Raw genomic sequence first — 57,671 nt, 5'->3', positions numbered from 1 at the left:
CGCACGGCCGCGTATCCGGCGACGGGGATCTCCACATGCCGCCGGACCTCGAACAGGTCGCGGGCCGAGTAGGTCCCGAAGGTGGGGTTCTCGACCGGCCCGGTGGCGGTCACGAAGGTCCCTTTGCCCGTTTTGGACACGGTGAGGCCGAGCGCCTGCAGTCCCCGCAGTGCTTCGCGGACGACCGAGCGGCTGACCTCGAACTCCTTGCCGAGCGCGGATTCCGACGGCAGTTTCTGGCCGACGGGGTACTCGCCACGCTCGATGGCGCCGCGGAGATGGGCCAGAACGGCTTCCATCGCGCTGACGCGTCGTGGACCACCATGTCCGGCTGTCTGGCTGTCAGACAGGTTCATGAGACGAGATCGTGCGGTCGGTCCAACACTTTGTCAAGAGATCAGCCGAGGGCCGCGATCCAGCCTGCGAGGTCAGCGTCGATGGGGTAATCGCCTGAGAAGTGAAAGCCGTGCTGGGCACCTTCGGAGACGCGGAGTTCCGTGGTGACACCGGATTCCCGCGCGGAGGTGGCCAGTGTCACAACGTCGTCGAGCAGGGGGGGGGGGGGGGGGGGGGGGGGGGGGGGGGGTGTGGGGGGGGGGGGGGGGGGGGGGGTGGGGGGGGGGGGGTCGCCGCCCCCCCCCCCCCCCACCCCCCCCCCCCCCCCCCCCCACCCCGGTGAGCTGAACGCGGATCAGGCGGGCACCTGCCAGGACTGGCCCGCCGCCCCGTCGCAGGTCCGGATCACCAGCCGCGTGCCTTCGGCGGTGCCGCCGCCCTCGACGTCGAGGCATTTGCCGGACTGCGGGTTGACCAGCGTCGAGCCCTGCCGCCGCCAGGTCTGCGCCCCGGTCGTGTTGCAGTCCCAGAGTTGCACCCGCGTCCCGTCCGCCGTGCCGCTGTTGGCGACGTCCAGGCATTTCCCGAGCGCGCGCAACGTCCCGTTCTGCACGGCCCACGTCTGCGCGGCGGTGCCGTTGCAGTTCCACAGCTGCACCGCCGTGCCGTTCACGATCTGCGAATGGTCGACGTCGACGCATTTCCCGGTCACGCCGATGATCCGCCCGGCCGGATACGGGGTGCCGCTTCGGATCAGGTACTCGCTGTTGGCCACGTTCCAGTGCGTGGCGAGATAGCTGCCGGGCGCGGGATTGGTGTGGAAGTAGTCGTCGCCGAGGCAGTCGATCTGGTTTTCCGGCGCGCCCGGGCACACCTTCTTCAGGCCGCCCGGCGGGAGGCCGCCGTCGTCGTAACACATGATGTCTTCGTCGTCCCAGCAATGGCCGTACGGCGTCGCGTTCGGCGCGCTGCCCTGGACGGCGCCGAGGTTGTGCAGGAGTTCGTGTCCGGTGGCCTGCCAGCTCCAGCATCCCGTGCCGACCGTGGCGTAGTGCGGGCCGCCGTTGTACGGATTGCTCGCGCCGGGGCTGTCGTTGCCGCCGTTGCCGAACGCGAGCCCGCAGCCGCCCGCGTCGTACCAGACGATGTACTTGCGGTCGGCGCGGTTGTAGCCCTGTGCCTTGATGGCGTTGGTGATCGTGTCCACGTTGGCCATCGCGGACTGCGCGATGACGACGTTGGCGACCGTCGCCCGGCAGCTCGCGTCGTGCACGTACCGGACGTGCCGGACGCCGCCGCCGAGCCGGGCCGCGGCTTCGACGAAGATGTCGTCGATCTGGCTGGTGAAAGTCTGGAATTGGCCGGCGAACTGCCCGTATCGGTCCGCTTGCGTGTTCCCGCGGACATAAAGCGCTTGAACGCGTTTTCCGCTGACGCCGTCACCGTCGCAGACCGCCGAAGCGGGAGCCGCGGCCGCCACGGGAGCGGGCAGGGACAGGACGCCGAGCGCCAACGCGGCGCCTGCCACGAGTCTGAGGAATCTTCCGGTCATGCCGAACCGCCTTTTCATCGCAGGGATGAGGCATCCGGATGCGTCAAAGAGGTCTAGACCGCCAGGAATCATAAGCACCGGAAGGTGGGCATGTCACTGACAGAACAGGACACACGTCACTTCTGTTCACCGAGGAGTATCTCTTCGAGCAACAGGTCGACGTCACGGGCGGACTCGGCTTCGCCTATCCGGTGGAACGTTTCGGCGGCGCGGAGCGCGCGGCGGGCGGCCTCGCGGACGCGGCCGGCGGCGCTGAGCACGTGGGCGGCCACGTGGTCGAGCTGCGCGACGAGATGCTCCCGGACGGGCGCCGTCTCGGTTTTCACGGCGTGCACCGCGGTTTCCGCGGCGTCGAGCGCGCTCAGCGCCGCGTCCAGGTCGCCGGACCGCAGCCGGGAAAGCGTCGCGGCGTTACGGCAGGTGGCTGCCACATAGCCGCCGCCGATCGCCGAGGCCGCGTCGGCGGCTCGCGCGTAGAAGTCGGCGGCGTTCGCGCCGTAGCCGAGCAGGTCGAGTTGTTCGGCCGCGGCCATGCTCACCGAGATGTAGGAGTGCCCGGTGTCGCCCGAATCCTGGAGGATTTCGGCGAGGACGGCGTATTCGTCGAAGGCACGGGAAGATTCGCCGAGCGCGCGGTAGCTGTCGGCGTACATCCACCGGCAGCGGTGGTCCCAGTCCGGTGAGACGGCGAGCAGGGCGATGGCGCGGGGAGCGACGTCGAGCACTTCGTCGTAGCGGCCGGCACCGTGCAGCGCGGTGACGAGGACGTACCAGTGTTCCGCGGTGTCCTTGCCTTTCGAGGCGGAGATACCGAGGGACGCGTAGGCGTCGTCGACGGCTTCGACGAACCTGCCGGTGCCGATCAGCGACAGCGCCCGGAGGTGACGCAGATGTCCGCGCAACCGTTCCGGGCCGCCCACAGGCAGCGTCGCCAGCAGGTGCTCCACGAAGACGTCCAACTCGTCGAGCGATCCTGTGCGCTCGTAGGCGATCCGGACCTGTTCGACGGCCTCGACGGCCTTCTCGCCGACGTTCCCGACGATGAACGCGTCCGTCGCCGCCCGCGCGAGTTCCAGTGTGGCCACCGGATCCTCGCCGTCGCCGTTCCGCAACGACGCTTCCAGACAGAGAAGAGTCCCGTGGAGCAAGGGATCACCCGCTTCGCGAGCCCGCTCGGCGCCCCGCCGCAAGGCCTCGTACGCCTCGGAAACGCGGCCCTGTCCGGAAAGCACGTGCGCCAGCCAGTATTCGCCCCAGCAGGCGGCGCGCTCGTCCGTCCCGGCGCGCAACCGGGCCGCGGCCACCGTCGTCAGCGCGACCCCGGTCTCCACCTGATCGTCGAAGACGAGCCACAGGCCGAGCCAGCACTGGTTGAGCAGGAACCGGATTTCGTCGCCCTGGCGCCGGAATCCGGCGGCCGCGTGGCGCAGCCGCTCCTCGGTGTCCTCGCCCTGGAAGAAGATCGCGCGCAGTTCGCTCAGCCGAGGGGCGATCTCGTCCGGGACGCTTTCGATCGCGTCGAGACAGGCTCGCGCCTCCTCCGGTTCGCACCGGTGATTGTGGATCTCCGCCCGGACGACGAGTTCCTCCGCGGACAGTCCCGGCGGCGGCAGGATCGGGATCCGGGGGAGTGCCGACGGCAGGAGCGGGACGAATTCCGCGACCGGTTTCGCGGCCATCTTCCGTTCGGCGTAGCCGGTGAAGTAACCGGTGTGCTCGCGTCCGTCGAGTTCCTCGGCTTCGACGAAGGCCGCCGCCCGCATCCGCTGGTGCAGCCGGCTCAGGGAGACACCGTCGTAGGGTCCGTTGAGGACGAACGGGATGTCGCCGTATCCGGTTTCCGTCAACCGGCGGGTGAGCAGTGCCGCCGAGGCGAAGAACTCGAGCCTGCCGACGGCGTCCGGATGATCGCCGACACCGTCCAAAAGCGACAGAAGATCGAGACCGGTGTGCTCGTTGCCGGTGAGGGCGCAGAATTCCAGCCGCAGCGCGTGATCGACGTAGCGGAGCGGATCGCCGGACGAGGCCCTGGTCACCCAGCGATACGTCGACGAGGCCTCGGCGTATTTGCCGGCGGCGGCCAGCGGCACCAGGGTCCGGCAGAGCCGGGTGATCTCGCCGGCGACGGCGGAGTCGTTCTCACCCGCGCGGCGTGGTTCCACTTCCATGGTCCTGCCCCCAGAACAATGACGTCGACGCCGGATCTTAACTCCCGGCGTCGCGTCGTGAACCCGCTTTCGGGTGGTTCAGGGGAGGCGCACGGCGGCGATCTGGGTCGCTTGCCCGATCAATCTGTTCTTTTCGTCCCAAAGCTCCGCGACCTCGTCCATCCGGTCGCCGCCGAGCTCACCCGCGCGCATCCGCACCCGCACCGGACCCGGTGCCGGGAGCCCGCGCAGGTACGCGGTGAACTGGACGGTGGGCGCCCAGCCCGCGATCCCGAGGTCGTAGGAGATGGGCGGTACCGGGTCGAGCGCGACGAGCAGGCTCACCGGATCCCAGTCACTGCCGTCGGCGAGCCGCAGCCAGGACGAGATGACGCCCTTCCGGGACGGCTGTCCCACCGCGAAACCCGCCGCGGCCGGGTCGAGCCGCTGCTCGACGACGTCCATCAGGCCGATGCGGAATCCGCCACCGCCGTCGGCGGGCACGGGCAGGCAGTCCAGCTCCGGCGGGATCTCGATCGGGTCCACTCCGGACCACCACGCGTCGCCGTCGGTCAGGACGCCCTGGGTGATCAGCGCTTCGGTGCAGGGCGCGCCGTGCTGGCTCAGCCGCGCGCGCAGCTGGGTGAGGCCGCGGCCTTCGCGCAGCACCTCGACCTCGACGACCGCGGGGCCGGGCTCGGGGGCCACGGAGAACGAGCCGCTGATCGCGGTCAGGTGCGGATGCGAGGAGACCTCGGCGGCGGCCTTGGCGAGCACGGCGAGGAGATAGCCGCCGTGCAGCTTCGTCCCGATCGTCCACTGTGGATCGAGCTCGGTGTCGAACACCGGCTCCTCGCCCCGGCGGACGAGGGCGGTCGCGGTCCGGAAATGCGCCATACCTCAAGCTGACATCGTCAAGTTGACGGTGTCAAGTCAATGCTGGCAGCATCACGGCATGGGCGCGAAGCGGACGAAGGCGCGGCCGGGCGAAGGGGACAGGCTGCGGGGCGAGATCTTGTCCGCCGCCGACGCCCTGCTCGGTGAGGCGGGCACCGACGAGGCGCTGACGCTGCGCGCCGTCGCGCGCCGCACCGGCGTCTCCACGCCGTCGGTCTACTCCCATTTCCCCAGCCGGGACGCCCTGCTCGAGGCGGTCTGCCTGCGGGTGTGGGACGAACTCGCGCGCCGGATGCGCGAGTACGCCGTCGAGGGCGCCGATCCGATGCGGGCGCTCAGCCGCTGCGCACGGGTGTACGCCCGGTTCGCCCTCGACCATCCGGTGCAGTACCGGGTGCTCCTGATGCGTCCTTCCGGTGGTTCCTCGCCCGGCGCGGTCGCCTGTTTCCGGTATCTCGCCGACGCGACCGCCGCGTGCGTGCGGGCCGGGACGCTGCGCGGCGAACCGGAAGTCCTCGCGATGGGCCTCTGGTCGGCGATGCACGGCTGCGTGAGCCTGCTGATCGCCCAGCCGGGGTTCGACTGGCCCGAGGAGCCCGAGGCGCTGATCGACGGCGTCATCCGGATGGCCGGGCTCGGCACGGCGCTCGCCTGCCGCGTGCCGCGGGACGCCATTCCGCCGAGTGCCGCACTGGCGGGGGATCTCGACGAAGTGGCGGCGGGCTGGGCGGTGTCCGCCGGCCGGACTGGTTAGGCTCAGCGCATGTCCGAGACCCCGACGGCCGACGATCGGCTCCAGGTGCTCGAAGCCATCACCGACACGGCGCTGGGCCACCTCGGCCAGGACAAGGTGATGGCGACGATCCTGGCGCGCGTGCGCGATGTTCTCGGGGTCGACACGGCCACCGTGCTGCGGTACGACCCGTCGGCCCAGCAGGTGCAGGCGATCGCCGCTTCCGGGATCGAGGAAGAGGTTTATCAGGACGTCCGGGTCCCCGTCGGCGCCGGCTTCGCGGGACGGGTGGCCGCGTCGCGCCGCCCGGTGATCATCGACCGCGTGGACGAGACCACGGTGGTGAACGCGCTCCTGTGGGAACGAGGGCTGCGCACGCTGCTCGGCGTGCCGATGCTCGCGGGGGACGACCTGATCGGCGTCCTGCACGTCGGGTCGGTGACGGCGAAGGAGTTCTCCGAAACCGACGTCGAGCTGCTGCGGCTGGTGGCCGCGCGGCTCGCGCTCGAGGTGCAGATCGACGTCGCCGCCAGCGATCGCGCGGCCGCCGCGGCGCTCCAGCGGAGCCTGATGCCTGGGCGGCTGCCCGACGTCGCGGGAATGCGGTTCTCAGCGCGGTATGTGCCGGGTACCGAACCCGGGGTCGGTGGCGACTGGTACGACCTGTTCCCACTGCCGGGCGACCGCCTCGGCATCGTGATGGGCGACGTCGCCGGGCACGGCCTGAACGCCGCCGTGATCATGGGGCGGCTGCGCAGCGCGCTGCGTGCCTACGCGCTCGAATCGGACGACCCGGCCGAAGTACTGTCCAAACTGGACCGGAAGGTCCAGCATTTCGAGCCGGGGACCCTGGCCACCGTCGTGTACGGATTGGTGCCGGCTTCGCGCGACAGCATGGCGATCTCGCTGGCCGGCCATCTGCCGCCGGTGCTCGCGCCGCCCGGCGGCCCGTCGGTGTTCGTCGACGCCCCGGTCGATCCGCCCATCGGGGTCACCGGGCCGGGACGGCGAAGAACCGTCGTCGCCCTGCCGCCCGGTGGTGTGCTCGCCTTCTACACCGACGGTCTCGTCGAGCGCCGGGACCAGCTGATCGACGTCGGCCTGCGGCGGCTCGCGGACGTGGTGTCCGCGGACCAGCCCGGAGCGGTGTGCGCGCGCGTGATGGCCGCGCTCGTCGGCAACACTCCGGCGCAGGACGACATCGCCCTCCTCGTGGCCCGGCGCGAACCGAACCGAGGGTGATTCGCCGTAACGTGCTTCATCGAGTGAGCATTTTTCGAGAGGGAGGTGGCCCCGGATGGAGATCTGGGTGAACCCGGCGTGTTCGAAATGCCGGTCCGCGGTGTCGATGCTGGACGACGCGGGGGCCGAGTACACCGTGCGGAAGTACCTCGAAGAGCCGCCGACCGCGAAGGAACTGAAGGCTGTCCTCAAGCGGCTCGAGCTCGAACCGTGGGACATCACCCGCACCGCAGAGCCGATCGCGAAGGAACTCGAACTCAAGACCTGGGGGCGCACCGCCGCCGACCGTGACCGGTGGATCGAGGCACTGGTCACGCATCCGAAGCTGATCCAGCGGCCGATCATCACCGCCGACGACGGCACGACCGTGGTGGGACGGACCCCGGAGGCCGTGCGATCGGTGCTGCCCGGCTGACGGCGCCGGAAGTTGTCGGTGGGGATCGCTACGGTTCCTGCCGACGACGAAGCGCTGGAGGTCTGGGGTGGACGAGCACGTCGAAATACCGCCGGGATCGGTGGAGGCACTCGTGCCGGTGGTCGCCGAGCTGGTCCCGGTCGTACGCGCCCGGATCCCTCGCGGTCCGGCCGCGGCCCTCGGCAGGCTGGGCGCGCCGGAGGCTGATCCGGACGCCTTCACCCTGCGAACGGGGCGATCGGCGACCGGGCACGGCGAGTCGGAAGCGCTGGCCCTGTTGCGTTCTCTCGGCGACCCGGTCTCCGAACGGCTGCTCGGCGCGCTCGAACTGACCCTGGACGGGCTCTCGGTCGCCGTCCCGGACGAGGTCGCCGCGGCGGTGCCGGGGCCGGAGCGGACGCCGCAGGCCTTCGGCTTCGTGACGATGGACGGGCCGGTCGCCGAGACCGTGACCGAGGTGCGGCTGCTCGATCAGCTCAGGCCCGGGGTATCCGGGTTGATCGTGGCGCTGGTCGCGGAGCTGGCCACGCACGCGGAAGTGGCCCCGATGCTGCGGCCGGGCCCGGAGCTCACCGGCGAGGAGGAACTCGCCGCGGAACACGGCGCGGCGCACCTCGCGCTGGCAGTCGCGGTCGCGATGCCGATCCTGAAGCGGATCGAAGCGCCGATGCTCGCCGGAAAGCCGTCGGCCGTCGTCGGTGTCGCGCTCGGCGCCGTCTCGGCTCTGTTGCGTGGAAGTCCGATGCCGTCCGCGTATCCGGCCGCGTTGCTCGAGAAACGCCGGGCCGCGTATCTGCTCCCGTCGCGTTCGTCGGGTTCGGCACCTGTGCGCGGGCATCGCTTCGTGCTGGCCGAGCGGCCGGTCGAAGCCGAGGCCGATTTCAGCGGAAATGGTCTCGTCGCAACGGTTCCCGGCGGGATCGCCGTCCGGACCGGGCTCGGCGAGGGGCAGATGCAAGTGTCGACGCAGGTTCTCGAAGGGCCACCGGACAGGCTGGACGTCGACTGGTGGGACGAGGTCGTCGAGATCTCCTGGCGGGCGGAGCGGGGCGACGCGATCCTCGGCGAGGCTGACCGTCGTCGGCCGGTGTCCCCGCCATGGCCGGGAGATTTCCGGGTCCGGGTGCACGCGATCGGCCGGGACGGCGACGAGCGCGAACGCTACGAACTGATCCTCTGGGAAGCGCCGCCGTCGCCCGACGTCGTGCACAAGCAAGCGGATCGGCTCGGCTACGTCCTGCGCGGCGAGCCCGTGCCCGAGATCGAGATCCCGCCGGAGGCCGGCTACCGGTGGATCGGCGAGAGCGCGCTCGGCGAAGCGGCGACTGTCACGGTGATCGCGGGAGGCACCGCGGACGAGGTGCTCCGCGGCTTCGGCGCCGACCCCGCCGAGCCGGTGTCCGCGCTGGAACTGTCGCAGCAGTTCGAGCTGGATCCGTGGGTGGTCGTGCTCCGCGTCGACGGCGGGGTGCTGGCTGCCGAGTTCAACGGTTACCAGGGTTCGTACGGGCCGGTCCTGGAGCCGGTGTCCTTGGCGGGCCGGACGGCGAGTATGTATTGGAACATCAACGGGGTGACCCGGTTGTCGTTCGCGGACAAGGGAAAGGTCCTCGCGGGGTTCGAACTCGGGCATCAGGAGGAGATCGCGGACCAGGGCGTGCGCGAAGCCTTGGCGGGCCTCGATTTCGACAGCTATCGAGACCGGCGGCAGAAGGCCTTCGTCGCCATCGAGCGGTACACCGGATACCGGATGACGGCCGAAGACATCGAGCGGATGACGGCGGCGGACGTCGCGTACCGGATCGTGCCACGGTTGGCGCAGCTGTATCCCGAGGCGCGAAACGCGGACGGTTCACGGCGGTACCCCGGCGACGGCCCGCTGGGCGCCGACACCGACCGGCTGGCCTTCGTCGCCGACGAGACGTTGCGGGACCTGGCTTGGCACGCCGCTACCGCCGCGGCCGAAAACGCAGGTGTGGCCGGTGACCCTGTCGTCGCGGACACGCTGACGCGCCGCAGGCTGAGCCCCGCGGCGGAGCTGCTGGCCAGGAGATCGCAACTGCACGCTCACCGGGAACACGCCTGGTTGTGGCAAGCGATCCACCGCGCGACCAACCCGGACCCGCTCGGTGCCGCGATCGGCACGCTGAACGCCGCCCGGTACGCGGCCGGTGCCTCCGCCGCGGACCTCCTCGATCACGCTCGCCGGGTGGTGGACCGGTGAATCCCGCGTGAGGCGAAGGCCGCCGCGAGCAGCCCCGCCGCCGCGGCGCCGAGCGGTTTGACACCTCGAGCGGGGAAGATCGCGGACGTTGAGCGTCCGGAATCTTCCCCGCTCACCGGTTTTGGCTGCGCCGCGACACCGGGACGAACAAAATGCCGTGCGGGTCGGAACCGTCCCTGCCGCTCACGGGTTTCGGCGCCGACGGTCTCACGTGATCCGACGGACGACACACGTGTCTGGACGGACGACTCGCGTGATTGGAAGGACGACACGACCGCGGCCGGGGTTCCGAGGGTCAGGACAGGTCGCGGAAGAAGTCCTGGATGTCGCCCACCAGCAGGTCCGGCGCGTCCTGGGTCGCCCAGTGGCTGCCGCGGTCGAATTCCCGCCACGAAACGATGTTCGCGTGGTCCCGCTCGGCGAACCGTCGCAGCGGCCGGAAGTCGTAGGCGAAACTCGCGAGGCCGGTCGGCGCCGTCGTCGGCTCGGTGGGGTGCTCGGCGTGCTTGTCCTCGTAGTAGAACCGCGCCGCCGAAGCCGCGGTGTTGGTGAGCCAGTACAGCGTCGCGTTGGTGAGCACGTGGTCGTCGCTGGTGCCGGACAGCAGTTGCGCGCTCCAGGCCAGCTGCCCGGTCGGCGAGTCGGCCAGCGCGTGCGCGAGGTTCTGCGGAGCGCTCTCCTGGAGTTTCGCGTAGCCGGACATGTTGTCGTTGAAATGCTGCAGGAATTGCAGGTACTCCAGTTCCTGCTCGGTCATGCCCTCGAACTCCGCCGGGTCGCCGCTGGGGAACGAGAACAGCTGCGTGACGTGCACGCCGATCACGTGCTCGGCGTCGGCGCGCCCGACCTCGGGGGCGACGAACGAACCGGCGTCGTTCCCGTGCGTGCCGTAGCGCTCGTAGCCGAGTCGGCGCATCAGTTCGGCCCAAGCCTGAGCCGTGCGGTACCGGTTCCAGCCCTTCTCACGCGTCGGACCGGAGAAGCCGAACCCGGGCAGCGACGGGATCACCACGTGGAAGGCGTCCGCCGGATCGCCGCCATGAGCGCGCGGATCGGTCAGCCGGTCGATCAGGTCGAGGTATTCGAAGACCGAGTTCGGCCAGCCGTGGGTGAGGATCAGCGGCTTCGCGTCCGGCTCCGGCGAGCGGACGTGCAGGAAATGGATGTTCTGCCCGTCGATCTCCGTGGTGAACTGCGGGTATTCGTTCAGCTTCGCCTCCCACTTCCGCCAGTCGTAGCCCTCGCGCCAGTACGCCACCAGCCGTCGCACGTACTCCAGCGGCACGCCGTACTCCCAGCCCGGCGTGACCGGTCCGCGCTGGACCCCGTCGGTCACCTGGTCGGCGGGCAGTTCGTTCGCCCAGCGGACGCGGGCGAGGCGGTCGGCCAGATCGTCCAGCTCGGCCTGGCCGACCTCGACGCGGAAGGGCTTGATCTCGGTGTTTGCGTTCATAAGACCAAGGTAGAGTGCCATTAGGAACATCCCGTTCCTAATGAAGGAGCAGTCTGGCGAAATGTTGGAAACCTCGGCGAGACTGCTCCGTCTGCTCTCCCTGCTGCAGACACCCCGTGACTGGACCGGCACCGAACTGGCGGAACGCCTGGAGGTCAGTGCCCGGACCATCCGCAACGACGTCGAGCGCCTGCGCGCGCTCGGGTATCCGGTGAACGCGACCCGCGGTTCCGTCGGCGGCTACCGGCTCGGCGCGGGCGCCGACCTGCCGCCGTTGCTGCTGGACGACGAGGAGGCCGTCGCGGTCGCGATCGGCCTGCGCACCGCGGCCGGCGGCACCATCGCGGGCGTGGAGGAGACGTCGTTGCGCGCGCTCGCCAAACTGGAGCAGGTACTGCCGTCCCGGTTACGCCGCCGCGTGAACGCCCTGCAGGCGTACACGATCCCCGTGCCGAGGGACGATCCCGGCCCGCGCGTCGACGCCGGGACGCTCACCGTGCTGACGGCCTGCTGCCGGGATCGTGAGGTGCTGCGATTCGGCTATCGGACCCACGACGGTTCGGAAAGCGTCCGCAAGGTGGAGCCGTATCGCCTGGTCAACTGGGGACGCCGCTGGTACCTGGTCGCTTGGGATCTCGACCGCGGCGACTGGCGCACCTTCCGCGTCGACAGGCTGACCCCGCGTGTCCCGACCGGTCCGCGGTTCACCGCGCGCGAGCTGCCCGAGGACGTCACGGACCGCGTGCGGCGCGGGGTCTCGTCCGCCGCTTGGCGTTACCGGGCCGACGTCACCGTGCACGCGTCCGCCGAAGAGGTGACCGCGCGGATCAACCCGGCCGTCGGGACGGTGGAGGCCGTCGACGCGAACACCTGCGTCCCTGCACACCGGCGCGGACAGCATCGAGACGATGGCCGTCCACTTAGGACTCCTCAACGCCCCTTTCCGGGTGACCGAACCCCCGCAGTTGGTCGACTACTTGCGGGAGCTCGCCGACCGGTATCGCGACGCCACTCGCATTTAGTCCTCTGAATGCGGGGCTTCAGCGAGCGAAGGTGGTCAGGAACCGGTCCCGGAACGTGTCCATTCGCCACACCGGCGCGTTCCGGTCCGGGTGCAGGCCGTCCTGCCAGCTCCACCCGGCGACCTTGTCGAGCACCGCCTTGTCCCGCGTGACCACGGTGATCGGGACGTCGCGATCCGCGCCCGCGCCGGCGACGATCGGGTTCGGCTGGTGGTCGCCCAGGAACACGAGCACGAGATCGTCGTCACCGTACGTCTCCACGTACGAGATGAGCGAGTTCAGCGAATAGGCGATCGAGTCGCCGTACGCGCCGCGCACCTTGGCAGGGTCGGTGAAGACCTCGTCCGGCGTTTTCCCTTGCGAGGGCATGGGGTTGTAGACCGATCCGTCGCCGACGGCGGTCCAGTCGACCATCCGGGGGAGCGGCGTCCACGGCCAGTGACTGGTGACGAGGTCGATTTCCGCCATCAGCGGCGGCCTTTCGCGCGCGCGTTCGGCGCGGTGGAAAGCCGAAAGCGTGAACTGGTCCGGCATCGTCGCGTAGGAGAACGGCGGGCCGTGATACCCGATGTTCCGTGCGTCGTAGTACCGGTCGTAGCCGTAGACCTTGCCCTCCGGCCAGTCCTCGGTATGCGCCGGAACGACACCGACGGTCTCCCAGCCCGCGCGTTTGAACGCGCCACCGAGGGTGAGCCGGTCGGTCTTCACGAAGTCGTCGTAGCGGTGCTGGCTGTCGACCCACACCCCGGACTGGAACGTCGAGTGCGCCAGCCAGCTTCCCGCGCTCGTCGTCGGCGACGTCAGGAACGCGCTGCGCGAGCCGTATCCGGCGCTCTTCAGCCGCGCGGTCCCGGCGTCGAGGACCGCGTCGACCTTGGGCGCGATGTCCGAGTCCTGGACGGCCACCCGGCCGTAGCTCTCGATGAAGGTGAACAGGACGTCCTTGCCGCGCAACGCTTTCAGTAGCCCGGACGGGGGATCGTCGCGGAAGGCGTCAGTGGCGACTTCTGTGGCGAAGGCGTCCCGGTCCCGGATACCGGCCCGGACCTGCCGGAGGTCGTCATAGGCGAAGGCGGCCGCGCTGCGCGACGCGAGGGGCTGCCCCGGAGCGAGCTGCGCGCCGGAGACCGCGCACACCATCCAGACCACGCTGAGCACGGCCGTCACGCGGGTCGACGCCGTGCGCCGTCCGGCCACCACCCGGCTCAACCGCAGGACGGCCAGCGCCATCAGCACGATCACCACTACGGCCAGCAGCGTCAGCCCGGCGAACGACGCGATGGCGCCGGCCCGGCCGATCGACGTGCCGAGCAGGTCGACGCCGTTGCCGAGCACGCCCCAGTCGAACACCGGGTTGAACCGCCGGTTCAGCGCGAGCCCGAAGCCGATGTCGATGGCCTTGAACACGGTCAGCAGCCCGAGGACCGCGCCGGCGGACACCGCGACGATCCGCCGGGCGCCGTCGCGCAGCATGAGCACGACCGCCACCCCCAGCAGCGCCTCCACCGGCAAGCGGACGAACGCCTCGGGCGTCAGCGCGTCGAGGTCGTTCGGCGCGAGCAGCGCGAACAGCACGAGAACGGCGGACAGCGTGGTCACCGCGCTGGACGCGATCTCGCGGGCGGCCGTCCGGTCGCCGGGCAGGCCCACGAGTGCGGGGCGCGTGAAAACCGACAAGGCGGGATTCCTTCCGGGTGCAGGGCCTTCACTCGGTTACACGGACGGCGGGCCCCCGCGGTTCAGCCGGATCGCCAGGTGCGCAGCGCCCACCACCAGCCGACGGTGTGCCGCACATGCGATCCGCCGCCGTCCTCCGGTGGGTCGAGCGACGTCCCGGTGATCTCGCCGAGCCGGGAAAGCCGGTACCGCACGGTGTTCGCGTGGACGTGCAGGGCCGCGGCCGTCTGGTCGAGCCGCCGCCCGTGGTCGAGGTAGGCCAGCGCGGTCGAGACGAGTTGCTCATGGAAGGGGTCGCCCGGCGTCAGCGCGCTCAGCAGGGTGTCACCGAGCAGCGCGGCGAGCCCCGGTTGGGCGGCGAGCGCGGTCTCGACGGCCAGATCGGCCACCGCGTGCAGACCGCGAGAGCGCGCGGCCGTCGGCAGCGCCATCACGCACAGGGCGTGCGTCGCGCGGACTTCGGCGAGCGGGACGGCGGGGGAGACCACCATGAGGACGTCGTCCCCGAGCGCGGACGGGGTGGGGAGCCGTGGCGCCAGCCCGGCCAGCCGCCCGTCGACCAGGCCGAAGACGCCACCCGTCGCGCCGAGCCGTCGCTCGACGACCCGCGCCTGGTACGGATCACCGACGTCGGAGAGCAGGCAGTGGTAGCGCCCGCCCGGGTTCAGCCCGATGCTCGCGACCTCCTCGGCCGAAGGCGCCGTCGTGTCGCCGCCGAGCAACCGCCGCAGCACCCGGGCGCGGCTGTCGTGCACCGTCCGGGCGAGTTCGAGTTCGGCCTCGTGATACCCGGCGATGACCTGCCGTTCGAGCGCGCGCGTGTTCCGGTCGAAGTCGACCAGCGCCGCCAGCATGACGTCGTCCGGCACCCCGGCCGCCTTGCCGCGTTCGACGGCGATCTCGACCGCGCGGCTGCGGCCGGCCTGCACTCCGCGCAGCAGCGCGGCGAGCGGCACCCCTTGCGCGGCCCTGTCCGCGCCGAGGTCGGCGGCCGCGGCGTAGTCCTGCTCCCCGGCCCCGCCCGGCCGGTCGAACGAGGCGAGCCCGGCGGCGAGCACGATCGCGACGTGCCGCCGGTTCTCGCTCACCGGCAGGCTCGCGACCTCCGGCGACTCCGTGCGGGCGGCCCGGACCACTTCGTCGACGACATCGGCGTCGGCGGCCATCGTGGCCAGCACGTCGTGGAGCGACCGGTGCGCCATCGCCACCGCCTTCCCGCCCGGATTGTGCCCGGTGCACAACGAAGCCGGCGGTCCTTGGCGACCGGCGCCTACCGAGGGTGTCCGGCCGGTTGGTTTCCTGTGAGCTACCGAAAGGTAACAGGCCCTCGCCGAAAGGTGCGTGTGATGCGGAAACGCCGGTTGCTGAACACCGTCCTCGTGGCGGGCCTCGCCGCCGCGATGCTGGGCGTCGTGCCCGCGGGGGCGAGCGCCGCCCTGCGGCAGGTGCTGTTCGTGGGCAACAACTGGGAGGGGACCGCGGACGTCATCGCGCCCTCCGGCGACTACGCGAAGATCGCGCGCGTGAACATGGTGCCGGACAAGGACGAGCGGCTCACCGAGATCTACCTGAACCCGATCAAGCTCGCGTTCTTCCTCGGTATCCGCAACGGCGTCGGCGAGGGACACGACCAGCTCGTCGACGACCTCTACACGACCCCGGACGGCCGCGCGGTCGTCGCGTCCCGCCCGAGTTTCGCCGACGTCGTGTCGATCGACCTCGCCACCGGCCGGGTCAACTGGCGGTTCCCGGTGTCGGGTTTCCGGTCCGACCACATGGCGGTGTCGCCGGACGGCCGCAGCATCGCGGTGTCGGCTTCGACGTCGAACACCGTCCACGTGCTCGACATCGAGACCGGGCGGCAGCTCGGCTCGTTCAAGACCGGCGACAAACCGCACGAGAACACCTACACCGACGGCGGCCGGTACCTCTGGAACAGCTCGATCGGCGAGGTCAACACCGCGCTCGACGCGCCGTGGCAGGACTTCACCAAGGGCGACCGGAAGCTCACCGTCGTCGACGCGACCACCTTCAAGCAGGTCAAGGTGATCGACATGCGCGAGCGTCTGGACGCGTTCGGACGCGATGATCTCTCCGACGCCGTGCGGCCGGTGGCCTTCACCCCCGACGAGTCGAAGCTGTACTTCCAGGTGTCCTTCTTCAACGGCCTCCTCGAATACGACGTCGCCACCGACCGGATCACGCGGTCGAAGACACTGCCGAAGAACCCGGACACCAGCGAGGACCGCACGACCTGGGTCAACGACTCGCGGCACCACGGGCTTTCGATGAGCCCCGCGGGCGACAAGCTCTGCGTCGCCGGGACGATGGACGATTACGCGACCATTGTGGACCGTGCGAGCCTGCGGGAAGCACAGCTCGTGAAGGCCGCCAAACCGTACTGGGCGACCGTGAGCGGCGACGGAAAGCATTGCGTCATCTCGGAAAGCGGCTCGGACCAGGTGACCGCGATCGACTTCGCGACCGGCGCGAAGGTGAAGTCCGTCCCGGTCGGCGACCACCCGCAGCGCATCCGGATCGGCCACGTGCCAGAAGGCTGGACGGGGCCCGCGGGCCCCGCTCGGTAATATCGGCCCGTGACAACCTCTGCCGAAACACTCGAGTTCCAGTCGGAGGCACGTCAGCTGCTGCAGCTGATGATCCACTCGATCTACTCGAACAAGGACACCTTCCTGCGGGAACTGGTGTCCAACGCCTCCGACGCACTGGACAAACTCCGCCTCGAAGCGTTCCGTGACAAGGACCTCCAGGCGGACACCGACGATCTCCACATCGAGATCGCGACCGACCCCGAAAACCGCACCCTGACCGTGCGGGACAACGGAATCGGGATGAGCCGGGACGACGTCGTGGCGCTGATCGGCACCATCGCGAAATCCGGCACCGCCGAATTCCTGAAGAAACTGAAGGAGACGAAGGATTCCGCGGCCTCGCAGGACCTGATCGGCCAATTCGGCATCGGCTTCTACGCCAGCTTCATGGTGGCCGACAAGGTCACGCTGCTGACGCGCCGCGCCGGATCGGACGAGGGCGTCCGCTGGGAGTCCGAGGGCGAAGGCACGTACACCATCGAGACGGTCCCGGACCTGCCGCAGGGCACGTCGGTCGTCCTGCACCTCAAGCCCGAGGACGCCGAAGACCAGCTCTTCGACTACACCTCGGCCACGAAGATCAAGCAGATCGTCAAGAAGTACTCGGACTTCATCACCTGGCCGATCCGGATGACCGAAGGCGAAGAGGTCGTCACGGTCAACTCGATGAAGGCGCTGTGGGCCCGCTCCTCGAGCGACGTCACCGAGGACGAGTACAACGAGTTCTACAAGCACGTCGCGCACGACTGGAACGACCCGCTGGAGACGATCCGCCTCCAGGCCGAGGGCACCTTCGAGTACCAGGCGCTGCTGTTCCTGCCGGGACACGCGCCGCTCGACCTGTTCATGCGGGAGCGCAAACGCGGCGTCCAGCTGTACGTGAAGCGCGTCTTCATCATGGACGACTGCGAAGCGCTGATGCCGGAGTACCTGCGCTTCGTGAAGGGCGTCGTCGACGCGCAGGACCTTTCGCTCAACGTCTCGCGCGAGATCCTGCAGCAGGACCGGCAGATCCAGCTGATCCGCCGTCGCCTGGTCAAGAAGGTGCTGTCGACGGTCAAGACCCTGATGGCCGACGAGAACCGCTACAAGTACGACACGTTCTGGAAGGAGTTCGGCCGGGCCGTCAAGGAAGGCCTGCTGGACGACCACGAGAACCGCACCGCGATCCTCGACATCTGCTCGTTCGCCTCGACGAACGATCCGGAGAAGCTCACGTCGCTGCGCGAGTACGTCGAGCGGATGAAGGACGGCCAGGAGCACATCTACTACCTGACCGGCGAGTCGCGGCAGAGCATCGAGAACTCCCCGCATCTGGAAGCCTTCCAGGCCAAGGGTTACGAGGTGCTCGTGCTCACCGACCCGATCGACGAGATGTGGGTCGACGCCGTCTCCGGGTACGAGGAGAAGCAGTTCCAGTCGGTCGCGAAGGGCGAGGTCGAACTCGACTCCGACACCACCGACGAGCAGAAGGAAGAATTCTCCGGGCTGCTGACCTGGCTGACGACGACGCTCGGCGACCAGGTCAAGGAGGTCCGGCTCTCGTCGCGGCTGACGACGTCGCCCGCCTGCATCGTCGGCGACACGAACGACGTCACGCCGACGCTGGAGAAGATGTACCGCGCGATGGGCCAGGAACTGCCGCAGATCAAGCGGATCCTGGAACTGAACCCGGGGCACCCGCTGGTGTCCGGGCTGCGGGACGCCTTCGCCTCGCAGGGCGAGAACGACGGGCTCGCGGAGACCGCGGAACTGTTGTACGGCATGGCTTTACTGGCCGAAGGCGGTGAACTGGGCGATCCCGCCCGCTTCACGAAGCTGTTGGCCACCCACCTCCAGAAGACCCTGTAGTTCCGTGAAGGCCTCCTTGAGGGACCCAGAGTCCCTCAAGGAGGCCTTCACGGACTTCTACGGCCGGGTCCGCCAGAGCACCAGCACGAAGTAAGGCGTCCCGACCATCGCGATGACCAGGCCCGCCGGGATCTGGGCCGGCGCGATGACCGTCCGCCCCAGGGTGTCCGCGACGCTCACCAGCAGCGCGCCGAGCGCCGCGGCCACCGGGATCACCCGGCCGTGTCGTCCGCCGACCAGCGAACGCGCCAGATGCGGCGCGACCAGCCCGACGAACGCGACCACGCCGATCGCGGACACGGCGGTGGCCGCCAGGATCCCGGAAGCCCCCAGCACCACCAGCCGGGAGCGTTCGATGCGCATCCCGAGCACGCGCGGGGTGTCCTCGTCGAGGGCGTGCAGGTCCAGTTCGCGGTGCTTGGCCCACAACAACGGCGTCAGCGCGAGGAGCGCCAGCGCCACCGGCGCGACCTGCTCCAGCGTGCGGCCGTAGGTCGACCCGGAAAGCCAGGTCAGCGCCTTGGCCGAGTTCCACGGGTCGGAGACCACGATCAGCAGCGTGATCAGCGCCATCCCGGCCGACCAGACCGCGATGCCGATGATCACCAGCCGGTCCGAATCCAGCCCCGACCGCCACGCCAGCCCGTAGACCAGCAGGAACACCACGGCCGCGCCGAGACCGGCGGCACCGGCGACCGACCAGGCGCCGACGGCGGGGACGAGGGTGATCAGCGTGATCGCGCCGAGCCCGGCGCCCGCGGTGATGCCGAGCAGCCCGGGTTCGGCGAGCGGGTTGCGGCTGACCGACTGGATTCCGCAGCCGGACACGGCCAGCGCGGCACCGGCGAGCAGTGCGGCCAGTACCCGCGGAAGTCGTTGGTCCAGCACGAAAGTCAGGGCCGTCCCGGTGTTGCCGGTGACCCAGTTCGCGAGATCGCCGAGCAGCACCACGCGGTCGCCCAGCATCAGGCCCGCCACCGGGATCACGGCCAGCAGCGCCACCAGGACGACGGAAATGGTCACGAGCCGCCGGGTCGATCCGGCGACCCCGACCCGCCCGGCCGGAGCCGGACGACGCGAGCCGCTTCCCCGGCCGCGCCGCGCCAGCCACACCATCACGACGGCGCCGACGATCGTGGTCACCACCCCGGTCGGCACCCGCACGGCGGCGGCCGAACCCATGATCGCGCGCAGGACGACGTCGGCGCCGAGCACCGTGACGACGCCGACCAGCCCGGAAACCGGCAGCAGGGCGCGATGTTTGGCGATCGGCAGCAGCAGCCGCGTGATCACCGGTGCGCTCAGCCCGACGAACCCGACCGGCCCGGCGACGGTCACCGCCGCCGCGGTCAGCGCGACGGTCAGCACGACCGCGGTGACCCGCGTCCGGCGGACCCGCAGGCCGAGCACGGTCGCGTTGTCGTCGCCGAGGGCGAGGACGTCGAGTTTGCGCCCCATCGCGATGAGCGCCGCCACGGCGATCACCACGATCGGTGTCGTCTGGCCGGTCGCGCGCAGGTCCGCGACGGTGAGCGAACCGCTGCCCCAGGCGAACAGGCCGGACGTCTCCTGCTCGAACAGGAGCAGCAGCAGGATGGTCACCGACTGGAGCGCCAGCAGCACCGCCGAGCCCACGAGCACCAGCCGCGGGCTCGCCGACCCGCCGCCCGCCAGGCCCAGCACGACGACGGCCGCGGCGAGCCCGCCCGCGAACGCCGCCCCGCCCACCGGCACGAGCGGCAACGAGAGCCCGAAAGCGGAAATGGCCACCACGGCGAAATGCGCGCCCGCGTTGACCGCGAGCGTGTCGGGCGAGGCGAGCGGATTCCTTGCCACGGACTGCATTCCCGCGCCCGCGACGCCGAGCGCGACCCCGAGCAGCAACGCGGCGAGCAGCCGCGGGACGCGCGAACCCTCGAGTACCGCGAGGGTTTGCGCGTCACCCTGGCCGAAGATCGCCTTCACCACGTCCAGCGGTCCGGACGTCGAAGTGCCTTGGGTCAGGTGGATGCCGGCGAGGACGGCGATGAGCACCACCAGCCCCGCCGACACCGCGATGGTGCGGGCACGCATCAGGTCGTGACTGCCTTCACGATCTGGTCGGCGGTCATGATGATCGACTTCGGCCCGCCGAAGGTCCACGTGCCCGCTTCGAGCTTGTGGATCTTCTTCGACACCACGAACGGCAGCCGCTGGTAGACGGCGTTCTGCGCGAGCCCGGTGGTGAAGACGTCTTCTTCGGACGCGCTGTAGAACAGCACGGTCTTCGGGTCGGTGAGCGCGGTCAGGCCCTCGACGTCGGTCTGGCCGAGACCCCACTGCGCGTCGACCTTGCCGGTCCAGGCGTTCTTCAGGCCGACGGCCTCGGCGGTGTCGGAGACCAGTGAACCCTTGCCGAACGGCCGGATGCTGACGGTGCTGCCTTCGAGGTAGCCGTCGGCCATCAGGAACGGCGTGCCCGTGGCGCTCTTGGCCTCGACGGCCTTCTTGCCCTCGGCGAGTTTGGCGTCCATTTCGGACAGTTGCTTGTCCGCTTCGGACTCCTTGCCGACCGTCTTGGCGATCAGCTTGAAGTCCTCGCGCAGGCGGTCGAAGTTGCGGCTCGCGTCGCTTGACTTGGTGACCACGACCGGCACGTACTTCTCGATCTGCGGAACCAGGGTCGAATCGCGCTCGTCGGCGATGATGACGACGTCGGGGTTCAGCCCGACGATCGCGTCGACGCTGGGCTCGTTGCGCTTGCCGACGTCCTTGACCTCGGCGCTGAGCGGGGCGGCCTTGTCCCAGACGTTGTAGCCCGCGACGTCCGCGGCGCCGACCGGCATGACGCCGAGGGAAGCGACCATCTCGGCCTCGCCCCACTCCAGCGCGACGACGCGCTTCGCCGGGGCCTTGAGGTTGACGGCCTTGCCGCGCGCGTCGGTCACCGTGACCGGTCCGCTCGCGGCGGCTTCGCTCGGCGCGACTGCGGTGTTCTCGGTGTTCTCGGTGGTGCCGCAGGCGGACAACAGCAGGGCCGTCGCCGCGACGAGGACGGCAGGGGGCAGCAAACGCATGGTTCTTCCTGGATTTCTCAGGCGGGCCTGGGCGAATACCGCCCGAGTGGCCTGCAGTGGATCGCGCCCGTCACCGGGTCGTTCGCGACGTGGACGGTGACGCCGTAGGCCTGGGAGAGGTGTTCGGAGGTGAGCACCTGCCCGATGTCACCCGTGGCCACGATGGTTCCCTCGCTCAGCAGGACAACCTCGTCGGCGATGAGCGCCGCGTGGTCGAGGTCGTGCAGCACCACGCCGACCGCGACGCCTTCTCCAGCCAGATCGCGGACGACGTCGAGGATCTCGACCTGATAGCGCAGGTCGAGATGGTTGGTGGGCTCGTCGAGCAGCAGCACGGAGGTCTGCTGGGCGAGACAGGACGCGAGCCAGACGCGCTGGAGTTCGCCGCCGGAGAGTTCGTCGATCCCGCGTTCGGCCATCGCCGTCACGCCGGTGAGCTCCATCGCGCGGCGGATCGCGGCGGCGCCGTCGACGTCGACCCCGCGCCAGCCGGAGCGGTACGGGTACCGGCCGTAGGAGACGACGTCGCGCACGGAGACCCCGCTCGGGGTGGGCCGGTGCTGGGTCAGCAACGTGACCTGGCGGGCGAATTCCTTGCCGGACAACGCGTTCCCGCCCCAGACGGCGCGTTCCCCGAGCCGGACGCTGCCTTCGCGGGGTTTGTGCAGCCGCGCCAGCGAACGCAGGAGCGTCGACTTGCCGGAGCCGTTCGGCCCGACGAGCGCTGTCACCGAGCCGGCGCGCAGCGACAGGGACACCCCGTCCACCACGGCGCGCTCTTGGTGCGCGAGCACCAGGTCATGGCCGGTGAGCAGCGCGGCTTCCGTAGACATGAGGCGAGCCTAACCTAAGGCGCGGCTTCGACCGATGTCGCGAGAGACACAGAGCGCGGGGTGATTGTCCGGTTACGCCGTTCGCACCGTTTCGCGCCGGCGCTTGGCCAGCCGCTTCCCGACGATCCCGTGCCGCGGCCCGAACAGGTACACCAGCGTGAACCCGGCGCCCTGCACCAGCACGATCATCCCGCCGGACGCGGTGTCGAGGTGGTAGCTCAGGTACAGCCCGGCCACCGCGGCGAGCACCGAGAACGACGGCGCGATCACGAGCATGCGGCCGAACCGGTCGGTCAGCAGGTACGCCGTCGCGCCGGGGATGATCAGCATCGCCACCACCAGGATCACGCCGACCACCTGCAGCGCCACGACCGCGGTCAGCGCGAGCAGGCCGAGCAGCGCGGCGCCGAGCACCCGCGGGTTGAGCCCGATCGCGTGCGCGTGCGTGGGATCGAAGGCGTACAAGGTGAAATCGCGGCGTTTGAGCACCAGCAGGGTGAGCGTGATCGCGCCGAGGACGCCGATCTGGATCAGGTCCGAGACGTCGACGCCGAGCAGGTTGCCGAAGATGATGTGGTTCAGGTCGGTCTGGCTCGGCGTCACCGAGATCAGCACCAGCCCGAGCGCGAACAACGTGGTGAACACGATGCCGATCGCGGCGTCCTCCTTGACCCGGCTGGTGTCGCGGACGACACCGATCAGCGCCACGGCGAGGAAACCGAAGACGACGGCGCCCAGCGCGAAGGGCGCGCCGAGGACGTACGCGAGCACGACACCGGGCAGCACCGCGTGCGAGACCGCGTCGCCCATCAGCGACCAGCCGATCAGTACCAGCCAGCAGGAGAGCACCGCGCAGACCGCGGACGCGATGACGGTGGACGCCAGCGCCCGCACCATGAAGTCGTAGCTCAGCGGTTCGAGGAACAGGTCGTAGAGGTTCACGCGAGTTCCTCTTCCCGTTGCAGGACATCGAGTCCGAAGGCCAGCGCGAGGTTCTCGGGCCGGAGCACCTCGCCGGGGGAGCCGTGCGCGAGCACCTTGCGCATCAGCAGGATCGCCTCGTCGGCCAGGCCGGGCAGCGCGTGCAGGTCGTGGGTGGAGATCAGGACGGCGGCGCCGTCGGCCGCGAGTTCCTTGAGCAGCCGGGTGATCGTGGCTTCGGAGCGCTTGTCCACCCCGGCGAACGGCTCGTCGAGCAGCAGGACACGGGCGCCTTGGGCGATCCCGCGCGCGACGAACGCGCGTTTGCGCTGCCCGCCGGACAACTGGCCGATCTGACGGCCGGCGAGTTCGGTCAGCTCGACGCGTTCCAGCGCGTGATCGACGGCTTCGTGATCGGCGCGGCGCGGGCGGCGGGTGAACCCGAGACGCCCGTAGCGGCCGGTCATCACGACATCCCGTACGGACAGCGGGAACGACCAGTCGACGTCCTCGCTCTGCGGCACGTAACCGATCACGCCGGTCTTGCGGGCGCGGGCGGGGGTGCCGCCGTCGATCGACACCGTGCCGGTGTCCGGCCGGACCATGCCCATGATCGTCTTGAACAGCGTCGACTTGCCGGAGCCGTTCATCCCGACCAGCCCGCAGACGCGGCCGTGGTCGAGCGTGACGTCGACACCGTCGAGCGCGAGCACGTCGCCGTAGTGGACGGTGACGCCTTCGACGCGGATCGCGGCGGTCACGGCTTCGCCCCGGTGAGCGCGGCGACGATCGTCTTCGAGTCGTGGCGGATGAGGTCGAGGTAGGTCGGCACCGGGCCGCCCGGAGCGGACAGGGAGTCGACGAAGAGCACGCCGCCGAACGCGGCACCGGTCGCGGAGACGACCTGGCGCATCGGGGCGTCGGAGACGGTCGACTCGCAGAACACCGCGGGGACCTTGTTCTCCTTGACGAACCCGATGGCGCGGGTGATCTGCTGCGGGGTCGCCTGCTGTTCGGCGTTGACCGCCCAGATGTACTGCTCGGTGAGGCCGGTGTCGCGCGCGAGGTAGGAGAAGGCGCCTTCGCAGGTGACCAGCGCGCGCTCGTTCTTCGGCAGGGCGCTCAGCGCGTTCGTCATCTCGTCCCGCACCCCCTGCAGTTTCGCCTTGTAGGCGTCGCCGTTGGCCTTGAACACGGCGGCGTCGCCGGAGGAGAGCTCGCTGAACGCCTTCACCATGTTGTCCACGTAGATACCCACATTCGTCGGGGACATCCACGCGTGCGGGTTCGGCTTGCCCTGATAGGCGTCTTCACCGATGGCGATGGGCTGGACGCCGTCGCTGACCACCTTGTGCGGCGCGTCGCTCTCCTTGACGAACCGGGCGAACCACGCCTCCAGGTTCAGCCCGTTGTCGAGGATCAGGTCGGCCTTCGCGGCCTTCTTGATGTCGTCCGGGGTGGGCTCGTAGCCGTGGATCTCGGCGCCGGGCTTGGTGATCGACTCGACCCGGAGCTTGTCGCCCGCGACGTTCGAGGCGATGTCCGCCAGGACCGTGAACGTGGTCAGCACGACGGGCCGCTTGTCGTCCGTGCCGCCCGCGGGGCCTCCGCAAGCTGACAGGACCAGTGCCGACGCCGCCAGCGCGCACACGGTCTTGCGCAGATTCGCCATCCGCTGAGTCTAGAGTTCGGTGCGCCGAACTTCCAACTCCCGTGTGCCTTAAATCTCCGTCACGGTCCGGTCCTTCTCCTTCACCGTTTCCAGCAGGAGCTGGGAGACGTCGCGCACGGTGACGTTCTCGCCACGCTTTTCGCTCTGCCGTTGCACGAGCCCGTCGTTCAGCATCACGCGGCAGAACGGGCAGCCGGTGACGATGGTTTCGGCGTCCGTGCCGAGCGCTTCGTCGACGCGTTCGAGGTTGATGCGTTTGCCGATCTGCTCCTCCATCCACATCCGCGCGCCGCCGGCGCCGCAGCAGAGCGAGCGGTCCGCGTGCCGGGGCATCTCGCTGAGCGTGGCGCCGGTCGCGCCGACGAGTTCGCGCGGCGGCTCGTAGACCTTGTTGTGGCGGCCGAGGTAACACGGGTCGTGGTAGGTCACCGGGCCGGCGTCGACCGGTTTGACCGGCGTCAGCTTGCCCGCGCGCACGAGGCGGTTCAGCAGTTGCGTGTGGTGCAGGACCTCGTAGTTCCCGTCGAGTTGCGGGTACTCGCGGCCGAGCGTGTTGAGGCAGTGCGGGCAGGTGGTGACGATCTTGCGGGTCCCCGGTTCACGGCCCTCGAACACCGCGTTCAGCGTCTCGACGGTCTGCTGCGCGAGCATCTGGAAGAGGAACTCGTTGCCGGAGCGGCGGGCCGGGTCGCCGGTGCACGACTCGTCGGTGCCGAGGATCGTGTACTTCACCCCGGCGAGATGCAGGAGCTCCGCCGTGGCGCGAACGGTCTTGCGGGCGTTGTCGTCGAAGGCGCCCGCGCAGCCGACCCAGTAGACGTACTCGACGTCGTCGGCGAGTTCACCGTCGAAGATCGGCACCTCGAAGCCGAGGTCCTTCGTCCAGGCGAGGCGGTCGGAGTTGTTCTGGCCCCAGGGATTCCCCTTGGTCTCCAGGTTCTTGAACAGCACCCCGAGTTCGCTCGGGAAGGCCGACTCGATCATCACCTGGTAGCGGCGCATGTCCACGACGTGGTCGACGTGCTCGATGTCGACCGGGCACTGCTCGACGCAGGCGCCGCACGTGGTGCACGACCAGAGGACGTCCGGATCGATGACGCCGAAGTCCTCCTTGGTGCCGACGAGCGGACGTTCTTCGGGGGCTTCCTTGCCGTCCAGGATGTACGGCGCCTTCTCGAAGAGATGGTCCCGTAGATCCATGATCAACAGCTTGGGGGACAACGGCTTTCCGGTGTTCCATGCCGGGCATTGCGATTGGCAGCGGCCGCATTCGGTGCAGGTGGCAAAATCGAGCATGCCCTTCCAGGTGAAGTCCTCGATCTTGCCGCGGCCGAAGGTGTCGTCCTCGCCCGGATCCTCGAAGTCGATCGGCTTGCCGCCGGATTCCATCGGCAGCAGCGGGCCGAGCGCGTCCGGGAGCCGTTTCGCGGTGACGTTGACCGGCGCCAGGAAGATGTGCAGGTGCTTGGAGTAGAGCACGATCGACAGGAACGCCAGCATCACGCCGATGTGCAGCAGCAGCCCGACGGTCTCCAGCGGCTCGGTGACCGACGCGCCCAGCGGCTCCAGGAGTTCGCCCACGCCAAGGGAGACCCACGCGCCCGATTCGTACGGGAAGACGCTGACCGCCGCCGACGCGCCGCGGAAGAGGAACATCGTCCAGATCACGTTGAAGATCATGAACAGGATCAGCCAGGCGCCGCCGGTGTGCGAACCGAAGAAACGTGACGCGCGGTCTTTCCGTTCGGGCGCTTGGCGGATCCGGATGACCGCGAACACCGTGAGCGAGACGAGTACCGCGACCGCGATGAAGTCCTGCAGGAAACCCAATACCGCCCAGTGCCCGATGAGCGGGATGTGGAAGTCGTGGTCGAACAGCGCGCCGTACGCCTCGACGTAGACCGAGCCGAGGATCACGAAACCCCAGAAGGTGAACAGATGCGCGAGCCCGGGGACGGACCACTTGAGCAGCTTGCGCTGTCCGAAGACCTCGGCCAGATGTGTTTTCGCGCGGACGGCCATGACGTCGGAGCGTTTTTCGTCCGGCTGGCCGGACCGGATCAGTTTGGCGAGCCAGAGCGCGCGGCGGGCGGCGAAGGCGAGTCCGACGACCGTGATGAGCAGACCGAGGATGAGACGAACGAGCACGAGTCCTCCGGGGGAGAATCGGCTCAGTGAGAGCCGGTGTAGTACCGGCACGCCTTGCAGGCATACCGCATTTTGGCCACTCGCCACCGTTTTCGGTAGGCCTCGAGATGTCCCGGCCGTGGCGGATGCACGCCGAGCCTGCGGTGACGGCGGATCCGCCGCCCCGTTTCGAAGAGTTCGGTCGCCAGGCCGAGATAGGCGCGCCTGAGCGCGACACCCGGCTCCGCGGCGAGATTGTCCCGGCAGAATCGGTGCAGCAGTGCGAGATCGGGGAGGCCGGGCGTCGTCGCGCCAGGGAGGTGCTCGACGACGCCGAGGCCGGGATGTGCCGGGGGAACGGAGAAACGGGCGGGAAGTCCACAATGGACGCAGGTGAGCGTGCAACTCAGACATCGGGTGACGTGGCGGATTCGCCGTTCGCGTTGATCCTCGTCGATCGATTCGCGAACGTGCCACCCCATGGAGCCTCCCAAGACCGTGGTGTGTCCTGTGTCACTCTCAATACTGGAGAGTAGGGCTCGCCCCGCCGGTACGACAGGTCCAACCGGATGGCTTCCGCGCGGCCGGTCGGCGTAACGGGCGGACGGCGTCGGTACAGGTGGTGGGGGGGGGGGGGGGGGGGGGGGGGGGGGGGGGGGGGGGGTGGGTGGGGGGGGGGGGGGGGGGCGCGCCCCCCCCCCCCCCCCCCCCCCCCCCCCCACCACCCGCACGCTTCCGCACACCGTGACCCAGTCGTAGCCGAAAACGCCCCGCCCGGCGTCACGCGCTGGTTATAGTCCTGACCCGGGGTAATGGGGAGGGAACGACGGCGATGGGCGGGTTCGTCACCGCGGCTCTGGGGTTCCCGGCCGTGCTCTTCAGCTTCCTGCTGATCGTGGTGATCGGCTACTGGCTGCTGGCACTGTTCGGCGCCTTCGATCTCGAAGAGTTCGACGGCGGAGACGGGCTCCTGGCGGGCTTCGGCGGGATCCCACTGTCCATTTCGCTCTCATTGCTGATCGCATTCACCTGGTTCGCCAGCCTGGCAGGGACGGTTCTTCTCGATGATCTTGAGCTTTCGACACCATCGAGGATCGGGCTCGGGGTCGGCGTGCTCGCCGTCGCGCTCGTCCTCGGCACACTCGGGACGAGGGTGATCGTGGTGCCGCTACGTCGCGTCTTCGGCCCCGCGAGGGAGCCGAGCAGGCAGGATTTCGTCGGCCGCGCCGCCGTCATCCGCACTTCGTCGGTCACGCACGACTTCGGCCAGGCCGAAGTCGCCGCCGCCGACGGGTCGACGGCCATTGTGGACGTTCGGCAGGCCGGTCAAGGCAACCTGACGGCGGGCAGCCGCGTAGTTCTTTATGACTACGACTCGGAACGCGAGTTCTTCTGGGTCGAGTCCTTGGACATCTGAAGCAGAAAAGGAACACTATGGGTGCCATCAGCGTGGGGGCCGGCGTTCTGATCGCCGTGATAGTTGTCATCCTCCTGGTCTTGCTCTTCACGATCACCAGGTTGTTCAAAAAGGTGCCGCAGGGTAAGGCGCTGATCATCTCGAAGGTGCGCCGCGTCGACGTGACGTTCACCGGCGCGATCGTCCTTCCGGTGCTGCACAAGGCCGAGATCATGGACACCTCGGTCAAGGCCATGGAGATCACCCGGACCGGCCGCGAGGGTCTGATCTGCCGGGACAACATCCGCGCCGACATCCGGATCTCGTTCTTCGTGCGGGTCAACAAGACCGTCGAGGACGTGATCAAGGTCGCGCAGGCCATCGGCACCGAACGCGCGAGCCACGAGGCGACGCTGCAGGAACTGTTCAACGCCAAGTTCTCCGAGGCGTTGAAGACCGTCGGCAAGCAGCTGGACTTCGTGGATCTCTACACCAAACGCCACGAATTCCGCGATCAGATCATCCGCGTCATCGGCACCGACCTCAACGGGTACAGCCTCGAGGACGCGGCCATCGACTACCTCGAGCAGACGCCGATGGCGCAGCTCGACTCCGCGAACATCCTCGACGCGCAGGGTATCCGCAAGATCACCGAGCTGACCGCGATCGAGCACGTGCGCACCAACGAGTTCCGGCGCAGCGAGGAAAAAGAGATCACCCGCCAGAACGTGGACGCCCGCGAGGCCATCCTCGAACTGGAGCGGCGGCAGGCCGACGCGGAGATCAAGCAGAACCGCGAAGTCGAGACCATGCGGGCGCGTGAAGAGGCCGAGATCGCCAAGGTGCAGGCGGAGGAGCGGCTCAAGTCGCAGGCCGCGCAGCTGCGCACGGACGAGCAGCTCGGCGTCCAGCACCAGAACCAGCAGCGTGAGATCGAGGTCGCGGGCAAGAACCGCGAACGCGTGATCGCCATCGAGAGCGAGCGCATCGAGAAGGACCGCCTGCTCGAGGTCATCGGCCGCGAACGCGAGACCGAGCTGTCCCGGATCGCCAAGGACAAGGAAGTCGAGACCGAGAAGCGGTCCATCGCCGAGGTCGTCCGCGAGCGGATCGCGGTCGAGAAGACCGTGGCGGAGCAGGAAGAGAACATCAAGAAGCTCCGCGTCGTCGAAGAGGCGGAGCGGCAGCGCTCGGCGATCATCATCCGGGCCGAGGCGGAGGCGCAGGAGAACCTCGTCAAGGACATCAAGGCCGCGGAAGCCGCCGAGGCCGCGTCGAAGCACAAGGCTCGCGAGGAACTGACCCTGGCCGAGGCACGTCAGCAGGCCGCCGAGCTGGACACCCGCGCGAAGATCCGCCTGGCCGAAGGCATCCAGGCCGAGGAGGCCGCCATCGGCCTGGCCGCGGCGCAGGTCAAGGAACGCGACGCCGACGCGCTGGAGAAGGTCGGCCGCGCCGAGGCGATCGTCGCCCGCGAGAAGGCGATCGTGCTCGCCGACGGGATGCGCGACAAGCTCAAGGGCGAGGCCGAAGGTCTCACCGAGAAGGCCGCCGCGATGGCCGCGCTCGACACCGCCAGCCGCCAGCACGAGGAGTACCGCCTGCGTCTGGAGGCCGAGAAGGAGATCCGGCTCGCGGCGCTCAACGTGCAGCGCGAGGTCGCCGAGGCGCAGGCCACGGTGCTGGGCATCGGGCTGGAGAAGGCCGACATCGACATCGTCGGCGGCGAGACGATGTTCTTCGAGAAGGTGATCGGCTCGATCGGGCTCGGCAAGAGCGTGGACGGGTTCGTCGAGCACTCGGACGTCGTCCAGACCCTCGGCAAGTCGTGGCTCGACGGTTCGGGCAGCTTCACCGACGACCTGACCAAGCTGGTCGGCTCGGTGAGCACGGAGGACGTGAAGAACCTGACGCTGTCGGCCTTCCTGGCCAAACAGCTGCAGGCGGGCGGACCGGACAGCGACAAGCTGCGTGAGCTGCTGTCGATGGCGCAGCGGCTCGGCCTCGCCGACACGTCTGTGGCCGCCCTCGCCCCCGCGAAGCAGTGACGACGACCGAGCCGGCGGCAGGAACGGAGCAGCTGGACGCGGGCACCTACGAGGTGCTCCGCGCCCGGCTCGCCGCCCAGGCCGCCGAACTGGCGAAACGCGCGGACGAGCTCAACACCGCGCGGCTCGGCGTCTTCGGCAGCGCGCAGCTCGCGCTGATCGGCACGGAGCGGATCCGCACCGCGAACAACTGCGTGCCGCGCGACGTCGTGTCGGTCGGCGGGCGGATGTTGTTCGGCTACAACGTCTTCATCGGGCTCAAGCCCGAGACGACGGTCGACGACGTCTTCTCGCTGCACGGCTTCAGCCATGACGAAGAAGCTTTTCGTTTCGACGACGTGCCCGCCGAAGAGCTGCCGGAGCTGTTGCGCGACGAGCGGTTCGTCCGCGATTTTGCGGAGCTGTACCGGTACTACCGGCAGGCGAAGCTGCTCCAGCTGCGGCGGGTCGAGGGCAAATTGCTCGCGGTGTTCCAGATCGGTCCGCGGATCGAGGACATCCGGGTGCTGCGCTGGGGTATCGCCGCCGACGGCAAGTTGTCCTATGTGGACAGCCGGGGCGAGCGTGACCACGTCTTCCCGCCGTCGCACGACTTCGAATGGATCGAGACCAGCCGCGAACAGCATGTCCTCGGGCGGCATCCGCATATCTCGATCGAGGACGAGGTGTTCGTCGAGACCGTCAGCGGCAACCTGACGATCAAGGTCGAGAACAACACCGAAACCGGTGAGGGCGTCTACTCCGAGCCGGTCGACGAGCCGTTGCAGAGCCTGGCCGACGCCGAGGTCTCCTACGCCAGGATCGGTCCGCTGATCCTGCTGCGAATGCTGCCGTACAAGGAGACCGAGTACCGGTACCTGGTGTTCAACACCCGCACCCGGAACGTGGTGCGCCTCGACGGGATCGGGCAGGCGTGCCAGCGGCTGCCCGAGGACCACGGGATCATCTTCCCCGGCGGCTACTACCTCGACACGGGTGTCAGCAAGACGTTCGACACCACTGTGGACGGTCTCGAATTCGAGCGCGTGATCCGCTCGCCCAACGGGGAGGACGTGCTCTACGTCTTCCACGCGCGGGCCGACGGACGCTCGCTCCTCCTGCCGTACAACGTGATCCGCAAAGAGGTCTCGAACCCGATCCCGTGCCACGGGTACTCGCTGTTCGACGACGGCACGATGGTGCTGTTCCGCGCGCTGTCCGACGAGCCGAGCCGCGTGCATCCGATGCAGGTGTGGCGGACGCCATTCCAATCGGATACGTACGCCGCGTCGCAGCCGGCCGGGACCGGGCCGCTGGAGCGGGTCGGCAACGCCGATCTGGTGCGCGGGATCTCCGACTGCCTCTCGATCGGCCGGATGGTCGAGGAGATGGCGCCGTCGGCGCCCGTGTTCGAGGCACTGATCGCCGCGTGCGCGCGGGTCTTCGACCACTACCACTGGCTCGGCGAGGCGGAGCTCGGCGATCTGCGGTCGCCGCTGTCGGACGTCCGGGTCACCGCGGAGCAGGTCCTCGACGAATTCGAGACGGTCACCGCGCTCACCACGCAGGCGGCCGAGGCCGTCGAAGAGGCGGCCGCGGAGACCGCGTCGCTCGTGCGGAAGGTGCGCGGCGAGGCGCTGAACGCGGCCGACGCGTGGGTGCGCCGGCTCGCCGAAATGCACCGCGCGCGAGGACATCTCGTCACCGTGCGGGAGCTGCGCTATGTCGACACCGACCGCGTGGACAAGCTGATCGCCGACCTCGACACGGAATTCGGCGAGGCCGCGCAGCGCGCCGTCCGGTTCCTGCAGGGCGAGGACGCGTTCACGAGCTACCACGCCGAGGTCGACGGCCTCATCGAGGCGGCGGGCGCGATTTCCACCGTCGCCGAAGCGGTTCCGGTCGCCGAACAGCTGGACGAGCAGTCCGGCGGGCTCGAGGTCCTCACCGACGTCGTCGGCGGGCTGGAGATCGCGGACGCCGTGGTGCGGACGAAGATCCTCGAACGCGTCGGCGAGGTCATCGGCGCGGTCAACCGGGCACGGGCCACCCTCGAAGCGCGGCGCAAGGAACTGCTGGAGACCGAGGGCCGGGCGGAGTTCGCCGCCGAGTTCGCGCTGCTCGCGCAGGCGATCACCGGCGGGCTCGCGGTCGCGGACACGCCGGACCGCTGTGACGAGCAGCTCGGCAGATTGCTGCTGCAGCTGGAAAACCTCGAATCGCGGTTCGGGGAATTCGACGACTTCCTGGCGTCGCTCGGTGAGAAGCGCACCGACGTCTACGAGGCGTTCTCCTCGCGCAAGCAGGCGCTGCTCGACGAGCGGGCGCGGCGCGCGGACCGGCTGGTCGATTCGGCCGAGCGGATCCTCACGAGTGTGACCAGGCGAGTCGGCACACTCGGCTCGGTCGACGAGATCAACACCTACTTCGCCTCCGACCCGATGGTCGCGAAGCTGCGCAGCGTCGTCGCCGAACTGCGCGACCTCGGCGACCAGGTGCGCGCCGAAGAACTGGAAGGCCGGGTCAAGGCCGCTCGCCAGGAGGCCGGGCGCGCGCTGCGCGACAGGCTGGACCTCTACGGCGAGGGCGGCGAGACGATTCGCCTGGGCCGCAACACCTTCGCGGTCAACACCCAGGACATCGACCTCACCCTGGTGCCGCACGACGGCGGGATGAAGTTCGCGATCACCGGGACCGACTACCGCTCGCCCGTGCGGGATCCCTCGTTCGAGGAGACGCGGCCGTATTGGGATCAGCTGCTGGTCTCGGAGTCGGCCGAGGTCTACCGCGCCGAGTATCTGGCGACGTCGATCCTGGCCGAGCAACCGGACCTGCAGGACGGCGATCTGCTGGAGGTCGTCCGGCGCGTCGCGGGGAACCGCTACGACGAAGGCTACGCGCGCGGCGTGCACGATCACGACGCCGCCGCGATCCTGTCGGCGTTGCTGCGCCTGCGTTCCGCCGCCGGGTTGCTGCGCTATCCGCCCGCCGCAAGGGCTGCCGCCCAGCTGTTCTGGGCGTTCGGCGCCGAGGAGGCGGCGAAGTCCGCGTGGACGACGCGCGCCGCTTCGCTCTCGCGGGTGCGGGAAGCGTTCGGGCACACCACGGCGATCGACGCGCTGGCGCGGGAATTGACCGAGGCGATGACCGCCTTCGCGACGTCGTCCGGGCTGGCGCTGGACCTCGAACTCGCCGGCGAGTACCTGTTCGAGGAACTGGCCGACGCGTCGCCGGGATTCGTCACCAGCGGTGGCGCGCGGACGCTCCTCGACAAGTTCCGGCTGGACCGCCGGAGCTTCGCCGAAGACCTGCGCGCGCTCGAAGATCTCGCGGATCGTCATCAGCTCGCAGCGGCTTGGCTGTCGTCCTTTGTGGACTCGGTCGGTCTTTCTCATGACGAACTCGCGGAAGCCGTCGCGATCGAACTGGCCGACCTGCCCCGCTACGATTCCTCGGCGGAGCTTTCGGCCACTGTGGACGGTCTGCTGGGCTCGCATCCGCGAATCGTCAACCGGTCACTGACCCTGCGGCTCGACGAGACGCTCGCCAGGACGCTCCGGTTCCGGCGAGACCGAGTCCCCGGTTTCCGTGCGTACCAACGGTTGCGCAACGAGCTGGTGGCGGCGGAGCGCGACAGGCTGCGGCTGAGCGAGTACAAGCCGAAGGTGATGAGCGCCTTCGTACGCAACAGGTTGCTCGACGAGGTCTACTTGCCGCTTATCGGTGACAACCTCGCGAAACAGCTCGGCGCGACGGGCGACGCGCGGCGGACCGATCAGTCCGGTCTGCTGCTGCTCATCTCGCCGCCCGGCTACGGCAAGACGACGCTCATGGAGTACGTCGCGAGCCGTCTCGGGCTGGTGTTCGTGAAGGTGAACGGCCCGGCGCTCGGACACGAGGTCACGTCGGTGGATCCGGCGGACGCGCCCAACGCGACGGCGCGGCAAGAGGTCGAGAAGATCTCGTTCGCGCTGGAGCAGGGCAACAACGTGCTGTTGTATCTGGACGACATCCAGCACACGTCGCCGGAACTGCTGCAGAAGTTCATCTCGCTGTGCGACGCGCAACGGCGGATGGAAGGCGTCTGGGAAGGCCGGACGCGGACGTATGACCTGCGCGGCAAGCGTTTCGCGGTCTGCATGGCCGGAAACCCGTACACCGAGCAGGGCAAGCGGTTCCGGATCCCGGACATGCTCGCCAACCGCGCGGACGTGTGGAACCTCGGCGATGTGCTGTCGGGCAAGGAAGAGCTGTTCGCGCTGAGCTACATCGAGAACTCGCTCACTGCGAACACCGTCCTGGCCCCACTTGTCTCGCGCGAACGGTCCGATGTGGACGTTCTGGTGCGGCTGGCCCGCGGCGATGGTTCGGTGCGGGCGGACCAGCTGAAGCACGCGTACTCGGCGACCGAACTGGAACAGATCCTCGCCGTGCTGCGAAAACTGATCAAGGTGCAGCGGATCATCCTGACGAACAACCAGGCCTACATCGCTTCGGCGGCGCAGGCGGACGCGTCCCGGGTCGAACCGCCGTTCCAACTGCAAGGCTCGTACCGCAACATGAACAAACTCGCCGGGCGGATCGTACCCGCGATGAACGACGCCGAACTGGAAGCGCTGATCGACGACCACTACGCCGGCGAAGCGCAGACCCTGACTTCGGGCGCCGAAGCCAACCTGCTCAAGCTGGCCGAACTCCGCGGGCGGCTCAGCGCTTCGCAGGCGCAGCGATGGGAGGACGTGAAGGCCGCTTACCTGCGCGCGCAGGCACTGGGCGGGGACGACGAAGACCCGATGAGCCGCGCGGTCGGCGCGGTGGGTTTGCTGGCGGACCGGGTCGGGGCGGTCGAAGCGGCCATTGAGCGCGCTTCGGAACGGCTGGTCGTACGGGATGTGATGTAGGGCTTTCCCGGTGGCCGGTTTTCGGTTGCCGGGAAGGCTTTTGGTGGGTGCTGTTGCCGGGCTTCGGCTCTGTTGCCGGATATCGGCGATGTCGTTTGGTGGTCTGCCGGGATTGTCGTTGCCGAATTTTGGCTAGCCGGTGGTCTTCCATCGAGTTGTGGTTGCCGGGAATCGGCGGCACCACACTGCGGCCTTGACCGGCAGTTCTCCGTCGTGTCCTCATTACCGAAAATCGGTAATGCGGTATGGCGTCCGCAGGGTCGGGTTTTGTCGGTGGTGGGTCGTATGTTCGTGGGGTGGATACTCATTCCGCGCCTGTGGCGCTTCTGGAAAGCCTCACCGATCCCGAGGTGCTGGCAGCGGTGAACGATGCCGCGAATCTGTTGGACGACAAGGATTCCGTCGCGCTCGCGCAGGCCGCGACAGTGGGGATCGCGCGGTTGGAGGCGGTCCGGTTCCGGGCGCTGGCGCAGTTGAACCGGCACCGTGACGGTGCCCGTAGCGTGACGCAGGAGGTCGCGTTCGCGTTGTCGGTGGGGGATCATCACGCGGGTGCGTTGGTCGCCGCCGCCGACGCGCTCACCGCCCGTCTGCCCCGCACCCTGGGCTTGATGGACCACGGGGAGCTGGCTGGTTTCAGTGCGATGAAGGTCGCGGCGGCCACGGTGTGGCTTTCCGACGAGGACGCCCGCACCGTCGACACACTGCTGGAAGACCGGATCCCGGGGAAGAACCCGGACCAGGTCCGGAAAGCCGCCAACCACGCCGCGAACACCGTCGACCCTGACGGTGCCGACGCCCGCACCGAACGTCATCGTGAGGGCCGTCGTCTCACCGTGCGCCAGGGTGAGTCAGGGGTCGCGTCGATCGAGGTGGAGGACGGGCCGGTGGAGAAGGTGACCGCCGCCTACCAACGCATCGACCGCCAAGCACGAGCCCTCAACACCAAGGACGAACCCCGCACCCTGGAACAGCTACGCGCGGACGTCGCGCTCGATCTGCTGCTCGGCGGCCACGGCAGCAGCGGTGAACGCAGCGAGGTGTTCCTCTATATGGATCTGTTCACCTACCTCGGCCTGAACAACGATCCCGCCGAGCTGGCCGGGCACGGGAGCATTCCCGCCGTGTTGGCCCGGCATATCGCCACCAGCCCGGACAGTGTGTTGCGGCGGATCGTCACCGACCCGCTGTCTGGGCAGGTGCTGGATCTCGGCCGGGACCGGTACCGGCCGACAGCTGGGTTGGGCGAGTTTGTGCGGGTGCGGGACCGGGAATGCCGAAGACCCGGCTGCCACCGCCCCGCCCAGGCCTGCGACCTCGACCATGCGCTGCCCTGGCAACACGGCGGCCACACCGCCGACACCGAACTCCTCGACCTCTGCCGCCGTGACCACCGCCTGAAAGACGAACCCGGCTGGACCTACCACCTCACCCCCAACGGCACCCTCACCATCACCACCCCCACCGGACAGACCTACGACAGCCCGCCTCCACCACTCCACGAACCCCGACCACCAGCCAACGAACCGCCACCGTTCTGAACCCATCGCCGAAAAACGGCAATATCTGAGTGCGGGAGTTCCCCCGAAGCGCGGGGGATTGCCGTGGTACGCCCGCCGCATCGCCGAAATACGGCGACGACCCGTTCAGACACCGGGCGGTTCGGCAGCTTTGCACCCAGCGGCTTGGCCGGAAAACGGCAACAGCGCACCTCGTCCGGGGAAGGCGGCCCTCGCCAGAAAACGGCCACCGACCATCCAGCCCACCCCCAGAACCCCCCGATACCTCAGGCCGACGACCCGGACGCCGCAGACGACCCCAAAGCAGCCAACTGCCCCGCAGTGAGCCGTTCCACCAACGGAACCGCCCGATACTCCCCACCGGAAGAAACCACCCGGACCGGACCGGCGATATGCGGATGCTCCTCCACCACCCGTAGCGCGGTCGCGACCCGCTCGGAGGGCCAGCCCAGCGCGTCCGCGAGAGCCGAAACGCCCAGCGGGCGGCCGGCGTGGAGGAGTGCGGCGAGTGCGGTCAGCGCGTCTGCGGCGAACACCGCGACCCGGTCGTCCAGCATGATTTCGTTGATACGCGCGTGAAAACGGGAGAGGTCGTCCATGCGAGCCCCCGCGGGGGTCGACGTGCCGAGGACTTCGGCGCCTCGGCGCGAGACCCGCACCCACTCCAGGTTCGAGCGGATGCTTTCGTCCCATACCCGTTGCGGCATCTCCTCGTCGATGACGTAGCGCTCCCGCCGTCCGTCCCGTTCCCGTTTGAGCATCGCCTGTGCTTCGAGGTAGGCGACGGCGTTCGAGATCGAGGCCGGGCTGACCTGGAGCCGCCGGGCGAGTTCGGTGGCGCTGAGTACGCCGTTGTCGCTGACGGACAGGCAAGCTAGCAGCCGCGCGGTCATGCGGGGCAGTCCGGTCGCGACGATCATCTCGGCGAACTCGGTTTCGAAGGCGCGTACGGCTTCCGGGTCGCGTCCGTAGCCGTTCTCGACGGCGGGGGCGGCGCGTGGCCGGGGTTTGCGGCGGCGGGCGCGTTCTCCGGTCACCCGGTTCGCTTCTTCGGCGCGGTAGCCCGAGTGACCGCTGTTGCGTGCGACCTCGCGGCTGATCGTCGACGTCGGACGCCCGAGCCGCCGCGCGATCTCGGCGTAACCGAGGCCGTCCTTGAGCCAGGTCGCGATCAGCCGACGGTCCTCTGGGGTCAGTCTGCCGCCCGGCATGGGTGCCTCCTGTGCGTTCAGCCGCAGATCATTGCAACGAGCCGTTGCATTCACCGACACGGTAGTTGCAACGATTTCCGGAAATCTACCAGCTATAACGCCGAAAAGGCCAGTGCGTAGCTTTGAAGCAAATGTAAATGCAACGTAGCCTTTTGGCATCGCTGAAACTGGGAGGAACAGCCATGACCACCTCGGTCCCTCATCTCGCGGAACTGCCCCTGGAACGGCCGAAAGGCTGCCCGTTCGACCCGCCCGCCGAGCTCGGCACACTGCGCGACGAACACCCGCTCGTCCGGCTGACGTTCCCCGACGGGCACGAAGGCTGGCTCGCGACGGGCCACGCGATCGCCAGGGCGATCCTCGCGGATCCTCGGTTCAGCGCCCGCCAGGAGCTGCTGCACTCGCCGCTGCCGGGGGCGGCCGCGATGATGGAGATGCCGCCCGCGGCACCGGGAATGTTCATCAAGATGGACGACCCCGAGCACGGCCGCTACCGCAAACTGCTCACCGGCAAGTTCACCGTCCGCCGGATGCGGCTGCTCGGCGAGCGGGTCGAGCAGGTGACCACCGAGTACCTCGACGCGATGGAGCGGCAGGGAACGACGGCCGATCTGGTGACGGCCTTCGCGCAGCCCATTCCGGCGCTGATGATCTGTGAGCTGCTCGGCGTCCCCTACGAGGACCACGAGTTCTTCCGGCGCAACGTCATGCCGCTGAACCTGCCGGACGCTTCGGCCGAGGAGCAGGGGGCCGCCATCAACGCACTGGGGGAGTACCTCTACAAGCTCATCTTGGCGAAGCGGGCCGAGCCGACCGACGACATCCTCGGCGAGCTGGTCACCACGGAGCTCACCGACGAGGAGCTGACCAGCATCGCGTTCCTCTTACTGGGGGCTGGTCTGGACACCACGGCCAACATGCTGGCACTGGGCACTTTCGCGTTGCTGCAGAATCCGGACCAGCTCGCGGCCCTGCGCGAGGATCCGGAACTCATCGATGGCGCGATCGAGGAACTGCTGCGCTACCTGACCATCGCGCACACCGGCGCGCGTACGGCGCTCGAAGACGTCGAGATCGGCGGCCAACTCGTCAAGGCCGGGGAAGCGGTCGCGCTCTCGGCCCAGGCCGCCAACCGTGATCCGCTGAAGTTCCCGGAACCCGACCGGCTCGACCTCCGCCGGAACGCGGCCGGGCACGCCTCGTTCGGGCACGGGGTGCACCAATGCCTCGGCCAGCAGCTCGCGCGGGTGCAGATGAAGGTCGCCTTCACCGGCCTGCTCGCCAGGTTCCCGAAGCTGCGCTTGGCCGTTCCCGCCGACGAGATCCCGATGCGGACGGACTCCGACATCTACGGGGTGTACGCGCTCCCGGTGGCCTGGAGCTGATCGCGATGAGGCTCGAAGTGGACCGGGAACGCTGTGTGGGCGCCGGAATGTGCGTGCTGACCGCGCCAGAGGTGTTCGAACAGGACGAGGAAGACGGCCGGGTCCGGGTGCTGGACCACGATCCGGCCGACATCGGCGACGCCGTGCAGTCGTGCCCGGCGGCGGCGATCACGGCGCACGCTTAGGTGATCCGGCCAGGCCAGGGGGTGCCGGGCGGGCACCCCCTGGCGGCGGGGATCAGCCGATTTCCGCGAGGACCTTGCCCGCGTCGGCGCTCCGCACGGCGGTGCCGGCGTAGTTCTGCTGGACCCTGGCCTTCTCCTGGGCGTTGGGGTTCACGTTGGCGCAGCTGACGCCGCCGGTCGAGCCGGACATCAGCGACGAGCACGGCCCGGGCTTGACGTCGGGCAGGCCGAGGCTGTGGCCCAGTTCGTGCGACGCGATCCGGGTCTTGTTGTAGCCCTGCTGGACGGCCTGCCTGCCGTACCAGACGGTGACCGTGCCGCTCGGGCGGACGGGGCCGAGGGTGGCGCGCGGCCAGCCGTTGTCGGCGATGATCCGGATGTTGACCCGCTGCCCCGGCGTCGCCTTCACGAGGCGGACGTTGGTGACGTTGGTGTTCCAGACGTTGACGCCGGCGGCCACCGCGTCCTTGAATTCCGCGGCCTGGCTGTCGTCGTAGGTCAGGGTGGTCGCCATGATCTCGGCGGCACCCGCGGAGGGTGCCGAGAGCACCGAGATGGAGAGCGCGGCGCCGGTGAGCACCGCGGCGAAGGTACGTCGAAGCACGTTGAACTCCTCGCGTTTAAGGCGTGCTGATTTTCGGAGCAACGTCGACACTGGACCTGTCGAAGCGCTCGGGGTACCCGCCGATAGTCGTCTGTCGTTAACCATGATCTTGACGACTCCGGAAGACTGTGCCGTTATGACGACGGCGCGTTTCACCGGACACGAAGAACCGATCCTCGCGGTCGCGGTGAAGGGAAACCGGCTGGTCACCGGGGGTGCGGACCGGACCGTCCGGGTCTGGGACCTGGAGACCGGAGAGCAGCGATTCGCGCTCAGCGGCCACGATCGGCCGGTGCTGGCGGTGGGCATCTCGGGCAGGCACGTGGTCGGTTGCGATGGGGCGACGGTGCGGCGCTGGCTGATCGACGGCGCCGAGGCGTATCCCCCGGAGGTCCAGACCACCAAGCGGACCGTGGCCGTCGCGGTGGCGAAGGATTTCGTCGTGTCCGGCGCGGGGAGCACCGTCGAGGTCCGGCGGCTGGACGGCGTGACGGTACGCGGCCTGCGCACCGGCGGCCCGGAGATCGAATCGGTCGCGGTCACCCCGGACGGCCGGTTCGTCGTCGCCGGGGACGACGCCGGCGGCGTACGGCTGTGGAACGGGGAAGTCGTTTCCCACTACCGGTTCGGCGGCGCGGGTGCGATCCACGTGATCGCGATCTCGCCCGACGGGGAGCAGGTGCTGTCCGCCGACGGTGAGACGGTCCGGTTGTGGGGACGCAAGGGCGACCCCGCCCTCGTCTTCCCCGCGCATCCCGGGGTGGTGCGGGCGCTGGCCTTCGGCGCGGACGGCAAACTGGTGCTTTCCGGCGGTTCCGACGGCGAGGTGCGCGTCCGCGAGATCGACGACCCGCGGGAGTACACGCTCCTCAAGGGACATCAGGGGAACGTCCGGGCGATCGCCTGCACCGCGGGCAACGAGAAGATCGTCACGGTCGGGGACGACCGCACGATCCGGGTGTGGGACCGCTTCGGCAACCAGATCGACGGCACCGGTTTCGTCGAGCCCAAACCGGGCCGGGCGCGGCCGCGGATCACGCCCGACGTCGAAAGCCCGGTCGACCTCATCGGCTTCCACGACGACGTGCGCACGCTCGCCGCGGTCATCGCCGACCGCGAGACCAGCCCGCCGCTGTGCGTCGCGCTGCTGGGCCCTTGGGGTTCCGGCAAGTCGAGTTTCGTCCGGCAGGTGACGGATCGGGTGGCCGAACTGGCGCACCGGTCCCGCGGCGACGCCGCCACCAGCGTGTTCGCCGGGGAGATCCGGCAGATCCGGTTCAACGCCTGGCAGTACCACGACGACCATCTGTGGGTCGGGCTGGTGGACCACCTGTTCCGCAACCTCGGCGCGCCCGAGACCCATGCGGACGCCCGTGAGGTCCATGCCGAACGCGAAGAACTGCGGACCCGGCTCGCGGCACTGAAGGCCGTCAAGGCGGACTCCCCGCGCACTTGGCGCTGGCGGCTCCTGGTGTCCGGAGTGGACCGCGCCGAACGACGTCGGCGACGGTTCGCGGTCGCGGGATACGCGGTGTCGGGAGTGCTCGGGATCGCCGCGGCGATCACCGGCTGGGCCTTGTGGCACAACGCGATTCTCGCCGCCGCGGGTGCCGTCGTCGCGCTCGGCGCCGTGCTGACCCCGGCGCTCACCACGGCCAAAGCCGCCCTCGCACCAGTGAAGTCCACATTGGACAAGCTGCGACACGACGTCGACAAACGCGAGGAACGGTTCGAGACCGAGGTGCGGGAGACCGAAGAACGGCTCCGGCGGTTGGACGCGGCGGGCAGGCTGGGCGATCTGATCGAGGAGGCGAAGGCCGGAAGATACGGGGACTACCAAGGGGTTTTCGCCCGGGTCCGGGAGGATCTCGCGGGCTTGAGCGCCGATCTGGCCGACGCGCGGGAGCAATGGCTGCTGGCGGGCGGGAAGGGCAAGCCGCCGCTGGAACGGATCGTGCTCTACATCGACGACCTCGACCGCTGCCCGCCGTCGAAGGTGATCGAAGTGCTGGCCGCGGTCCACCTGTTGCTGGCGCTGCCCGCGTTCGTCGTGGTGGTGGCCGTCGACCCGAGGTGGTTGCGGCGCTGCCTCGACCAGCACCACGAAGAACTGTTCGGCGCGGGGGAGGCGCGCCGGGCGGAGTACCTCGACAAGATCTTCCAGATCGTGTTCACCTTGCGTCCCATGGGAAGCGCGGCGGACGAGCTGATCGACGCCCTGATGCCGATCGGGGAACGGGAACCGCGCAAGCCCGCGCACGAAGAATGGCCGGAGGACGAGAGCGGCCCCGAACGCGGTGAACCGGTGGAGGTCGTCGTCCAGGACACGGCCCCACCGACGTTCTACAACATGCGGCCGGATCGGTTGCGGCTCACCGAGGTCGAACGCGATTTCGTCCACGTGCTGCGGAAAAAGCTGAACACGCCGCGCGAGATCCGGAAGCTGGTCAACCTCTACCGGCTCGTCCGGATCGGAATCCCGGACGCGGAGCTGGAGGCGTTCGTCGGCGGTCCCTATCGCGCCGTGCTCGTCCTGCTGACCCTGCTGGTCGCCGATCCGGAGGCCGCGCGTTCGACGTTCATCGCGCTTTCCGCCGGGGAATCGTCGCGCGACGCCTTTCCACCTGAATGGCGGCTAGACGTCGAATCCTTCGATGATCTACAGGTTTACCGGAATTGGGTGGGCACTCTCGCCCGCTTCAGTTTCGAAACCTACGATCTGGTGACCGAGGAGACGGAACCGGGATCCACGTTGTAGCTACACTTGCCCGCTACGACGGCTAGGGGGCGGCGCATGCGGAGATCAGGCTGGCTTTCGCTCGTCTTCGGCGCGCTCGTCGGGACGCTGGTGATCGTTCTGCTCGCGGCCACGGTCACCGCGCCGTCGAACGCGGCCAGGACCGACTGTGTGCGGCTGGTCGTGAATTCCTCCACGGAGAAGGGCGACCTGATCGCCGAACTGGCCGGGCGGTACAACGACACCGGCCGGACGTTCGACAGCGGCCGGTGCGCGAAGGTCGAGGCGTACAAGAAGACCTCGGGCGCCGCGCTCGACCTCATCGCCGACGGCTGGAACGACATCGACGAACACCAGCCCGAGCCCCAGGCCTGGCTGCCGAGTTCCTCGCTTTGGCTCGATCTGCTGCGGCAGCGCGGGAAGGGCGAGCGGATCAAGACCGGGCCGAAGACCTCGCTCGCGACCAGCCCGATGGTGATCGCGATGCCGGAACCGATGGCCAAGGCGATGGGCTGGCCGGAGAAGACCCTCGGCTGGGGCGACGTGCTGGAAGTGAACCGGAACGGCGGCTGGGCCTCGAAAGGCGCGGAGTACGCCCAGTGGGGGAACTTCACGCTGGGCAAGGACAATCCGCGGCGGTCGACGTCCGGGCTCGCGGCGACCATCGCGACCTACTTCGCGGCGACGGGCGGCGATTACGGCAAGATCGGGACCGCGGAGACCGTGCAGTTCGTCCGCGGGATCGAGGCGTCGGTCGCCTACTACAGCGACGATTCGGTGGCCTTCCTGAAGACGCTGTACGAAGAGGACCGCAAGAAGCCCACGCCCTACATCAGCGCGATGGCGATGCAGGAGCAGATGGTCTACCTCTACAACCGCGGCGTGCCGACCGGGGATCCGGCGCAGCTGAACCGGAATCCCGTCGCGCCGCTGCGGCCGCTGGTCGCGGTGCACCCCAAGGAAGGGACGATGCTGATCGACCACCCCTTCCTGACCACCGCGAGCGCGTCGCCGGAGCAGCAGGCCGCGGCCGAGGACTTCTACGACTTCCTCCTGGAGGCCGGCCAGCAGAACCGCTTCCGCGATCTCGGGTTCCGCGACCCCGACGGCAACGGGAACCCGGAGCTGGCCAGGATCGTGGGCACGCAGGGCACCCAGGAGAGCCCGAAGATCGGCGTCCCCAGCGGCGAACAGATCCAGAAGATGCTGGACGGCTGGGAGTACACGCAGCGGCGCGGCCGGATCCTGCTGGTGCTGGATATGTCCGGTTCGATGAACGAACCGTTCGACAAGAACCGCAAGGACAAGCCGTACTCCGACAGCCGGATCTCCTTGCTGAAAACCAAGATCCGGACACAGCTCGAATACCTGCATCCCGAAGACGAGGTCGGGCTGTGGACGTTCTCGGACGGGTATGAGGAGAAGATGCCGATCGGCAAGGTCAAGAACGTCCGCGGCCCGATGCTTCAGCTGATCGAGAACCTGACCCCGAAAGGGGATACGGCGCTGTACCAGACCGTGATGGCGGCCAACGACAAGATGCGGCGCGAGTTCGATCCGAACCTCATCAACGCCATCCTCTTCCTGACCGACGGCGAGAACACCGAAGCCGGGACCAAGGAGCAAGTGCTGCAGAACGTCGACGCCGAGAGGCTGGACAACTCCGTCCGGATCTTCACCATGGCCTACGGCGCGCAGGCCGACAGCCGCGTCCTCGACGAGATCGCGCAGAAGTCCAAGGCCCGCAGCTACCAGGCCGTCGACCCGAACGGCATCGACAAGATGTTCGTCAACGTCTTCAGCAACTTCTGACATGGCCGAGCACGACAACCGGCCGTTCCACGTCGTCGCGGTGATGCTCGGCCTGATCGCCGGGCTGATCGGTCGCGCGGTGACCTATCCGCATCCGCAGGCCTGGCTCTTCGGCGGCGTCGCCGTCTTGGCCGTCCTGGTTCCGGCCGAGACCGCGTTCTTCGTCTTGAACGGCAAGCGATCGAGGCCGGCGCGAGTGGCCCGGACGCCCGAGCCCGCCGCCGCTTACGACCACTACAGCCTGCTCGGGAGGGCGCTGACGGCCATCGAAACGGTGCGACCGGGCGAAACGGAGCTCTCGAGTGTCTTCCGGCAGGCGGTGGCGAGACTCGAAAACCGCAAGGGCCGGAACACTCCCGAAATCGTCGAACTCCGGGTGACGGTGAAGCAGACAACCGAGAAGCTGGAGCGACACGCGCGGGACGAGAACCCTGATCCGGTGATGCTCGTCGAGCGGATGAGGTTGTACCGGGAAACCCTCGAAGACGCTCTCGCGGCGGTCGAACCGGGTTGAGTGTTCGGTGCCGAACAGACTACGGCCGTGCGTCATGCTGATCTGACAGCATGCCGTTGATCGGGCGCCGGGTTGTCGAGGGCGTGGAACATGTGGTCGTGCCGGTGGAGCACCGGTTCAGCCTGGAGGAGGCCGTGCTGGCGGTGATGGCCGCCAAGAGCACCGTGCGGCCCGCTCCGGGAATCAAGGTCGCTCCGCTGAAGGTGTCGGAGGTACGGTCAGCGCTGCTCTATGCGGCGAAGCACGCCGATAGGCGACACCAGATCGTGGACAGCTATTTCGTCGAGGCCGAAGACGGACCGTTGCACCGGTTGGCCGAGTGGATCAGATCGGAACTGGTCCGGCTGGGCATCTTCACCACCCACGACGGTTCCGCCGCTGGATCGGGTGGCCGGCTCGGTTACTCTCCGCGATAGGTGTTCACGACTGCCTGGGAGGGTGTTTCGTGGGTTTGGGCCAGGAGGCCGCCGAAGAAAGAGAACGTCCGTTCCTGGAGCGACTGGACGAACCCGTCCGCGCCCGGTTGCTGGAGATGGGTACCCCGCAGACCTACGACGGCAGGCAGGCGCTGATGCGCGCGGGCGAACCCGGCGACTTCGTCATGTTGCTGCGGCACGGCTACGTGAAGGTGACCAGCGCCGACCGGATGGGCGCGACGGTCATCCTCGACGTCGGGGTGCCCGGCGATCTGCACGGCGAGATCGCGGTGATCGCGGGCGGTATCCGGATGGCGGACGTCGTCGCCATCGAGGAGGTGCACGTCCGGCGTATCGCGGCGAGCGAGTTCAACCGGTTCCTGCTGGATCATCCGGCGGCGATGCGGGAGGTGCTCGTCAGTGTCGCCCGCCGGTTCGTGCTCGCCCAGCGGCAGCGGACCCAATCGTGGAAACCGCAGGCGGTGGCGCGCGTCGCGACCCGGCTGGACTACCTGGTCGACGTCTGTGGCATCCGGACACCGGCCGGCTGGCGGATCGGGATCCCGTTGAGCCAGGACGAACTCGCGCAGTTCATCCCGATGGGCCGGACCATGGTCGCGCAGGCGTTGGACAAGCTCCGGAAGGCGGGAGTTGTGGCCAGTTCGCGCCGTGCGATCACCGTCATCGACCGCGAGGCATTGCGGGTGATCACGGAAAAAGGTGTGACTTAGCTCACTGGCGTTGACCAGCGCGAGGTCACGTTTTGTTCGGTTCCGAACAGAACTTCCGGTGAGGAGTGGGAACACTGCTTCCTGCCGCCAGTTTTCACCGATCAGGGGAGGGGTCGCAGAGATGCAGGTGCTGACCTCAGGCCGATACAACGCGCACACCCACGCCGTGCTTTCCGTCGACATCGTCGGTTCGTCCAAGGCCAGCGACGACCTGCTGGACCCGATGAAGACCGAGATGGAAACGCTGGTGTCCCGCTCGTTCAACGCGGTCGGGCTCGTTCCGGGGGAAGCGCGTCACTTCCGGGAGACCGGGGACGGGCTGATGGTCGCGTATCCGGACCACGCCGTCGGCCAGTTGTGCGAGGTCGCGTTCCACCTGGACCATCTGCTCCGGACCCGCAACCGCTACGCCAGGGTCCCGATGCGGGCGCGGGTGGCGGTCCACATGGGACCGATGGCGGACAATCACCGGTACCACCGCACGTACATCACGCTGACCAGGCTGCTGTGCGCCTCGACCTTCAACGACGCCGTGGGCTACTGGTGCCGTTCGGATCCGACGGGCGACAAGTTCGGCGCCGGGATGATCGTCTCGCAATCCGTGTGGCGCAACGTGGTCGAGCCGTTCGGGGTCGCGCTGGTCCCGCCCGCCCGCTGCGCCCGGATCAGCGTCACCACCCCGGATTTCGCCGACAGCGCGTGGATCCACTTGCCCGGCTTGGACGCCGAAGCGGTCCTCGCCGAACTGAACCCCGCCGTCGCGGTGCCGCTCGTGTTCGACCGGGTGAGCCGGTTGTCCACGACGGCCTGACCCAGACCGGGCGGTCCGGTTTCCAGGGAGGGAAAGCCGTATCGCTCGCCGGTTCCCGGCCCGGTACCCCTACGCCGGGCCGGGAACCGGACCCCCGGCGCGGGGGGGTGGGGGCGCGGGTCATCCCCGCCGCGCCCCCTCGCATCTCCGGTCCGTGAAGGCCTCCTTGAGGGACCCAGAGTCCCTCAAGGAGGCCTTCACGGACTTGCGTGGCAGGGCCTACTGGCGGCAGCGCTTTCCGCTGTTGATGCACTTCACCAGCTGGTTCATCAGCCGCTGCGACATGACGTTCGCGAAGTCGTCGTGGTCGGAGCGCGGGTTGTGCTTCTCCTGGGCGAAGGCGTCGACCGCGTACTGTCCGGCGGCCTGGATCTCCGGCGGGATGTTGTACACCAGCGTGATCTTCAGCTGCGGCACGTTCTTGAAGCCACGCGGGCATTTCCCGTTGCGGTCGGAGAACACGATATGCGTGCGGTGGTTGGCGCTGTCGGTGTTCTTCCCGTCCCAGCAGTTCGGGAACGCGTGGACGCGGGTGACCTTGCTGCCCCGCGGGCAGATCGGGTACAGCTCGGTGAGCCGGTCCTCGAAGCCGGTGCAGGTCCAGCTGGGCTTGGCGTTGGCCGGGCCGTTGGTGCTCTGCTTGGCGTCGCCGTAGAGCACGCGCAGGAACTTCGGCATCGCGACGACCCGGCGGGCGCCGCCGCTGGTGAAGGTCAGGTCGGCCTTCTCGACGCGCTGGATCTCGCCTTCGTTGTTGCCGATCTCGTTGTTTTCGTTGACACCGGGCAGGTCCGCGGCCTTGCCGTCGGATTTCTTCTTCTCGGCGTCACCGGCGGCGTTGACGTTGCTGTTGTCGCCGCCGTTGTCGAGACCGCCCTCGCCGTTCTGCTTCACCGCGCAGCCGGCCAGCTGGTCTTCGTTCTTCGCGACCGGTTTGCCCGCCTGCCGCATCGTGTCGCCGATCTGCTTGATCGACGGCTTCCGCTTGTTCTTCAGCTCGTCGAGCACCTGGCCGGCTTGTTTTCCTTGCGCCAGCTGGTTGTTCGCGTTGTCGGACTCCCGGTCGAGTTTGTCGAGGTTCTCGTCGATCGCGGGCATGGCCTGGTCGGGGACCTCGTCGAGCTCGCTGGCGACGTCGGGGCAGTCGACCTGGGCGCCCGCCTCGTCCTTGGCCGCGTTCGCGCGGTCGGCGGCGAGTTTCTCCTCGTTCGCGGCCTCGTTCTCTTCCTCTTCCTCGGTGTTGATCCGGACGACCGGCCAGAAGTAGGCCGACTTGTCCCCGTTCTTGCAGGTGGTGCCCGCGCGCAGCAGGCTCTTGTTGTTCGAATCCGCGTTGGTCGAAAGGTTTCCGACGTAGTCGTGCAGGTGCTCGGCTCCATTGCGGACGCCGGGCTGCGCGATGAAGTTGTCGCCGTTGAAGTGGCCGTTCTCGTTGCGGCCGCAGTCGACGGTGAACGTCCCTCGTGCGCCTCGTTTCGCGAGGTCGAGGTTGACGTTGTTGCCGCGGGGGACCTTCGTGATGTCGATGAAGAACGATTTGTCCGCGCCGTCGGCCCTGGCGGCGTCGGGGGTTCCGGTCGTGGTGACCACGACGATCCCGCCGACGGCGATGGCGAGCGCGGTGGCGCCCGTGGCGACCTTGGTGCGGCGTGCCATGCGATGGCGACCGGCGGTTCTTTGGTTACGGGGCATGAACTTGTTCACCTCGTTCGGTGTCGTTGCCCGGAGCCCGGGGGAGGCGGCGCCGGCATCGCCGACGTCACTGACTCCGTGTTGGCTGAAACGGCCCCGACGCACAGGCGGTTCAAAACGCGACCTCGCCGTTATGCTTTCGTTACCTTTGGGAGTGAGAAAAGGCCCGGCCTCGGGGCAGTCGAGGCCGGGCCGGATTCCCACTGGTCAGACGTCGACCTTGTCCTTGGGCTCCGCCTCGGGGACGGTGGGGCGGGCAGGAAGGAAACGCTTGATCAACGGGAAGAACAGGATCACCAGGATGATCACGTAGACCACGATCGCGAACGGGGTGTTGAACAGCCCGGTCAGTTCGCCGTCGCTCAGTTGCAGTGCGCGCCGCATCTGCTGTTCGGCGGCCGGGCCGAGGATGACGCCGATGATCGCCGGCAGCACCGGCAACCCGTAGCGGCGCATCGCGAACCCGATCAGGCCGATCACGAACATCACCAGCAGGTCGAAGATGTCCGCGTTGACCGCGTACGCGCCGACGCTGGCGAAGAACAAAATGCCCGCGTAGAGGTACGGCCGCGGGATCCGCAGCAGCTTCGCCCACAGCGGCGCCAGCGGCAGGTTCAGCACCAGCAGCAGCGTCAGGCCGACGAACAGCGAGGCGATCAGGCCCCACACCAGCTTCGACTCGCGTTCGAACAGCAGCGGTCCCGGCTGGATGCCGTACTGCTGGAACGCCGCCAGCATCACGGCCGCGACCGCGGTCGTCGGCAGGCCCAGCGTCAGCATCGAGACCAGCGTGCCCGCCGCCGAGGACGACGCGGCCGATTCCGGACCCGCGACCCCTTCGATGGCGCCCTTGCCGAACTCGTCCTTGTGCTTCGAGAGCCGCTTTTCGGTGAGGTACGAGAGGAACGTCGGGATCTCCGCGCCACCCGCCGGGATGGCGCCGAACGGGAACCCGATCACCGGTCCGCGCAGCCACGGCTTCCAGGTCCGCTTCAGGTCGGCGCGCGAAAGCCACGGCCTGCCGACCGGGATCGGCTTGAACGTGTTGCGGCGCAGATGCGCGGCGACCCACAGCGACTCGCCGACGGCGAACAGCGCGACCGCCACGATCACCACGTCGATCCCGTCCGCCAGATGCAGCGAACCGAAGGTCAGGCGCGACTGCCCGGTCATCTCGTCCAGGCCGACGAGCCCGATGGTGAGCCCGATGAGCAGCGACGCGACACCGCGGATCCGCGAGTTGCCGAGCACCGAGGTCACCCCGATGAACGCCAGCACCATGATCGCGAACAGATCGGGCGCGCCGATGTCGACGGCGTACTTCGCGATGATCGGCGCGAGCAGCACCAGCGCCATCGTGCCGAGGATGCCGCCGACGAAATGCCCGATCGCGGCCGCCGCAAGCGCTTGCGCGCCCCGGCCCTTGCGGGCCATCGGGTTGCCGTCGATCGCGGCGACCACCGAGAAGCTCTCACCCGGGGTGTTCAGCAGGATCGATGTCGTCGAGCCGCCGAACATGCCGCCGTAGTAGATGCCGGCGAACATGATGAACGCCGCCGTCGGCTCCATGCCGTAGGTCACCGGCAGCAGCAGGGCCACCGCCATCGCGGGACCGATTCCCGGCAGCACGCCGATCGCGGTGCCCAGCAGCACACCGAGCGCGGCGAGCGCGAGGTGTGTCGGGGTCAGCGCGGTGCCGAACCCGTCGATGAGTTGCTGCAGCATCAGAACACCTCCATCAACGGGCCACCGGGCAGCGGGACACCGAGCAGGTTGTTGAAGATCAGGAAGGTCACGACCGACATGCCCGCCGCGATCAGCGGGTCACGCACCAGGTTGCGGCTGCCGAGGGCGAACGCCGCGCCCCAGAACAGGATCGCGCCCGAGATCGGGAACCCGACCAGGCCGATCAGCGCCGCGTTGGCGAGGAAGGCACCGCACAGCAGCAGGACCGTGCGCATGTCGGCGGGCGCGGTGAGGTCGATGTCCTCGCCGCCCTCGGCCTCGCCCTTGCCGCCGCGCAGGACGTCGCGCGCCAGCAGCACCGCGACGATGAGCAGCAGCGAGCCGACCAGGACCGGCACCGCCTTCGGTCCCACGGGACCGCGCTGGGCGAAGTCGGTGGGAATGCTCAGCGCGTCGGTCAGCACCAGCACACCGAGCACCACGAGCACCACGCTCACTCCGAGTTCGGAGCGTCCTTTCAGCCACGTGGTCATGCCAGACCCAGCTCTTTCAGCACCGTTGCCACTCGAGTGTTCTCCTCTTTGAGAAACGAACCGAACTGCTCACCGGGCGCGAACGCTCCGGTCCATCCGTTGCGCTGCAAGGCTTCCTGCCACTGCGGCGTCTTCTGCAACCGCTCGAACAGGCTCACCAGCTTCGCGCGGTCCGACTCGGTGATGCCCGGCGGCGCGACGATGCCGCGCCAGTTCGTGAACTTCACGTCCACACCGGACTCCGTCAGCGTCGGCGCGTCGATCCCGGGGAGCCGCTTCTCGCTCGTCACCGCCAGGACCCGGAGCGTGCCCGCCGCGATCTGGTCGCGGTACTCGCCGACACCGGAGACGCCGAACGCGACCTTGCCGCCGAGTACCGAGGCGAGCAGCTCGCCGCCGCCGTCGTACTGGACGTAGTTGACCGTCTTCGGCGCGAGCCCGATCGCCTTCGCCATCAGCATCGGCGCCAGGTGGTCCGGCCCGCCGGGGGACGAGCCGCCGCCGACCTGGACCGCGCCAGGGTCCCGCTTCCAGGCGTCGAGCAGCTGGCCGATGTTCTGGTACGGCGAATCCTTGCCGACCACGACGATGTCCGACTCTTCGATCAGCTTCGCCACCGGTGTGGTGTCGAGCAGCGAAGACGGCGACTTGTTCGTGAACACGCTGCCGACGACGCCGAGCCCCATCGACATGACGAGCTTGCCGTTGCCGCGTTCGGCCACCGTGCGGCCGAGGCCGACCGTGCCGCCGGCGCCGGGGAGGTTGAACACCTCCGCGTTGCCGAGCAGGTCGGCGTCTTCCATGGCCTTGGTCGCCGTGCGCGCCGTGATGTCGTAACCGCCGCCGGGCGCGTTGGGCACGAGTACCCGCAACGACCGGATCTGCGAGCCCTCGTCGGCCTCGCTGCCCGGGGTGAGCAACGGTGGCACCAGCAAAACGGCGACTAGCGCCGCCGCGATGGCCAACCAGCTACTGGGCTTCACTGTGATCCCCGCCTCTCTGCCGCGTGGTTGGACATGTTGCACTCGTGTAAACAGAGATGTCCCGCTTGCGGGCCCAATGGTTGTTGTGTTCGTTTTGGTCACGCGGAGGTGGCGATGGGTGCTCGGGGTTCCTTGGCACGCCAGCTCCTCGTATGGCAACTGGTAGTCGTCACCTGCCTACTGTGCGCGGTGGGCGTCCTGGCCGTCACCCAGGCGGGGAACAACTTCCGCACCACCGAAGGACGCCGGGCGCTTTCGGTCGCGGAGAGTGTCGCCGCGCAGGGTGTCGTGGGCGACCTCGAGAACGGCCCGTTCGAGCTGAACGCGCCCGCGGAGACCGCGCGGAGCCTCTCCGGGGTGGATTTCGTCGTCATCGCGGGTGCCGATCGCTACGTGCTCGCGTCGCCGTATCCGGATCAGCTCCGGACGCTGCTCGACATCGGCGACAGCACCGTCCTTTCCGGACGGTCGTGGGTCGGTGAGGTCGACGGCTCGATCGTGGCGCACGTCCCGGTGCTCGACGAAAAGGGCGGCAAGGTGATCCGCATGGTCGCGGCGGGCTCGAAGTCGCCCGGTTTCTTCGCCGGCGTGCTCGACTCGCCGGACAACGCGCTGCGCGTGCTGGGTGTCGCGCTGGTGATCGGGGTGAGCGGTTCGCTGCTGCTGGCGCGGCGGGTGAAGAACCAGACGCTCGGCCTGGAACCGCACGAGATCACCGCGCTGGTCGAGAACCGGGAGGCGCTCCTGCACGGCATCAAGGAGGGCGTCGTCGGCCTGGACCCGCAGCACCGGATCACCCTGGTGAACGATCAGGCCCGCGAACTGCTGGCGCTGCCGGAGGACGCCGTCGGCCGGTCGGTCGAAGACCTCGACCTCAACGAGCGGATCCGCGATCTGCTCACCGGCCGCGCGACCGGCGCCGACCAGATCGTGCTGCGGCAAGGGAAGGTGCTGACGTTGAACCGGATGCCGATCGACGTGCGAGGAGCCGTCGTCACCCTGCGGGACCGCACCGATCTGATGACCCTGCGGGACGAACTCGACGCCAGCAGGCACGCCACCGACACGTTGCGGGCGCAGGCGCACGAGTTCAGCAACCGGCTGCACACCATCTCCGGGCTGCTGGAACTCGGGGAATATGAAGAGGTCCGCGGCTATGTCAGCCGGATCAGCTCGGCGCAGGGGGAGTGGCGCGCGGAGGTCGGCTCACGCGTCGGCGACCCCGCCGTGGCGGCGTTGCTGATCGCGAAGGCGTCGCTCGCCGCGGAACGCGGGGTCGGGCTGCGCATGGCCCCGGACAGCGAATTGGACCGCGTCGAAGACGCCCTTTCCTCGGATTTGGTGACAGTGCTGGGAAATCTCGTCGACAACGCGTTGGACGCGCTGGGTGGAGAGCGGGGCTGGATCGAGGTCGGGGTGTGGCAGGAGGAGGACGAAGTGCGCGTGGAGGTCCGTGATTCCGGACCGGGTGTCGCCCCGGAGATCGCGGAAGAGGTGTTCGAGCACGGCTTCACCACGAAGGCCGCCGCGCACGGCCAGCGCGGTCTCGGGCTCGCGCTGATCCGGCAGGCGTGCGTGCGGCGGGGCGGTTCCGTCGAGGTGCACAACTCCGGCGGCGCGGTCTTCACGGCGAGGTTGCCGCGATGATCAAGGTGCTCGTCGTCGACGACGATTTCATGGTCGCGAAGGTCCACAGTGGATACGTCACGCGCACCGAGGGGTTCGCCGTGGTCGGGGTCGCGCATACCGGCGCCGACGCGCTCCGCCTGGCGCGGGAGCTGAAACCGGATCTGGTGCTGCTCGACGTCTATCTTCCCGATCTAGACGGGCTTTCGGTGCTGCGGGAACTGCGCGCGACCGAGGACGTCGACGTCATCCTGATCACCGCCGCGACCGACGTGGAAACCGTGCGGCAGGCGATGCGGGGCGGGGTCCTGCACTATTTGATCAAACCGTTCGAGTACGCGTCGCTGCGCGATCAGCTCACCCATTTCGCGTCGCTGCACCGGCGGCTGGACCGGCTCGCCGAGGCCGGGCAGGCCGACGTCGACCAGGTCTTCGGCGCGCGGCCGAGCGCGAAACCCGTGCTGCCCAAGGGACTCACGGCGGAAACCGCGCGACTCGTGGAGACCGCGCTGCGGGGCGCGTCCGGCGGGATGTCGGCGAGCGAATGCGCCGAGGCGACCGGCGTCGCGCGGGTGAGCGCGCGCCGGTACCTGGAGCATTTCGTGGCGACGGGCAAGGCCGAGGTGACCCTCAAGTACGGCGGGACGGGACGGCCGGAGCGTCGCTACCTCTGGTCGTGAGCCCTCCCGCGTTTAGTCCTCTGAATGCGGCTAGGCGACATCCTGGTCCGGCGGGTTCGCGGCCGCGACGTCGGCGCGGAGCCCGGTGATCAACCGAGCGAGACCGTATTCGAAGGAGGCGGCCGGATCCTCGTCGTGGTCGCCCTCGACGTGCTGCTGTTCGTCGATCGCGCAGCCGAGGGTGTACCGGCTGATGGCGAGGATCGCGTGCGTCGCGTCCTCTTCGGTGAAACCGGCTCGGAGCAACGGTTTGATCAGCGGCGTCATCGCCGACCCGCCGGTCGGTCGGGAGCCCGCGTGCAGGCGGGCGCCGTCCCGATAGGACAGCAGCGTGCGGCGGATGGTGCGGGCCCGGCCGGCGAGCCACTCGGCCCAGTCGTCCATCGCCGCGGGATCGTCCAGCGGGGCGAGCCGGTCGTCCAGCATCGTCTCGGCCATCTGGTCGAGCAGCGCCTGCTTGCTCTTGAAATGCGTGTAGAGCGCGGGACCGCGCACGCCGAGCTTCTCCCCGAGCTTGCGCAGGCTCAATCCGTCCAGCCCGACCTCGTCGAGGAGTTCGAGCGCGGCTCGAACGTAGCCATCCCGTCTCACGACCATGCGCACACCTTCGCCGGTCCGTATCGGCCTTGACAACTCGGCCTGATCTTATCACTGTTAAGATCTTAACGGCGATAAGATTGGCAGGTAGGATGATCGGGAGTTCCGAGGAGGAGCGCATCACCCCGGCGTTGTGGGGGATGGCCTCGATCCTGACCCTCGGCGGCTTCCTCTCGATGTTCACTTCGACCGTCGTCACGGTCGCCCTCGGCCCGATCGCGGCCGGATTTCGTGCACCGCTCGGTACCGCCCAGTGGATCGCCACCGGCTATCTGCTCGCGCTCGCCGCGATGGTGCCGGTGAGCGGCTGGGCGAGCCGTCGCTTCGGGACGACGCGGGTGTGGCTGGGGTGCGTCGCGCTGTTCGCGATCTTTTCCGCGCTCTGCGCGATGGCGAGCTCGATCGAGGCGCTGATCGTGTGCCGTGTCCTGCAAGGCGCCGCGGGTGGACTGCTGGTCTCGGCGGGACAGATCCTGTTCGCGACGACGGTGGGGCCGAAGCGGCTCGGCCGGATGATGGCCGTGCTGAGCATCCCGATCTACCTCGCGCCCGTGCTCGGCATGCTGGCGGGCAGCGTGCTCACCGAGCGGTTCGGCGTTCCGTGGCTGTTCCTGGTGAACGTGCCGCTCGCGCTGCTCTGCCTACTGCTCGGCCGGAAACGGCTGCCGCGGGAAAGCCCGGTCTCCGCTCAGCCGCTGGATCGACGCGGCTTGGTGCTCACCGTGACCGGACTGCCGTTGCTCGTGTACGGCTTCGCCGAAGCCGTCCCGGTCGCGGCGGTCGCCGGCACGATCCTGCTCGCCGTCTTCGCGGTCACCGCGCTGAGGTCACCCGCGCCGCTGCTCGATCTGCGGCTGTTCCGCGACCGGACGTTCTCCTCGGCCGCCGCCGTCATCTTCGGGATGGGGATCGCGCTGTTCGGCGCGATGATCGTGCTGCCGTTGTACTACCTCGACGTCCGGCACGAAAGCCTCGTCGCCACCGGATTCCTCACCGCGCCGCTGGCCCTCGGCACGGTGCTGGCGCTTCCGCTCGCGGGCAGGCTGACCGACCGGATCGGTGGCGCGCGGGTGATCTTCGCCGGGCTGATCGTCACGATCATCGGCACGGTGCCGCTGGCGTTGCTCACCGGATCGGACAGTTACTGGTGGCTTTCGGCCGTGCAGGTCGTCCGCGGCTGCGGCATCGGGCTGACCACGACCCCGGCGCTCGCCGCCGGGCTGGTGTCGGTGCCCAAAGAGCGAATTTCCCACGCGATGCCCCTCTTCGCCATGCTGCAACGGATCGGCGGATCCTTCGGGACGTCGATCCTGACCGCGGTCGTCTCCGCGCGGCTCGCCGCCGCTCCGGGGGCCGCGGCGGCCGTCGCGGGCACGCACTGGTGGATCGTGGGGATCACCGCGATCGTGGTGTTCCCGGCGTGGCTCCTCGTCCGCGCCGAATCGTCCACAGTGGACTGACGATGGCCGGTGGGTTTGTTCCCGCCCGATGGCCACGGAGGTTTCGAGTGGCATTCGGGACAGTGGGTGGACAACGCCGTAGGCTCAGGGGAATGAGCACGGCACCCACGTCGGAGCATCCGATGGTCGAAACCCGGCACCAGACCCAGTTGCTCACCCTGTTGCGGGACGAGGGACCGATGTCCCGGGTCGAACTGGGGGAGCGGCTGGAGCTGCCGCGTGCCCGGGTGGGGGCCGAGGTCGCGCGGCTGGCCGAGGTCGGCCTCGTCGAGACCGCGGGCCCCTCGGCGAGCCGCGGCGGCAGGCGGTCGACCCTGGTGCGGTTGGCGGGAGACCTGCGGGTGCTGTCGGTCGACGTCGGCGCGACGTCGGTCGGGGTCGCCCTCACCGACGCTTCGTGCGAGGTGCTGGTGCACACCGTCGAGGACTGCGACGTCCGGCAGGGTCCGCACGCCGTGCTCAAACGTGTCGTCGCGCTGGCGGAGAAGATCCGCGAAGAGGCGCCGGGCAAGCTGATCGCCGCCGGGATCGGCCTGCCGGGGCCGGTGAGTTTCGCCGAGGGCATGGCGGTCGCGCCGCCGATAATGCCCGGCTGGGACCGGTTCTCCGTACGAGACCATCTCGGCGGGCTGCTGCGCTGCCCGGTCACGGTCGACAACGACGTGAACTCCATGGCGCTCGGCGAACGGCACGCCGGGGTCGCCCGCTCCATCGACGACCTGGTGTTCGTCAAGATCGGTACCGGGATCGGCTGCGGGATCGTGCTGGGCGGCAAGGTGTACCGCGGCGTCGCCGGCACCGCGGGCGACATCGGGCACATCCGCCTCGACGACTACGGGCCGACCTGCGCCTGCGGTGAGACGGGCTGCCTCGAGGCGTACTTCGGCGGCGCTGCCCTGGCCCGCGACGGGCTGACGCTCGCGCGCAGCGGCCGGTCGACGTACCTCGCCGACGTCGTCGCCGCCCGCGGCGCGATCACCGCGCAGGACGTCGGCCGCGCGGCGGCGTCGGGCGATTTCGGCGCGGTCAACCTGATCCGCGACGGCGGGCGGCGGCTCGGGCAGGTGGTCGCCTCGCTGGTGAGTTTCGTGAACCCGGGCATGGTCGTGATCGGCGGCGGCGTGGCGCAGCTCGGGCATCAGCTGCTCGCCGAGATCCGCAGCTCGGTCTACCGGCGGTCGCTGCCGCTCGCGACCGGGAACCTGCCGATCGTGCTGTCCGAACTGGGCGACACCGCCGGGGTCATCGGGGCCGCTTGGTCCGCCACGGACCGGGCCTTCACCCTCAGCAGCTGACCGGTCCCGGTGGTGGGGGGGGGGGGGGGGGGGGGGTGGGGGGGACCAAACACACCAACCCAAACACCCCCCCCCCCCACCACGCGCCCCGGGAGAGGC

At 68.9% G+C, this 57,671-nt stretch carries 44 protein-coding genes and 1 pseudogene (1 of these 45 running past the window's edge); 23 read left to right on the top strand and 22 right to left on the bottom strand.

Going from position 1 to position 57,671, the window contains the following annotated elements; translation table 11 throughout:
- The 4 genes from ACIRGA_RS00225 to ACIRGA_RS00210 form a co-directional block, all read right to left on the bottom strand.
- Positions 1-299, bottom strand: the 5' portion of a protein-coding gene (locus tag ACIRGA_RS00225; protein ID WP_093934717.1) for a FadR/GntR family transcriptional regulator. 373 nt of this gene lie to the left of the window's left edge; the window shows 299 of its 672 coding nt (coding positions 1-299); its start codon is at positions 297-299; the stop codon falls past the left edge of the window.
- 392 nt (positions 300-691) lie between these two features.
- Complete coding sequence (locus ACIRGA_RS00220; RefSeq protein ID WP_400935060.1) at positions 692-1,888, bottom strand: ricin-type beta-trefoil lectin domain protein; 1,197 nt, start codon at positions 1,886-1,888, stop codon at positions 692-694.
- Positions 1,889-2,004: 116 nt separating this feature from the next.
- Positions 2,005-4,056, bottom strand: a complete 2,052-nt coding sequence (locus tag ACIRGA_RS00215; RefSeq protein WP_400935057.1) for a hypothetical protein — start codon at positions 4,054-4,056, stop codon at positions 2,005-2,007.
- 78 nt (positions 4,057-4,134) lie between these two features.
- Positions 4,135-4,932, bottom strand: a complete 798-nt coding sequence (locus ACIRGA_RS00210) for a thioesterase family protein (RefSeq protein ID WP_400935054.1) — start codon at positions 4,930-4,932, stop codon at positions 4,135-4,137.
- 58 nt (positions 4,933-4,990) lie between these two features.
- Here ACIRGA_RS00210 and ACIRGA_RS00205 point away from each other — a divergent pair, with 58 nt between their 5' ends.
- The 4 genes from ACIRGA_RS00205 (at position 4,991) to ACIRGA_RS00190 (ending at position 9,546) form a co-directional block, all read left to right on the top strand.
- Positions 4,991-5,686: a TetR/AcrR family transcriptional regulator gene (locus ACIRGA_RS00205; protein ID WP_400935051.1), complete on the top strand. Its 696-nt coding sequence runs from the start codon at positions 4,991-4,993 to the stop codon at positions 5,684-5,686.
- A 9-nt stretch (positions 5,687-5,695) separates the two neighbouring features.
- The gene (locus tag ACIRGA_RS00200; protein WP_400935049.1) at positions 5,696-6,907 is read left to right on the top strand and encodes a PP2C family protein-serine/threonine phosphatase; all 1,212 of its coding nucleotides are present in this window, start codon (positions 5,696-5,698) and stop codon (positions 6,905-6,907) included.
- A gap of 55 nt (positions 6,908-6,962) precedes the next feature.
- Complete coding sequence (locus tag ACIRGA_RS00195; RefSeq protein WP_400935046.1) at positions 6,963-7,322, top strand: arsenate reductase family protein; 360 nt, start codon at positions 6,963-6,965, stop codon at positions 7,320-7,322.
- A 67-nt stretch (positions 7,323-7,389) separates the two neighbouring features.
- Positions 7,390-9,546, top strand: a complete 2,157-nt coding sequence (locus tag ACIRGA_RS00190; protein ID WP_400935044.1) for a DUF6461 domain-containing protein — start codon at positions 7,390-7,392, stop codon at positions 9,544-9,546.
- Between the two features lie 295 nt (positions 9,547-9,841).
- On the opposite strand, the gene ACIRGA_RS00185 is transcribed toward ACIRGA_RS00190, so the two are convergent.
- On the bottom strand, positions 9,842-10,999 hold the full coding sequence (locus tag ACIRGA_RS00185; protein ID WP_400935042.1) for an epoxide hydrolase family protein: 1,158 nt from the start codon (positions 10,997-10,999) through the stop codon (positions 9,842-9,844).
- A 61-nt stretch (positions 11,000-11,060) separates the two neighbouring features.
- On the opposite strand from ACIRGA_RS00185, the pseudogene ACIRGA_RS00180 reads away from it, so the two are divergent.
- Positions 11,061-12,021: pseudogene (locus tag ACIRGA_RS00180) on the top strand (helix-turn-helix transcriptional regulator).
- Between the two features lie 18 nt (positions 12,022-12,039).
- Here ACIRGA_RS00180 and ACIRGA_RS00175 read toward each other — a convergent pair.
- Together ACIRGA_RS00175 and ACIRGA_RS00170 are read right to left on the bottom strand one after the other, a co-directional pair.
- A complete protein-coding gene (locus ACIRGA_RS00175) occupies positions 12,040-13,698 on the bottom strand; it encodes a sulfatase-like hydrolase/transferase (RefSeq protein WP_400935039.1) in 1,659 nt (552 codons plus the stop codon).
- A gap of 62 nt (positions 13,699-13,760) precedes the next feature.
- Positions 13,761-14,900 carry a PucR family transcriptional regulator gene (locus tag ACIRGA_RS00170; protein WP_400935036.1) on the bottom strand — a complete coding sequence of 380 codons (1,140 nt, stop codon included), beginning with the start codon at positions 14,898-14,900 and terminating at the stop codon, positions 13,761-13,763.
- Positions 14,901-15,044: 144 nt separating this feature from the next.
- Here ACIRGA_RS00170 and ACIRGA_RS00165 point away from each other — a divergent pair, with 144 nt between their 5' ends.
- Both ACIRGA_RS00165 and htpG read left to right on the top strand, forming a co-directional pair.
- Complete coding sequence (locus ACIRGA_RS00165) at positions 15,045-16,286, top strand: YncE family protein (RefSeq protein WP_400935034.1); 1,242 nt, start codon at positions 15,045-15,047, stop codon at positions 16,284-16,286.
- Positions 16,287-16,295: 9 nt separating this feature from the next.
- On the top strand, positions 16,296-18,161 hold the full coding sequence (gene htpG / locus ACIRGA_RS00160) for a molecular chaperone HtpG (protein WP_400935031.1): 1,866 nt from the start codon (positions 16,296-16,298) through the stop codon (positions 18,159-18,161).
- 57 nt (positions 18,162-18,218) lie between these two features.
- On the opposite strand, the gene ACIRGA_RS00155 is transcribed toward htpG, so the two are convergent.
- The 8 genes from ACIRGA_RS00155 to ACIRGA_RS00120 all read right to left on the bottom strand — a co-directional run bounded on the left by ACIRGA_RS00155 (position 18,219) and on the right by ACIRGA_RS00120 (position 27,252).
- Positions 18,219-20,234: an iron ABC transporter permease gene (locus tag ACIRGA_RS00155; protein WP_400935028.1), complete on the bottom strand. Its 2,016-nt coding sequence runs from the start codon at positions 20,232-20,234 to the stop codon at positions 18,219-18,221.
- On the bottom strand, positions 20,234-21,217 hold the full coding sequence (locus ACIRGA_RS00150) for an ABC transporter substrate-binding protein (protein ID WP_400935025.1): 984 nt from the start codon (positions 21,215-21,217) through the stop codon (positions 20,234-20,236). The genes ACIRGA_RS00155 and ACIRGA_RS00150 overlap by 1 nt, the downstream gene beginning before the upstream one ends.
- A gap of 17 nt (positions 21,218-21,234) precedes the next feature.
- Positions 21,235-22,050: an ABC transporter ATP-binding protein gene (locus ACIRGA_RS00145; RefSeq protein WP_400935023.1), complete on the bottom strand. Its 816-nt coding sequence runs from the start codon at positions 22,048-22,050 to the stop codon at positions 21,235-21,237.
- A 72-nt stretch (positions 22,051-22,122) separates the two neighbouring features.
- Positions 22,123-22,992 carry a metal ABC transporter permease gene (locus ACIRGA_RS00140; protein ID WP_400935020.1) on the bottom strand — a complete coding sequence of 290 codons (870 nt, stop codon included), beginning with the start codon at positions 22,990-22,992 and terminating at the stop codon, positions 22,123-22,125.
- Entirely contained in the window at positions 22,989-23,732 is a 744-nt protein-coding gene (locus ACIRGA_RS00135; protein WP_400935018.1) for a metal ABC transporter ATP-binding protein, read from the bottom strand. Before ACIRGA_RS00135 ends, ACIRGA_RS00140 begins: the two co-directional genes overlap by 4 nt.
- On the bottom strand, positions 23,729-24,643 hold the full coding sequence (locus ACIRGA_RS00130; RefSeq protein WP_400935015.1) for a metal ABC transporter substrate-binding protein: 915 nt from the start codon (positions 24,641-24,643) through the stop codon (positions 23,729-23,731). Before ACIRGA_RS00130 ends, ACIRGA_RS00135 begins: the two co-directional genes overlap by 4 nt.
- A 48-nt stretch (positions 24,644-24,691) precedes the next feature.
- A complete protein-coding gene (locus ACIRGA_RS00125; protein WP_400935013.1) occupies positions 24,692-26,791 on the bottom strand; it encodes a (Fe-S)-binding protein in 2,100 nt (699 codons plus the stop codon).
- 23 nt (positions 26,792-26,814) lie between these two features.
- Positions 26,815-27,252 (bottom strand): hypothetical protein, encoded by a 438-nt coding sequence (locus ACIRGA_RS00120; protein ID WP_400935011.1) that lies wholly within the window; start codon positions 27,250-27,252, stop codon positions 26,815-26,817.
- A 350-nt stretch (positions 27,253-27,602) separates the two neighbouring features.
- On the opposite strand from ACIRGA_RS00120, the gene ACIRGA_RS00115 reads away from it, so the two are divergent.
- The 4 genes from ACIRGA_RS00115 (at position 27,603) to ACIRGA_RS00100 (ending at position 36,635) form a co-directional block, all read left to right on the top strand.
- Positions 27,603-28,187, top strand: coding sequence for a hypothetical protein (locus ACIRGA_RS00115; RefSeq protein ID WP_400935008.1), 585 nt, complete (start codon positions 27,603-27,605; stop codon positions 28,185-28,187).
- An 80-nt stretch (positions 28,188-28,267) separates the two neighbouring features.
- Entirely contained in the window at positions 28,268-30,214 is a 1,947-nt protein-coding gene (locus ACIRGA_RS00110; protein ID WP_400935007.1) for a flotillin family protein, read from the top strand.
- The gene (locus tag ACIRGA_RS00105; RefSeq protein ID WP_400935004.1) at positions 30,211-35,094 is read left to right on the top strand and encodes a DNA repair ATPase; all 4,884 of its coding nucleotides are present in this window, start codon (positions 30,211-30,213) and stop codon (positions 35,092-35,094) included. The genes ACIRGA_RS00110 and ACIRGA_RS00105 overlap by 4 nt, the downstream gene beginning before the upstream one ends.
- A gap of 317 nt (positions 35,095-35,411) precedes the next feature.
- On the top strand, positions 35,412-36,635 hold the full coding sequence (locus ACIRGA_RS00100; RefSeq protein WP_400935659.1) for a DUF222 domain-containing protein: 1,224 nt from the start codon (positions 35,412-35,414) through the stop codon (positions 36,633-36,635).
- Positions 36,636-36,880: 245 nt separating this feature from the next.
- On the opposite strand, the gene ACIRGA_RS00095 is transcribed toward ACIRGA_RS00100, so the two are convergent.
- Positions 36,881-37,825 (bottom strand): helix-turn-helix domain-containing protein, encoded by a 945-nt coding sequence (locus ACIRGA_RS00095; protein WP_400935001.1) that lies wholly within the window; start codon positions 37,823-37,825, stop codon positions 36,881-36,883.
- Positions 37,826-38,007: 182 nt separating this feature from the next.
- Here ACIRGA_RS00095 and ACIRGA_RS00090 point away from each other — a divergent pair, with 182 nt between their 5' ends.
- Together ACIRGA_RS00090 and ACIRGA_RS00085 are read left to right on the top strand one after the other, a co-directional pair.
- The gene (locus ACIRGA_RS00090; protein ID WP_400934998.1) at positions 38,008-39,210 is read left to right on the top strand and encodes a cytochrome P450; all 1,203 of its coding nucleotides are present in this window, start codon (positions 38,008-38,010) and stop codon (positions 39,208-39,210) included.
- Positions 39,211-39,215: 5 nt separating this feature from the next.
- A complete protein-coding gene (locus ACIRGA_RS00085; RefSeq protein ID WP_400934995.1) occupies positions 39,216-39,395 on the top strand; it encodes a ferredoxin in 180 nt (59 codons plus the stop codon).
- 52 nt (positions 39,396-39,447) lie between these two features.
- On the opposite strand, the gene ACIRGA_RS00080 is transcribed toward ACIRGA_RS00085, so the two are convergent.
- Complete coding sequence (locus ACIRGA_RS00080; RefSeq protein WP_400934992.1) at positions 39,448-39,999, bottom strand: snapalysin family zinc-dependent metalloprotease; 552 nt, start codon at positions 39,997-39,999, stop codon at positions 39,448-39,450.
- Positions 40,000-40,135: 136 nt separating this feature from the next.
- Here ACIRGA_RS00080 and ACIRGA_RS00075 point away from each other — a divergent pair, with 136 nt between their 5' ends.
- From ACIRGA_RS00075 to ACIRGA_RS00050, 6 genes are all read left to right on the top strand, one after another.
- A complete protein-coding gene (locus tag ACIRGA_RS00075; RefSeq protein ID WP_400934989.1) occupies positions 40,136-42,757 on the top strand; it encodes a P-loop NTPase fold protein in 2,622 nt (873 codons plus the stop codon).
- A gap of 36 nt (positions 42,758-42,793) precedes the next feature.
- Positions 42,794-44,548: a substrate-binding domain-containing protein gene (locus tag ACIRGA_RS00070; RefSeq protein ID WP_400934986.1), complete on the top strand. Its 1,755-nt coding sequence runs from the start codon at positions 42,794-42,796 to the stop codon at positions 44,546-44,548.
- 1 nt (position 44,549) lies between these two features.
- Positions 44,550-45,062, top strand: a complete 513-nt coding sequence (locus ACIRGA_RS00065) for a hypothetical protein (protein WP_400934984.1) — start codon at positions 44,550-44,552, stop codon at positions 45,060-45,062.
- 50 nt (positions 45,063-45,112) lie between these two features.
- On the top strand, positions 45,113-45,478 hold the full coding sequence (locus tag ACIRGA_RS00060) for a hypothetical protein (RefSeq protein ID WP_016331763.1): 366 nt from the start codon (positions 45,113-45,115) through the stop codon (positions 45,476-45,478).
- Between the two features lie 29 nt (positions 45,479-45,507).
- A complete protein-coding gene (locus ACIRGA_RS00055) occupies positions 45,508-46,209 on the top strand; it encodes a Crp/Fnr family transcriptional regulator (protein WP_400934981.1) in 702 nt (233 codons plus the stop codon).
- A 121-nt stretch (positions 46,210-46,330) separates the two neighbouring features.
- Positions 46,331-47,020, top strand: a complete 690-nt coding sequence (locus ACIRGA_RS00050) for a hypothetical protein (protein ID WP_395878939.1) — start codon at positions 46,331-46,333, stop codon at positions 47,018-47,020.
- A 219-nt stretch (positions 47,021-47,239) separates the two neighbouring features.
- Here the strand turns inward: ACIRGA_RS00050 and ACIRGA_RS00045 are convergent, their stop codons facing one another.
- From ACIRGA_RS00045 to ACIRGA_RS00030, 4 genes are all read right to left on the bottom strand, one after another.
- Positions 47,240-48,676, bottom strand: a complete 1,437-nt coding sequence (locus ACIRGA_RS00045; protein WP_400934978.1) for a DUF1996 domain-containing protein — start codon at positions 48,674-48,676, stop codon at positions 47,240-47,242.
- 243 nt (positions 48,677-48,919) lie between these two features.
- A complete protein-coding gene (locus ACIRGA_RS00040) occupies positions 48,920-50,437 on the bottom strand; it encodes a tripartite tricarboxylate transporter permease (RefSeq protein ID WP_400934975.1) in 1,518 nt (505 codons plus the stop codon).
- The gene (locus ACIRGA_RS00035; RefSeq protein ID WP_037346191.1) at positions 50,437-50,931 is read right to left on the bottom strand and encodes a tripartite tricarboxylate transporter TctB family protein; all 495 of its coding nucleotides are present in this window, start codon (positions 50,929-50,931) and stop codon (positions 50,437-50,439) included. Before ACIRGA_RS00035 ends, ACIRGA_RS00040 begins: the two co-directional genes overlap by 1 nt.
- Positions 50,928-51,896, bottom strand: a complete 969-nt coding sequence (locus ACIRGA_RS00030; protein WP_081976006.1) for a tripartite tricarboxylate transporter substrate binding protein — start codon at positions 51,894-51,896, stop codon at positions 50,928-50,930. Before ACIRGA_RS00030 ends, ACIRGA_RS00035 begins: the two co-directional genes overlap by 4 nt.
- Before the next feature lie 132 nt (positions 51,897-52,028).
- Here ACIRGA_RS00030 and ACIRGA_RS00025 point away from each other — a divergent pair, with 132 nt between their 5' ends.
- Entirely contained in the window at positions 52,029-53,561 is a 1,533-nt protein-coding gene (locus tag ACIRGA_RS00025; protein ID WP_400934972.1) for an ATP-binding protein, read from the top strand.
- On the top strand, positions 53,558-54,220 hold the full coding sequence (locus ACIRGA_RS00020) for a response regulator (protein ID WP_400934969.1): 663 nt from the start codon (positions 53,558-53,560) through the stop codon (positions 54,218-54,220). Before ACIRGA_RS00025 ends, ACIRGA_RS00020 begins: the two co-directional genes overlap by 4 nt.
- A 30-nt stretch (positions 54,221-54,250) precedes the next feature.
- Here the strand turns inward: ACIRGA_RS00020 and ACIRGA_RS00015 are convergent, their stop codons facing one another.
- Positions 54,251-54,817 (bottom strand): TetR/AcrR family transcriptional regulator C-terminal domain-containing protein, encoded by a 567-nt coding sequence (locus ACIRGA_RS00015; RefSeq protein ID WP_400934966.1) that lies wholly within the window; start codon positions 54,815-54,817, stop codon positions 54,251-54,253.
- A 92-nt stretch (positions 54,818-54,909) separates the two neighbouring features.
- On the opposite strand from ACIRGA_RS00015, the gene ACIRGA_RS00010 reads away from it, so the two are divergent.
- Together ACIRGA_RS00010 and ACIRGA_RS00005 are read left to right on the top strand one after the other, a co-directional pair.
- Positions 54,910-56,277 carry a DHA2 family efflux MFS transporter permease subunit gene (locus ACIRGA_RS00010; RefSeq protein ID WP_400934964.1) on the top strand — a complete coding sequence of 456 codons (1,368 nt, stop codon included), beginning with the start codon at positions 54,910-54,912 and terminating at the stop codon, positions 56,275-56,277.
- A gap of 92 nt (positions 56,278-56,369) precedes the next feature.
- The gene (locus ACIRGA_RS00005; RefSeq protein WP_400934961.1) at positions 56,370-57,572 is read left to right on the top strand and encodes an ROK family protein; all 1,203 of its coding nucleotides are present in this window, start codon (positions 56,370-56,372) and stop codon (positions 57,570-57,572) included.
- The last annotated feature ends 99 nt before the right edge of the window (positions 57,573-57,671 follow it).

The sequence above is a fragment of the Amycolatopsis sp. NPDC102389 genome, assembly GCF_044765885.1.
Lineage (GTDB): Bacteria > Actinomycetota > Actinomycetes > Mycobacteriales > Pseudonocardiaceae > Amycolatopsis.
This window is presented reverse-complemented; position numbering and strand designations above follow the sequence as displayed.

Coding starts and splice junctions, on each gene's coding strand:
- ACIRGA_RS00115 (WP_400935008.1), top strand. CDS start 27,603: ATGGGCGGGTTCGTCACCGCGGCTCTGGGGTTCCCGGCCGTGCTCTTC.
- ACIRGA_RS00205 (WP_400935051.1), top strand. CDS start 4,991: ATGGGCGCGAAGCGGACGAAGGCGCGGCCGGGCGAAGGGGACAGGCTG.
- ACIRGA_RS00120 (WP_400935011.1), bottom strand. CDS start 27,252: ATGGGGTGGCACGTTCGCGAATCGATCGACGAGGATCAACGCGAACGG.
- ACIRGA_RS00050 (WP_395878939.1), top strand. CDS start 46,331: ATGCAGGTGCTGACCTCAGGCCGATACAACGCGCACACCCACGCCGTG.
- ACIRGA_RS00185 (WP_400935042.1), bottom strand. CDS start 10,999: ATGAACGCAAACACCGAGATCAAGCCCTTCCGCGTCGAGGTCGGCCAG.
- ACIRGA_RS00040 (WP_400934975.1), bottom strand. CDS start 50,437: ATGCTGCAGCAACTCATCGACGGGTTCGGCACCGCGCTGACCCCGACA.
- ACIRGA_RS00215 (WP_400935057.1), bottom strand. CDS start 4,056: ATGGAAGTGGAACCACGCCGCGCGGGTGAGAACGACTCCGCCGTCGCC.
- ACIRGA_RS00170 (WP_400935036.1), bottom strand. CDS start 14,900: ATGGCGCACCGGTCGCTCCACGACGTGCTGGCCACGATGGCCGCCGAC.
- ACIRGA_RS00065 (WP_400934984.1), top strand. CDS start 44,550: ATGGCCGAGCACGACAACCGGCCGTTCCACGTCGTCGCGGTGATGCTC.
- ACIRGA_RS00015 (WP_400934966.1), bottom strand. CDS start 54,817: ATGGTCGTGAGACGGGATGGCTACGTTCGAGCCGCGCTCGAACTCCTC.
- ACIRGA_RS00075 (WP_400934989.1), top strand. CDS start 40,136: ATGACGACGGCGCGTTTCACCGGACACGAAGAACCGATCCTCGCGGTC.
- ACIRGA_RS00035 (WP_037346191.1), bottom strand. CDS start 50,931: ATGACCACGTGGCTGAAAGGACGCTCCGAACTCGGAGTGAGCGTGGTG.
- ACIRGA_RS00130 (WP_400935015.1), bottom strand. CDS start 24,643: ATGGCGAATCTGCGCAAGACCGTGTGCGCGCTGGCGGCGTCGGCACTG.
- ACIRGA_RS00165 (WP_400935034.1), top strand. CDS start 15,045: ATGCGGAAACGCCGGTTGCTGAACACCGTCCTCGTGGCGGGCCTCGCC.
- ACIRGA_RS00195 (WP_400935046.1), top strand. CDS start 6,963: ATGGAGATCTGGGTGAACCCGGCGTGTTCGAAATGCCGGTCCGCGGTG.
- ACIRGA_RS00150 (WP_400935025.1), bottom strand. CDS start 21,217: ATGCGTTTGCTGCCCCCTGCCGTCCTCGTCGCGGCGACGGCCCTGCTG.
- ACIRGA_RS00085 (WP_400934995.1), top strand. CDS start 39,216: ATGAGGCTCGAAGTGGACCGGGAACGCTGTGTGGGCGCCGGAATGTGC.
- ACIRGA_RS00010 (WP_400934964.1), top strand. CDS start 54,910: ATGATCGGGAGTTCCGAGGAGGAGCGCATCACCCCGGCGTTGTGGGGG.
- ACIRGA_RS00210 (WP_400935054.1), bottom strand. CDS start 4,932: ATGGCGCATTTCCGGACCGCGACCGCCCTCGTCCGCCGGGGCGAGGAG.
- ACIRGA_RS00045 (WP_400934978.1), bottom strand. CDS start 48,676: ATGGCACGCCGCACCAAGGTCGCCACGGGCGCCACCGCGCTCGCCATC.
- ACIRGA_RS00095 (WP_400935001.1), bottom strand. CDS start 37,825: ATGCCGGGCGGCAGACTGACCCCAGAGGACCGTCGGCTGATCGCGACC.
- ACIRGA_RS00200 (WP_400935049.1), top strand. CDS start 5,696: ATGTCCGAGACCCCGACGGCCGACGATCGGCTCCAGGTGCTCGAAGCC.
- ACIRGA_RS00060 (WP_016331763.1), top strand. CDS start 45,113: ATGCCGTTGATCGGGCGCCGGGTTGTCGAGGGCGTGGAACATGTGGTC.
- ACIRGA_RS00145 (WP_400935023.1), bottom strand. CDS start 22,050: ATGTCTACGGAAGCCGCGCTGCTCACCGGCCATGACCTGGTGCTCGCG.
- ACIRGA_RS00025 (WP_400934972.1), top strand. CDS start 52,029: ATGGGTGCTCGGGGTTCCTTGGCACGCCAGCTCCTCGTATGGCAACTG.
- ACIRGA_RS00220 (WP_400935060.1), bottom strand. CDS start 1,888: ATGACCGGAAGATTCCTCAGACTCGTGGCAGGCGCCGCGTTGGCGCTC.
- ACIRGA_RS00005 (WP_400934961.1), top strand. CDS start 56,370: ATGAGCACGGCACCCACGTCGGAGCATCCGATGGTCGAAACCCGGCAC.
- ACIRGA_RS00090 (WP_400934998.1), top strand. CDS start 38,008: ATGACCACCTCGGTCCCTCATCTCGCGGAACTGCCCCTGGAACGGCCG.
- ACIRGA_RS00020 (WP_400934969.1), top strand. CDS start 53,558: ATGATCAAGGTGCTCGTCGTCGACGACGATTTCATGGTCGCGAAGGTC.
- ACIRGA_RS00155 (WP_400935028.1), bottom strand. CDS start 20,234: ATGCGTGCCCGCACCATCGCGGTGTCGGCGGGGCTGGTGGTGCTCATC.
- ACIRGA_RS00070 (WP_400934986.1), top strand. CDS start 42,794: ATGCGGAGATCAGGCTGGCTTTCGCTCGTCTTCGGCGCGCTCGTCGGG.